Source organism: Methylobacterium sp. Leaf469 (assembly GCF_001424745.1).
In the GTDB taxonomy this organism is placed as follows: domain Bacteria; phylum Pseudomonadota; class Alphaproteobacteria; order Rhizobiales; family Beijerinckiaceae; genus Methylobacterium.
The window spans coordinates 1-56,500 of record NZ_LMRE01000046.1; the positions used below are offsets into that span (position 1 = coordinate 1).

Genomic DNA, 56,500 nt, shown 5'->3' on the forward strand with positions numbered 1-56,500 from the left:
GCCACGAGGTGCTGATCACCCTGGAGGAGGGCTCGGTGGGCGGCTTCGGCGCCATGGTGCTGCATCTGCTGGCCGAGAAGGGCGCGCTGGATGCCGGCCGCGTCCGGGTGCGGACCCTGACCCTGCCCGACACCTACCAGGACCACAACTCCCCCGACGCCATGTACCGCGAGGCCGGCCTCGACGCCGAATCCATCGCCCGCACCGCCCGCGATACCCTCCCCGAGCGAAAGGCCGGATCGAGCCGCTTGCGCCTCGCCTGACTGGTCCCGATCAGGCGCATCCGCGCGGGCCAGCCCCGTGCGGATGCGCCTGGGTGTGACCCGACTGCGCTTGTCGGGGGTCTATTTCGATGACAAAAGCGCCGGGTTCTGCGGTCCCAAACCCGCTGCGCCCCTTTTGCTTTTGAACCCGCGAGAGAAATGCCACAGGCGACCCCCACCGGCCCCTTCGATGCCGGCCCGGTTCTCATCACCGGTGCGAGCGGTTTCCTGGGCGCCGCCCTCGTGGACGTGTTTCGCAAGGCCGGATTTCGGGTGCGGATCATGGTGCGGGCCACATCGCCGCGCACCAACCTGACCTGGACCGACGTCGAGGTGGTCGAGGGCGACATGCGCGATCGGACGGCCGTCGCCGCCGCCCTGAAAGGCCAGCGCTACCTCGTGCACGCGGCGGCGGACTACCGCCTATGGGCGCCGAACCCCGAGGAGATCGTCGCGACCAACCGCGACGGCGCCGTGATCCTCATGGAAGAGGCCCTGCGGGCCGGCATCGAGCGCATCGTCTACACGTCGAGCGTCGCCACCATCAAACCGCACGACGACGGCACGCCCGCCGACGAGACCCGGCCCCTGACGCCCGGCACCGCCATCGGCGCCTACAAGCGCAGCAAGGTTGTGTCCGAACGGGTCGTCGAGGAGATGGCGGCGCGCAACGGCCTGCCCGTGGTCATCGTCAACCCGTCGACGCCCATCGGCCCCCGCGACGTGAAGCCGACGCCCACGGGCCGCATCATCTTGGAAGCGGCGCTCGGACGCATGCCCGCCTTCGTCGACACCGGCCTCAACCTCGCCCACGTGGACGATGTCGCCTACGGCCATCTGCTCGCGCTCCAGCGCGGACGGGTCGGCGAGCGCTACATCCTCGGCGGCGAGAACGTCCTGCTCTCGCAGATGCTCGCCGACATCGCCGGCATGGTCGGCCGCAAGGCGCCGACGGTGAACCTGCCGCGCGCCGTGGTCTACCCGATCGCGTTCGTCTCCGAGCAGATCGCCCGCTTCACCGGCAAGGCGCCGTTCGCCACCATCGACGGCATCAGGATGTCGCGCTACCGCATGTTCTTCACCGATGCGAAGGCGCGAGCCGAACTCGGCTACACCGCCCGCCCCTACCGCGAAGGCTTGTCCGACGCCATCGCGTGGTTCCGCCAGGAGGGACGCCTCAAGTGAGCGCCATCCTGCAGAACGCCACGGAGGCCCGCTCCGGCAAGGGCCACAAGGACGAGAACTTTCCCGTCGCGTCGCACCTGATCCACCCGAGGAACCGGGGCGCGATCCTGGCCTTCTACGATTTCGTGCGGGCCGGCGACGATGTCGCGGACCACACCACGCTGACGCCCGAGCGTAAGATCGAGCTGCTCGACGCGCTCGCCGACGCCCTTACGGGCAAGGGTCCGTCCGACCCCGAGGCCGAGCCCCTCAAGCGCGAACTTTTCGCGAGAGGCTTGCCGGCGACCCACGCGCTCGAACTCCTCGACGCCTTCCGCCTCGATGCGCGCAAGACCCGCTACGCCGATTGGGACGAGCTCATTGCCTATTGCCGACTTTCGGCCATGCCGGTGGGACGTTACGTCCTCGACGTGCACGGCGAGGATCCGTCCGTGGTCTGGGGGCCATCCGACGCCATCTGCGCCGCGCTGCAGATCATCAACCACCTCCAGGATTGCGGGAAGGACTACACCCGCAACGACCGGGTCTACCTCCCGCGCGAAACCCTGGAGAAGCATGGCGTGACCGTCGAGGCACTGGGCGCCGCCAAGGCCTCGCCGGCGCTGCGCGACGTCATCCGTGAATTGGCGACACGCACCATGGGGCTCCTGGACGAGGGCGCCGTGCTGCCCGACCTCATCGCGGACCTGCGCCTCAGCCTCGAGATCGCGGCGATCCACCGCCTCGCGGTCGTGCTGTGCCGGGGCCTGATGGAGCGTGATCCCCTGTCCGAGAAGGTCCATCACGGCAAGGCGGCGTTCGCCCTGACGGCGCTCGGCGGCATCGCCGCGACCCTGGCGCGGCGCCCCCTGCGCGGTCGGACCCTGCGTCGCCATGCGCTGGGGGCACGCGCATGAGCGCCACCGCCACCCCCCTGCCCGAGGCGGCGCCCGTCGAGGCCCTGCCGGCGAAATCCTCGTCGTTCTACACCGCCATGCGGCTCCTGCCGAAGGAACGGCGCGAGGCGATGTATGCCGTCTACGCGTTCTGCCGCGCCGTGGACGATGTCGCCGATGACGGCGGTCCCGCCGAGATTCGCCGGGCTGAGCTCGACCGTTGGGCCGCCGACATCGACGCCCTCTATGCCGGACGGCCCGTGCCCCGGGTGCAGGACCTCGTGGTTCCGATCCGGCGCTACGGCCTGTTGCGGGCGGATTTCCACGCCGTCATCGACGGCATGGCCATGGACGCGTTCGAGGACATCGTCGCCCCCGACGAAGCCACCCTCGACCTATACTGCGACCGGGTCGCCAGTGCCGTCGGCCGCCTCTCCGTACGCATCTTCGGTGTGGCCGAGGCCGAAGGCATTGCGCTCGCCCATCACGAGGGCCGCGCGCTCCAGCTCACCAACATCCTGCGCGACATTGACGAAGATGCCGAGCGCGGCCGCCTCTACCTCCCCCGCGAGAAGCTTTTCGCCATCGGCCTGACCGATCCGACGCCGCAGGCGGCCATCGACCATCCCCGCATCGGCGAAGTCTGTGCCGCCGTCGCGGAGGAGGCGAAGGAGCATTACCGCGAGACCTGGGCGATCATCGCCCGCTGCCCGCGCAAGGTCACCAAGGCGCCCCGTCTCATGGCGGCGGCCTACCGGCTCTACCTCGACGCCGTGCTGGCGCGCGGTTGGACCAAGCCCCGCGCCCGGGTGAAGCCGGCCAAGGCCGCCCTCGTCGCCGTCGCCCTGCGTCACGGGATCGTCTGATGGCCGGTACCGTCCACGTCGTCGGCGCCGGGCTCGCCGGGCTCTCGGCCGCCGTCTCCCTGGTGGAGGCCGGACGCTGCGTGATCGTGCACGAGGCGGCCAAGCAGGCCGGCGGCCGTTGCCGCTCGTACTACGACCCGACCCTCGGTCTCACCATCGACAACGGCAACCACCTGCTCCTGTCGGGCAACACCTCGGCGCTGGGCTTCATGAAGACCATCGGCGCCCCGGCCGATGCCCTCTCGGGGCCAGCTGAAGCGGAGTTCCCCTTCGCCGACCTGAAGACCGGCGAGCGCTGGACCCTGCGCCCCAACGCCGGCCGGATCCCCTGGTGGGTGCTTGCAGCTTCGCGCCGGGTGCCGGGCACCAAGGCATCGGACTATCTCGCCCCCTTGCGCATCCTGAAGGCCGCCGCCGGCAAGGCGCCGGGCCAGGGCGGAACCATCGGCGAGGCCATGGCCTGCGAGGGCCTGCTCTACGACCGCTTGTGGCACCCGGTGCTCATCGCGGCCCTCAACACCGAGCCGAAGGAGAGCGACGTCGGCCTCGCCGCCACGATCCTGCGCGAGACCCTCGGGGCCGGAGGTGCTGCGAGCCGACCCCTCGTGGCGGTGGCCGGGCTCTCGGCGGCGTTCGTCGATCCGGCTGTGGCCTATCTGGCACGGTACGGCGCCGAAATGCGGTTCGGGCATCGCCTGCGCTCGCTGACGTTCGGCGAGGCCGGGGTCACCGAACTCGTGTTCGGCGACGAGACCCTCGTTCTCGGCGCCGCTGATTCGGTCGTGGTCGCCCTGCCACCCTGGGTCGCGGCGGACCTGATTCCGGGGTTGGCCGCGCCGCAGGCCTACCGCTCCATCGTCAACGCGCATTTCGCTGTGGTTCCGCCCGCGAACGCACCGTTACTGCTCGGCGTGGTGAATGGACTGACGGAGTGGCTGTTCGCCTATCCGGATCGTCTGTCCGTGACCATCAGCGGCGCCGATCGCCTCCTCGACGTGCCGCGGGAAGACTTGGGTCGACAAATCTGGGCCGAAGTCTCGACTTTGTGCGGACTTGCGCCAGAACTGCCAAGCTGGCAGATCGTCAAGGAGAAGCGGGCGACCTTCGCGGCGACGCCTGCCGAGGCCGCGCGCCGATCCGGCGCCCAGACGGCCCACCGCAATTGCGTCCTGGCAGGCGATTGGACCGCGACCGGTCTGCCATCGACGATCGAAGGCGCGATCCGGTCGGGAACGACCGCCGCGCACGCACTCGCACGCCCGGCGGGCGAGTGTGCACGGGCACGCGCGTGCGGCGCGGCCTGAGGTATGGCGGCAGCTTTGAAGGCCGGTGAGGCGAGGACGATGCGAGAGGCATTCAAGAAGGTCGAGGCGCTGCAGCGCCCCAAGACGCAGGAGATCTCCATCGAGGATGTGGAGCGCGGCATCACGCGCGCGACGCACGCCCTCGCGGCTCTCTCCCATGCCGACGGGCACCTGTGCTTCGAGCTCGAGGCCGACGCGACGATCCCGTCCGAATACATCATGTTCCACCAGTTCCGCGCGACCGAGATCGTGCCGGGCCTGGAGGCCAAGATCGGCAACTACCTGCGCCGCACGCAAGGCAAGCACGGGGGCTGGTCCCTGGTCCACGACGGGCCGTTCGACATGAGCGCGAGCGTCAAGGCCTACTACGCCCTCAAGTTCACGGGCGATTCCATCGAGGCGCCGCACATGCGCCGTGCGCGCGAGGCGATCCTGTCGCGCGGCGGGGCCGCCAATTCCAACGTCTTCACCCGCTTCCTGCTGGCCCTGTTCGGGCAGGTGCCGTGGCGCGCCGTGCCGGTGATGCCCGTGGAGATCATGCACCTCCCGAAGTGGTTCCCGTTCCACCTCGACAAGGTGTCCTACTGGGCGCGCTGCGTGATCGTGCCCCTGCTGGTGCTTCAGGCCAAGAAGCCCTTGGCCAAGAACCCGCGCGGCCTCGGCGTGCCGGAACTGTTCGTGACGCCGCCCGAGCACGTCCGTCACTGGCCCGGCAGCCCGCACGCGACCTGGCCCTGGACGCCCATCTTCGGGGCCATCGACCGGGTGCTGCAAGTCACCCAGGCGCATTTCCCGAAGAAGCGCCGCCAGCGCGCCATCGACAAGGCCGAGGCCTGGGTCAGCGAGCGCCTCAACGGCGAAGACGGCCTCGGCGCCATCTTCCCCGCCATGGTCAACACCGTGCTGATGTACGACGTGCTCGGCTATCCCGCCGACCACCCGCAGGTGATGATCGCCTGCGAGGCCATCGAGAAGCTCGTGGTGGTCAAGGAGCACGAGGCCTACGTGCAGCCGTGCCTGTCCCCGGTGTGGGATACGGCGCTGGCCGGCCATGCCCTGCTGGAAGCCGGCGGCCCCGAGGCCGAGCGGCAGGCCCGCCGCGGCCTCGACTGGCTCAAGCCCCTTCAGGTCCTCGACATCAAGGGCGATTGGGCGGCGGGCCGCCCGAACGTGCGTCCCGGCGGCTGGGCGTTCCAGTACGCCAATCCCCACTTCCCCGACCTCGACGACACCGCCGTCGTGGTGATGGCCATGGACCGGGCCACCCGTCAGCACGGGCTGGTCGCCGACGTGCCCGACTACGCCAATGCCATTGCGCGGGCCCGCGAATGGGTCGAGGGCCTGCAGTCGAGCGACGGTGGCTGGGCGGCGTTCGACGCCGACAACAACCATCATTACCTCAACCACATCCCGTTCTCGGATCACGGCGCCCTGCTCGACCCGCCCACCGCCGACGTCACCGCCCGCGTCGTCTCGATGCTGGCCCAGCTCGGCGAGACCCGCGACAGCTCGAAGGCCCTCGACCGCGGCGTCTCCTACCTCCTCGCCGACCAGGAAGAGGACGGTTCGTGGTACGGTCGCTGGGGCATGAACTTCATCTACGGCACCTGGTCGGTGCTGTGCGCCCTCAATGCCGCCGCCGTCGATCCGGCGAGCCCCGAGATCCGCAAGGCCGTGGCCTGGCTCATCCGCATCCAGAACCCGGATGGCGGCTGGGGCGAAGACGCATCGTCCTACAAGATCGATCCGGCCTTCGAGCCGGGCTACTCCACGGCCTCGCAGACGGCCTGGGCGTTGCTCGCCCTCATGGCGGCGGGCGAGGCCGACGATCCGGCGGTGGTGCGTGGCATCAACTACCTGACCCGGACGCAAGGGGCCGACGGCTTCTGGTCCGAGGAGCGCTACACCGCCACCGGCTTCCCGCGGGTGTTCTACCTGCGCTACCACGGCTACCCGAAGTTCTTCCCGCTCTGGGCCATGGCGCGCTTCCGCAATCTGAAGCAGTCCAACACCCGGACGGTCGCGTTCGGAATGTAGGGGTTCGCCCGCCCCTACCCGCTCCGGGGAGGGCCGGCTTGGTGTCTGGAAATCCGATGCTCCCCGTCCTCGCCGTCACCGGCCTCGCCAAGGAAGCGCGTCTCGCCGCCGGACCGGGGGTGATCGCCATCGGGGCGGGCGGCGACCCGCGGCGCCTGCGCGCCCTCCTCGAAATCCGAGTGCCGCCGGAATGCCGCGCGGTGGTCAGCATCGGCATCGCCGGAGGACTCGCGCCCGACCTCGCGGCGGGGGATGTGGTTGTCGCCACCGAGATTGTGGCGGGTGACCGAAGCTATCCAGCCGACAGAGCCGTGGCCGATGCGCTGATGGCGCGGCTCGCGGCGTTGGGCTCCGTCCTGGCGGCCGTCGCCGGCGTGGAAACGGCGATCCTCGCTCCTGCCGACAAGGCCAGCCTCCATGCCCGTACCGGGGCTGTCGCCGTCGATATGGAATCGCACGTCGCCGCCGCCTTCGCGGCCCGGCATGGCCTGCCCTTCGCGGCGATCCGCGTGATCTGCGATCCGGCCAAACGGGCGATCCCGGCCTTCGCGGCGCAGGCGCTGAAACCGAACGGCGAGCCCGACATCGTCGCGGTGCTCATGGCGATCCTGCGCGATCCACGCCAGATCGGCCCCCTCATGCACCTCGCCCGCGATTCCGGGCGAGCCTTCGCGGTCCTGAAGCGGTGCCGGCCCCTGCTCGGTGCGAGCCTCGGCGTACCGTAGGACGAACGGATTTCGGACAACGAAAAGCCCCGCGACACGAAGGTGTCGCGGGGCTTTTCGTTCGGGATCGTTCGGCGCCGGACTCTGCCGGCGCCGAGGCGGCTCAGGCCGCCGTACGGTTGCGGGCTTCGCGCTTGGTGTCGACGCCGGAGGCTTTGATCTCGGACAGCTTCTGGGCGACGTTGCGCGAGAACACGAACTCGGCCGGGCGCTGCTTGTCGAGATTGATCTCGGGGGCCATCTCGCCCTCGGTCTTGATCCCGCGGATCGCTTGGATGAGCGGCTTCCAGGGCTTGCGCACCGAATCCACCACCGAGGACGCCTCGTAGCCCGAATGGACCATGCAGTCGGCGCACTTTTCGTAGTTGCCGGTGCCGTAGGAATCCCAGTCGGTCTCCTCCATCAGTTCCTTGAAGGTCGCCGTGTAACCCTCGCCGAGCAGGTAGCAGGGCTTCTGCCAGCCGAAAACGGTGCGGGTCGGGTTGCCCCAGGGCGTGCAATGGTAGGTCTGGTTGCCGGCCAGGAAGTCGAGGAACAGGCCCGACTGCTGGAAGGCCCACTTCTGGCGGCCCTTCTCCTTGCCGGCGCGGAACACGCCGCGGAACAGATCCTTCGTCGCCTTGCGGTTCAGGAAGTGCTGCTGGTCGGGCGCACGCTCGTAGGCGTAGCCGGGCGAGACCGTGATGCCGTCGATGCCCATCTTCGTCACGCTGTCGAAGAAGTCGGCGATCTTGTCCGAGGACGAGTTGTTGAAGAAGGTGCAGTTGATGGTGACGCGGAAGCCCATCTCCTTCGCCTTGGCGATGGCGGCCACGGCCTTGTCGTAGACGCCGCGCTGGCACACCGAGCCGTCGTGCATCTCCTTGTCGCCGTCGAGATGGATCGACCAAGTGAAGTACGGGCTGGGCTTGTACTCCTTGATCTTCTTCTCGAGGAGCAACGCGTTCGTGCACACGATCGCGAACTTCTTCTGGGCGATGATGCCCTCGACGATCTGCGGCAGGTCCTTGTGCAGGAGCGGCTCGCCGCCGGCGATGACCACCATGGGGGCGCCGCACTCGCGCACGGACTCGAGGGCATCCGCCACCGGCAGGCGCTTGTTCAGGATCTCGTCCGGGTAATCGATCTTGCCGCAACCGGCGCAGGCGAGATTGCAGCGGAACAGCGGCTCCATCATCATCACGAGCGGGTAGCGCTTGCGGCCGGTGAGGTGCTGTTTCAGGATGTAGCCGCCAATCTTCGCGACGTACCGGAGGGGAATACCCAAGACGTGGCTCCTTGTTGCTGGCCCCGATGTATCGGGCTGCTTAGCGTGAAAAAAATCGGAATTCCAGCGACCTAGATTGGAACCAATCCGAAACGACGCACAACCGACCTCGACCGTGCGGGTTTCCGCGACCCTGGGATAATCCGGCCACAGGGCCGGGGATCGGCGTGCAGTGGGCGTTGGTGACGGGACGGCCAGCCGGAACCCCCGGCCGCCGTGATGGTGGAAGACAAGCCCCCGGATCGTGAGTTTTCTGAGGCGAGGCGTCTTACCGACCGGCGCTTCTTCCTGACGGCGCTGGACTACCGACCTGCATGCCACGCATGCCGTGAAGCCGATTCCGCCTCCGAAAGCCCGGACCTTCGCAAAACATGGGATGCGTTGCATTCTGGACGCAGGACCCTTACTGAGCCAGGCGTCAGGATCGGCGCGTCGCGCGCGGTTTCGTCGTATCGAAGCCGTCGGCCGACCGCCGCCGGGAGGGTGTTCGCATTCGTGGATCGTGCCGATTGGTGATACCCGACGGTCGGACATGGCGCGATCCGCGTGTTCCGGCTCCACGGCCGGTGGCCACAGACCCCGCCGGCCCCGCCCGGACCACATCGCATAAGCAGGCAGGATACCCGTGATCGAACGGCTCGTCGCGTTTTCCGTCCAGCGCCGCTGGCTGGTCATAGCCCTGGTCGCCCTCGCCACCGCCGCGAGCGCCGGCATGGCCGCCCACCTATTCCGCATCAACACCGATGTGGAGCGGCTGATCGACAAGGACGTCCCCTGGCGCCAGGACGAGATCGCCTACGAGAAGGCGTTCCCGCAGCGGACCGGAACCCTCGTGGCGGTCATCGACGGGAAATCGCCCGAGGAGGCCGAAGAGGCGGCGGCCAATCTCGCCAAGGCCCTGGCCGAGCGCAAGGACACCATCGAGTCCGTCTACCGCCCGGACGGCGGGCCGTTCTACGAGAAGAACGGCTTCCTGCTCATGTCGCAGGAGGAACTGACCAAGACCACGGAGCAGCTCGTCCAGCAGCAGGGCCTGCTCGGGCCGCTCGCCGCCGACCCGTCCCTGCGCGGCATCATGCGGGTGCTCAGCCTCGGGGCGAAGGGCGTCAAGAGCGGCGACGCCAAGGTCGAGGACCTCGACCGGCCGATGGCCCAGATCGACGCGACTTTGCGCAAGGTCCTAGCCGGCGAGCCGGCACGCCTGTCGTGGCAGACGCTCCTGTCCAACGGCAAGCTGCACAGCACCGACCTGCGCAAGTTCGTGATGATCCAGCCGGTGCTGGACTATAACGCCCTTCAGCCCGGCGCCACGGCGACGGCGGTCGTCCGCAAGATCGCGGCGGATCTCAAGATCAACAATGGCGAGTACGAGGTCGGCGGTGGCGCCCGCATGCGCCTGACCGGCCCCGTGGCCGTGGCCGACGACGAGTTCGCGACGCTCGCCGAGGACGCGTTCCTCAACTACAGCGTCACCACCGGCGCCATCGTGCTGTTCGTCTGGCTCGCCCTGCGCTCCGCCTCCCTGGTGGGCGCGGTGCTCATCACCACCTTTGCCGGCCTCATCGTCACGGCGGCCCTCGGGCTGCTGATGGTGGGCGAGTTGAACCCGATCTCGGTCGCCTTCGCCGCCCTCTTCGTGGGGCTCGGAATCGATTTCGGCATCCAGTTTGCCGTCCGTTATCGAGCGGACCGGTTCGAGCAGCCCGACCTGCCCTCGGCGCTCAGCGCCGCCGCGCGCGGCGTCGGCTGGTCCCTGACGCTGGCCGCCATCTCGCTCATCGCCGGCTTCTTCGCCTTCCTGCCCACCGCCTTCCGGGGCGTGTCCGAACTCGGCCTCATCGCCGGCGTCGGCATGATCGTCGCCTACCTGTTCTCGCTCACCCTGCTGCCGGCGCTCATCGCCGTGTTCAAGCCGAAGACCGAGGCGAAGGCCGTCGAGACCGCCTGGATGGCGGGGGTCGACCACTGGATCATCGAGCACCGCAAGGCCGTCCTCATCGGCGTCGGCCTCGTGACCGTGGCGGGCATTCCCCTGCTGTTCAAGCTGCCGTTCGATTCCAATCCGATGCACCTGCGCAGCCCGAAGGTGGAATCGATCGCCACCTATCTCGATCTGATCAAGGACCCGGAGACGAGCCCGAACCTCATCGACGTCCTCGCCCCCTCCCCCGAGGCGGTGCCGGAGATCGCCGCGAAGCTGCGCAAGCTGCCGTCCGTCGCCAAGGTCATCGACATCGACACCTTCGTGCCCCGCGACCAGGACGCGAAGCTCGCCGTCATCGCCGATACGGCCCAGCTCCTCGGGCCGGCACTGAACCCGGGCCGCAAGCCGCCGCCGCCCACGGACGCCGACAACGTCAAGGCGATCAGGGACACGGCCGTTGCCCTGCGGACGCTCACGGCCGCCAAGACCGCCGGTGCCCTCGCAACCACCCTCGATGCCCTGGCGGCGGCGCCCGTCGCCAAGCGCGAGGCCGCTAGCGTCGCCCTGACCACGGACCTCAAGACCTTGCTGACGCGTCTGGGCGGTCTGCTGAACCCCCAGAAGATCACCCTGGCCAACCTTCCGCCCAAGCTGAAGGCGGAGTGGGTCACGGCGGACGGGCGTTCCCGGATCGAGGTCCACCCGAGCGGAGACGCCAACGACAACGTCGTTCTGCGCCGCTTCGCCAAGGAGGTGCAGACCGTGGCGCCGCACGCCACGGGCGCGCCGGTCGCCACCACCTCGTCGAGCTACACCATCCTGGGTGCCTTCGTGCAGGCGGCGCTGACCGCCCTGGTGCTCATCTTCATCATCCTGTCGGTGGCCCTGCGCAAACCCTGGGATGTGGCGATGACCCTCGGGCCCCTGGTGCTCGCGACCCTGTGGACCCTGATGGCGCTGCATATCGTCGGCATGCCGCTGAACTTCGCCAACATCATCGCCATGCCGCTGATGCTCGCCGTGGGTGTGGCTTTCCACATCTACTACGTCATCGCCTGGCGGGCGGGCGTCGCCGACATGCTGGCGTCCAGCCTGACCCGGGCGATCTTCTTCTCTGCGCTGACCACCGGCACGGCGTTCGGCTCCCTTGTGCTGTCGAGCCATCCCGGCACGGCCAGCATGGGCAAGCTGCTGGCCCTGTCGCTGTTCTTCACCTTGGTGGCGGCGTTCTTCGTGGTTCCGGCCTTCCTCGGCCCGCCGCCGAAGCAACCCGACCCCAAGCGCCCCGAAGGCGACGCCGCCGTGCCGCCGGACCTGAAGGCCCGGCGCCCGGCCGAGGCTGTGGCGGCGAAGTAAGGCCCGCCTTTCTTCCCGGAACGACGAACGGGCACGGATCGGATCCGCGCCCGTTTTGCGTATGTGGACGCGACCCACGAAGACCGACAGTGGACGCTATTTCAGGACTGGCGTACGCATTCTCAGGTTGTGAGCAGTCATGGGAGCGCTTGTCCCACATGATCGTCTCAATCGACGACGTGAAGGACCGGGCTTCGGAGTTAGCCGAGCGCGTCGATTGCGGCGACGTGATCGTCGTCACACGGAACGGCACGCCGGTCTTCGATCTCGTACCGCATAAGAAGCGAACCGGGGGAATCGACCTCGCTGCGGGCGAGGCATTCCTGCGCGAGCACGGAATTCGTCGCACTGTCGGTTTCATCCCGGGCGATTTCGACGACCCTTTGCCGGAAGACTTCCTGCTTCGACCGCTTCCGCTGCCGTGAGACTGATCCTCGACAGTCACATCCTACTCGCCCTCTCCCTCGGACGGTTGCATCAGGTCAGCTACCCCTTTGCGGAATGCCTGCGACAACCCGAGTCTTTCGCGTTCGCAAGTGTCGCGAGTTTATGGGGGATTGCGATCAAGACGGGGCTGGGGAAGCTCGATCCCGGCATTCCGTTTGAGAGTCTGCCGCTCTTCTACGAAGCCCTCGGCATCGCACGTCTTCCCGTCAGTGCGGCGCATGCTCTGGCCTGCATCGACCCCGTTCCGCCGACGCGCGACCCCTTCGATCGGATGCTGCTTGCACAGTGTCATGTCGAGTCGTGCCGCTTGGCGACCGTCTATCACGCCCTGCGCGACCACCCCCTCGCTGCCCGCTTTCCGTGAGGCGGCGACCTATGAGGTGAAATCCGAGAAGCCACCGCGGATCGCCCCGGAGGCCGCCAAGGTCGCTAGTACAGCCGGCGCGATCAAGGCATTGCGCTCGGCCGCGTAGGCGTAGCCGGGCGCCTCGCCGGGAAACCCGCCACCGGTGGCGGGATGGGTGTAGAGTTCCGTGAGACCATCGGGCAGATGGGCCAGGAGACCGGCGACGCGCTCCGGCGTCATGGAGCCGGACCAGGCGAGCCCCAGGGTCCGGTCGGGAATCAGCAGCCCGGCCTGACGCGCGCGCACGGCCAGCAGCGCCGCCCACGGCGCACTGTCGAGGGCGGGCTTCGGGTCGGCGCCCGGCTCGGCAGCGCGCAGCACCGCGCGTGGCTCGCGCGGCACGCGGATCGCCCGCATGTCGAAGCGGCGGCCGATGGACAGCACCGCGCCGGCGATGAGCGGGTGGACGTGGAAGTGCTTGTGGGCGTTGACGTGGTCCAGGAGCAGGCCCGTCGCCCGGTAGGCCTCGAACTGGGCCGTGATCTCGGCCGCGAGTTGACGCCGCGCCGAGGGCTTCAGGGCGAGGTCGAGGCCGAGCCGGCCCATATCGCTGCGGATGAGGCCGTCCGGGCCGACGAGATCGGGCAGGCTGGCCGCCGGCAGGGTCGGCCACGCCTCGACCATCACCAGGTGCAACCCGACCCGGAGCGTGGGCAGGCGCCGGGCGCGAGCCACGGCATCGGCAGCGGCGGGCGCGCCGACCATCAGGCTCGCGGCCGTGAGGATGCCCTCGCGATGGGCCTGCTCGACGGCCTCGTTGACCGCGAGGCTCAAGCCGAAATCGTCGGCCGTCACGACGAGACGCTTCACGAAAACTCCCAACGACGGGGTTTCGAGAGGGCAAGCCCTCTCGCGGGTCCAGGGCGGAGCCCTGGAAGGAGGATGAGCGGGGCTCCGCCCTCGACCCGCCGGGGCCTTGGCCCCGAACCCGGGAACGCGAACGGCCGGGCTTTGGGCCCGGCCGCGATCGGTCGATGACCTGAGCTGCTTACGCGGCCTTGGCGGTGCCCTGACGCTCCTTGAGGAAGCGGTAGAACTCGACGCCCTCGCGCAGGCGGCGCTTCATCATGTCGGGCGAGCGGACCATCTCGGAGACGATGGAGGCGATCTTCGGAGCGCGGAAGTAGAACTTCCGGTAGAACTCCTCCACCGCCGCGAAGATCTCGGAATGCGACAGGTGGGGGTAGTGCAGCGGCGCGATCTGCACGCCGTTCTCGTCGACGAGCTCAGCATTGGCGATGTCGAGCCAGCCGTTCTCCACCGCCTGCTTGTACAGGAAGGTACCCGGGTAGGGGGCCGCCAGGGACGCCTGGATGGTGTGCGGGTTGATGCGCTTGGCGAACGCGATGGTCTCCTGGATCGTCTCGCGGGTCTCGCCGGGCAGACCGACGATGAAGGTGCCGTGGATGGCGATGCCGAGGTCGTGGCAATCCTTGGTGAACTTCTCGGCCACCTCGACGCGCATGCCCTTCTTGATGTTGTTCAGGATCTGCTGGTTGCCGGACTCGTAGCCGACGAGGAGCAGACGCAGGCCGTTCTCCTTGAGGACCTTCAGGGTCTCGCGCGGCACATTCGCCTTGGCGTTGCACGACCAGGTCACGCCCAACTTGCCCAATTCGCGCGCGATTTCTTCAGCACGAGGAAGATTGTCGGTGAAGGTGTCGTCGTCGAAGAAGAACTCCTTCGTCTGCGGGAACTCCTTCAGGCAGTACTTGATCTCCTCGATCACGTGCGCGACCGAGCGGGTGCGGTAGGTGTGGCCGCCGACGGTCTGCGGCCAGAGGCAGAAGGTGCAGCGGCTCTTGCAGCCACGGCCGGAATAGAACGAGATGTAGGGGTGCTTCAGGTACCCGATGAAGTACTTCTCCATCTGCAGGTCGCGCTTGTACACGCTCGTGACGAAGGGCAGCTGATCCATGTCCGTCATGATCTCGCGATCGACGTTGTGGATCACGACACCGTTGGCGTCCCTGTAGGACAGGCCCTTGATCTCCGACATCGGGGTGCCGTCGGCGACTTCCTTGACGGTGAAGTCGAACTCGTTGCGGGCGCAGAAATCGATGCACGGGGCCTGGGCCATGGCGCCGGCGGCGTCGACCGCGACCTTGGCGCCGATGAGGCCGGCGATGAGCTTCGGGTTGGCGGCTTTCAGCGCCTCGACGGTCTTCACGTCGGACTTGAACGACGGCACCGAGGTGTGGAGCACCACGAGGTCGAAGTCGTTGGCCTGAGCCACGATCTCGGCGAGCTTGATGTTGTGCGGCGGCGCGTCGATGAGCTTCGAGTTCGGCACCAGGGCCGCCGGCTGGGCGAGCCAGGTCGGGTACCAGAACGACTTGATCTCGCGCTTGGCCTGGTAGCGGGAGCCGGCGCCGCCGTCGAAGCCGTCGAAGGTGGGAGCCTGCAGGAAGAGGGTGCGCATGGGGTTCGAGGCCTCAGCGAGAAAGGAACGGGGGCGGGCGGGAAGCTAGAAGCGAAGATCAGAGCGAGGATGCACCAGCATCGTGGCCGAGGCTTCGCTCGGGGATCAGTGTGCCATCCGCAACCACCCGATAATCGTGGCCCTTCCATGTCACCGCACCCGAGACGAAGCTCCAGGCGAAGTTCATGAACGAGAGGATGTCGCGGATCGGCAACAGCCAGTACGGGTGCGACGCGAGCCCGAAGGCTCGCTCGAGGCGCACGCACAGGACGATGCGGCATGCGAGCGCCAGGGCGGCGACCACCAGGGCGTTGGTGCCCGCCCCCGGGATCAGCGCGCCCATGAGGGCGAGTGGGAAGGCGTGGGTGACGATGGAGCCGGCGTAGCCCGCCGGATCGACGTTGCGGATGGTTCGGTTCCAGCGGAGCTCGTGGCTCCACAGGCCGGAGAGCTCGGTGTCGACGCAGGTGTGGCCGATGGTGAAGGTCGGGATCGCCACGAGGCCGCCGCCGGCGCGCAGGGCTTCGCCGATGGCGTAATCGTCGGCGAGATCGTCCCGGAACGCCTCGAACCCGCCGATCTCGGCGAGCGCCTTCGCCGTGAAGGCGATGGTGGAGCCGAAGCAGGGCTTCGCGAGCCCGAGGGAGGTGCCCATCACCACGTTGGGCAGGAACTGCACGTCGATGGCCAGCGCCGACAAGTGGGCCCAGATGCCCCGGTGCGCCGGCACGCCGTGATAGAGGCAGGTGACGCCGTTGACGCCGGGCTGGCCCAGCTCGGCGACGATGCGGGTGAGGTAATCCGGCTTCACCACCATGTCGCTGTCGGCCAGCACCACCACGCTATGGGCGATCTCGCCCGACATGTTGATGAGGTTCGAGACCTTGCGGTTGGAGCCGTGCTGGCGCGCGTCGACGACGAGGTCGAGGCGCAGGGCAGGATAGGCTTGCGCCAGGCGGCGCACCACGGGGATGGCTGGGTCGGCGGCATTCTGGACGCCGAACACCACCTGCACGGGGCCGGCATAGGCCTGCTGGCAGAAAGTCTCGAGGTTCTCGTAGAGGTTCGGCTCCATGCCGCAGAGCGGCTTGAGGATCGTCACCGACGGCGCCGCGCCCACGAGGACGGGCGCCGGGCGCCGGGCGAACCGGCCGGCGAGAGCCGCGGCGGTCAGACCGTAGAGGCAGCCCGCGAGCGCGAGTAGCAGCAACAGGTGCGAGAGCCAGATCAATTCCATGGGGGCATCGCTCGGTCACGGGGCTCGTGAGAGTGCCGCGAGGGGGCGGCGCGAAGATCAAGACGTCGGTGGTGAGACCGGCTGTGGCCGGACTCTAAGGCGCCGGTTTGACGGTGAGCATGCCGGCCGTGCGTTCGCGTAGGAAATGCAGCAGCCCGTCGGCACCGCCCGCCTTCAGGGGATCCGCGAAGCTGCCGCGCAGGGATGCGACCTCGCTGACGTTGCCGTTGAGATAGACGTCCTGGATGCGGTTGCCCGGTCCGACGAGGTAATCGACCTGGGACGAATCACCATCGGCGTTGGCGGCCTCGCTCTGGACCAGCCGGTTCGCGCCGCGCGCCTCGCTCTCGGGCTTCACCGTGAAAGTCCCGCCGGCGGCCTGCCGAAGTCGGGTGGCGTAGGTGGCGATGAAATACTGGGCGAAGGCGTCGGTCAGGGCACCCTGCTGCTCGGGGGTGAATCCGTTCCACTTCGGGCCGACGGCGACACGCACCATGGCGGGAAAATCCATGCGTTCGGTGAGCGTCGGGCCGATGGCGGCGGCCCGGGTGCGGACGTCGCCGGGCCCGTCCTTGAGGGCGCTCTCGAAGCTGCCGTAGAGGGTGCGGACGGCACCCACCGCCAAGTCGTCGGCCGCCTGTGCGGGCGCGCCGAGCGACAGCAGGGCGGCGACGAGGCTGGCGCGGAGAACGGGGATCAGGCGCACTTCTTCAGCTCCCCCAGTTCGCCGTCCACGGGGCGCAGAAGCGTGGTGCCGCGATCGTTGCCGTAGGGAACGCCCATGGGAGCGGTCTGGGGCGGAGCGTGACGGGCCGGCAACGCTTCGCCGCTCTCCGGAGCCGGTCCGGCCTTGCCCTCGAGGGCGTGCCACGCGAGGAGGCCAGGAACTCCGACGAGGAGGTCGGCGAGGCGCTTGACGAGGGAGAGGGCCAGTGCCGCCTCGGCCGGGATGCCGAAGATGGCGCAGAGCGCGATGAGGCCGCCCTCCTGAGCACCCAGCGCCCCGGGTACGGCGAAGGCCGCGCCGCGCACCGCCTGCGCCAGGCTCTCGATCACCACCGCTTCGAAGAAGCTCACGGGATAGCCCATGAAATGCAGGCAGACGTAGACCTCGATGGTGCCGATGAGCCAGCCGACGAGGTGGATGCCGATGCCGCCCGCGACCCGGCCGTGATTTCCGTAGAGACGCTTCAGGGCATCGTAGAGCACGTCGATGGCGCCGAGCGCGCGCCACTCGCGCGAGCCGGCGAAGCGGCTGACCAGCCCCTGGATCACCTTGTGACCGCTGCGGCGCTGGATGAGATAGAACGCGGCGAGCGCCGGTGCGGCGACGGCGAGGCCGCCGGCCACGGTGCGGACGATGGGCCCGTCTCCGGCGAGCCAGGCGAGCAGGGCGACGCCGGCCACGGTGAACAGGAACTGCGTGACCGCCTGGGTCATCAGATCGACGAACATGCTGGCCCCGGCGACGCCCCCCGTGACGCCACGCTTGGTCAGGAGCCGGGCGGCGACGAAGTCGCCCCCGACCTGCGCCACGGGCAGCAGGGTGTTGATGCCCTCGCGCACGAAGCGAAGGACAACGCTGTCGCGCAGGGACGGGCGTTCGAAGCGTGGGAAGATCACGAACCAGCCGAAGCCCGCCCAGGCGACGGCCACGGCGCGCGCGAGCACGACGACGAGGGCGCCCCATCCGGCGCTGACCACGGCGGCCGCAACGTCTTCGAGGCCCGAGGACAGGAACAGACCGACGACGGTGCAGAGACCAACGATCAGGGCCAAGGTCGTCAAACGCTTCATGGTCCCCTTTCGGACGTCGGTTCGGCCGATCTCTGCTGAAATCCCGCCGTGTTTCCGGGTCAGAAGACCGCCGGAAGCGATGAACGTCATCGGAAGTTGCAGCTTTGGGAACCGTTGTCTATCACCCGATAGACACAGTGCGGACCAAAGCGGCAGGGGGGCGAAGCCCCGAAAATCACCCGCAGGACGCGCGACAGGGGTACGGATCATGGACCGCGAATCACACATCACGACGGGCGAGGCCGTCGATCAGGACGGTCGTGGCGACCGCTATGCCACCGCCGGTCTCGCCATGCCGGGAACGCCGAAGCCGTCCTCGCCGGTGATGGCCTGGAACGAGTGGGACCCCCTGGAGGAGGTCATCGTCGGAAGCCTCGACGGTGCGACCATTCCGACACACCACCTGACGGTGATCTTCAACCTGCCGCGGGCCGCCCAGCCGTTCTACCGCTTCGCGTCCGGCTTCCGCTATCCGAAGTTCATGAAGAAGCTCGCTCAGCAGGAGCTCGACAACTTCATCTCGATCCTCGCCGGCGAGGGCGTGAAGATCCGCCGCCCCGACAGCATCGACTTCTCGAAGAAGTTCCGCGCGCCGCGCTGGTCCTCGCGCGGCTTCTGCGTCGCGTGTCCGCGCGACCCGTACCTCGTGATCGGCGACGAGATCATCGAGAGCCCGATGTGCTGGCGCTCGCGCTACTTCGAGGGCGATGCCTACCGCGCGCTCTTCAAGGAATATTTTCGCAATGGGGCGCGCTGGACCTCGGCTCCCCGCCCGCAATTGACCGACGAACTGTACAACTACGATTATCGGGTGCCGAACCTGAAGGCCGGCGAGCCGATGCAGTTCACCGTGAACGAGTTCGAGCCGGTATTCGACGCCGCCGACTTCGTCCGCTGCGGCCGCGACCTGTTCGTGACCCGCTCCAACGTCACCAACCTCATGGGCATCGAGTGGCTGCGCCGCCACCTCGGTCCGGGTTTCCGCATCCACGAGATCGAGAGCCGCTGCCCGCAGCCGATGCACATCGACTCCTCGTTCATGCCGCTCGCACCCGGCAAGGTGCTGGTGAACCCGGACTACATCGACGTCGAGAAGCTGCCGGCCGTGCTCAAGACGTGGGACATCCTGATCGCGCCGCGCCCCGATCCCGTCGAGGGCTTCATGAGCAAGATCTCCATGTGCTCGCCCTGGACCTCGATCAACGTGCTCGCCATCGACGAGAAGAAGATCGTCGTCGACCAGAGCCAGCCGACGCTGATCAAGGCGCTCAAGGATTGGGGATTCGATCCGATCCCGGCGCCGTTCCTGTCCTACGGCCCGTTCGGCGGCTCGTTCCACTGCGCCACCCTCGACGTGCGCCGCCGCGGGACCTTGAAGTCCTACTTCTAGGATCGACGACTCGAGTTGGACGCGCGACCGCGTCGCGCGTCCAACTCGCGCCCGAGCGACCGGCGATCGGGCGACCGGCTCGGGTGCGCCCGATCGGACGGGTCAGGCGATCCGGGGTCGGACGGTCCGCGACCAGACCGTCACGGCGGCGGCCGCGGCGAGACCGTACTGCAGCATGCCGTTCTCGGCGAGGTCCGTCGGCGCCACCTGCCACTGCAGGGCCAGCCGCGTCAGGGCGTTGAGCGCGATCAGGCCGAGGCAGAACACCAGGGCTGCCAGGAGGGTGGCGAGGAAATCGGGCATGGCGATTCGTCCGGTGGACCCGGATGCTGCGTCGCAAGGCTTGCGCCAGTGTCTCCCCGTGCCGTGACGCCGGGGGTCAGGCCACCGGCGGTCGTGTCGCCTGCATGGACGCGCGCGCGTCGAAGCCTTCGAACCAGGCGGCGAGGGCCGGGCTGCGCCGGCGCCAAGCCAGATCCGGGAAGCGCAGATCGAGGTAGCCCAGCGCGCAGGCGACTGCGATGGTGCCGATATCGATGCGGTCGGCCAGGGCCGCGACGCCGGCCTCGAACGTATCCAGCGCGCTCTCGATCTTGGCCGTCTGTCCGGCGATCCACGCGCTCGAACGTTCGCCCTCCTCTCGTACGGTCAGTTCGTAGCGGATGAGCAGCGCGGCATCGAGGAGGCCGTCCGCCGTGGACTGGTCGTTGAGGGCAAGCCACCGTGCCGGGCCGGGCGCGGGGAACATGCCGCCGCCCAGCGCATCGAGGTACTCGCAGATCACGCGGCTGTCGGCGATGGCGTGTCCATCGTCGGCGATCAGGGTCGGGACCTGGGCCAGGGGGTGCAGCGCCAGGATATTGGTGTCCCGCTTCGTCGGGTGGGCGGCACTGGGTAGGAGTTCGATGCGCTCGGCGAGGCCGAGTTCATGGGCGACGACCATGACCTTCCGCACGAACGGCGAGAAATGCGAATGGAAGAGCTTCATCGAGGCCACCGGTGCGAGATCGTGCGGGAATCAGGGCCGGCGGGGGGTCGGCTTGGCGCGCGCCGCTGCCGCCGGAGCGGCGACGGGGGCCGGATGTGGTGTCAGCCGCGGCGTTTCCATGACGAGACGCTTGACCGGCCAGCCGTCGGCCCAACGCTCCATGTCGCTGAACCGCGGGTTGCTCTTCAAGGTTTGTGCATCGGCACCGTTGAAGGCCGCCGCGGCCGCAAGATCGAAGGTTTTCCAGTACGCAAGATAGTCCAGGCTGTCCGTCCGGGCGTTGTTGATCTGCGCGACCAGGGTGGTCTGCTCGCCCGTGAGGGCCATGTCCGGCGTCCACTTGAACGGAGGGCCCGGCTGCTTCGGGTCGCGCGGCGGATCGGGGGGCAGCTTCAGGGCACCGCCGTCATAGGCGGCGTCCGCACCCGCCGGGGAGGCTAGGGTCGCGGTGAGGGCGGGGAATCCGTGATCGTCCGACAGGGCGCGCAGGAACAGCTTGCGCTCGGGTGTCACGGCGCTCGCCTCCCGCAAGAGGCGACGCGCCGCGAGATCCGCCGCGCGGGCATCGCGATCGCCGATCACGGTGACCACGAGGGTTTCGGGCGCGATCTTCGAGAGATCATGCAGGACGATGCCGCGTGCCTTGGCGTCGCTGGCGATGCCACCCGGCATGATCGCGAAGACGAGACGCGGGGTGGGGAGGCCCTGACCGGCCGCGTCGGCGGCGATGTTGGCGGCGATGGGTGCCCCGGCGAGATGGCCGATGAGGGCGATGCGCTTCTCGTCCGGCTTGGCGTCGGCATCGCCGGCGAGGTCCGACAGCGCAGACTTGATCAGGCGGGCCGCATTGGCGGAAGCGTCGGCCGGTCGCGTCCGATTGATCTCCTGGAAGCGTGGGAACACCACGAGGTAGCCGGCGCGAGCGAGGTGATCGATCCAAGAGCCGTAGGCCTGCGGGTTCGGTGCGCCCCAGGCGTGGAGGAAGATGGCCACGGGCCGCCCTTCGGCAGGCGCGGCCCCGGCCTTGTGGAAGACGAACGTCGCGGCGCTGGCCCGGCCGAGGGCCCGCTTGACGATGGTGGCCGTGCGATCACCGACGCTGCCCGGCCCCTCCATCGGCTGCACCGGTGGAGCAGCGGCCGACGCGGGATTGGATAGGGCAGCAAGGCTGCACAGGCAGGCGGCGATGAGGCCGGGGCGGACATTCAGGCGCATGGCGTGCTCGACGGGCGAATTCGGAACGGCAGCGGACCGCTGGTCGAGACATAGCAGATCGCGGGATGCGTGCGACGCTGGGGCAAAACCTCCCAACGAGTGCGGCATTCCCGCCGCACTCGTTGGGGTATCCGAACTCGTCGGGCCGGATCAGGCAAATCTAGACAGACAATTTTAGACCCGAAGATCGTCACGTCCGGCGGTGAACCGCGATGCCTCGCCTCGAATCCGATGCACGAGTGAGGATCTGTCCTCACGCCACCGACCCGGACGATCCGTATGTCCTCAAGTTTCCACTTTACCGACGATGATCTTGGTCTCGGGCCAGCCGAGTCCGATGACGTCGGGCCCGGTCTGCGTCTCGGCGGACCGACCGGCCGCCTCCTGCACCCAGGCGAGAATGTCTTCGGCGCGCCATGGTTTCGGAATGAAGGTCGCAGACATCCGCAGATCGCTCGGCTGGTCGCCGGCGTCGCCCGACGTGAGAAGCACGCGCACCCGAGGCCAGGTGACCCCGATGATACGAGCCAACTCGAACCCCCCGATGGGACCCGGAGTCCGCACATCCGAGAACACCACGCTGACTTCGTTGCCGCGATCCTGGAGAATCGCCAGGGCGCGCTCGGCGGTCTCGGCTTCGATCACCCGGAAACCGGTCTCTTCCAGCATCTCGGCCGCGAGGTAGCGCTCGTCGGGTTCGTCCTCGACGACGAGAATGACGGGGCGTGCGTCCGACGGAGGTGCAGCACTCATGGGTCCGGAACGCTCTTCAAGCCAGGATGGCGGGCCGATCCTCGTATTGCCAGAACTGTGAACTACCCGGTGAATGTGTCGTTCCTGCGGGCGTCGAACGGGGCGCTTTTTTGGTCGATGCAGCAACTGTGCCGCACTTCCCGTCAATCACGTCGCACAGCCTCTGCAGTCGTCACACGCCTTTCGCCTTGAAAAACGCCAGAGCGCGCGTCCATCCATCCTCCGCAGGCTCTCGGCGATAGCTTGGCCGGTAATCGGCGTGAAAGCCGTGCGGGGCGTCCGGGTAGACCACGAGATCGACGGATTTGCCCGCCGCCCGGGCCTTGTCGCGCGCTGCCTCGGCGGAGGCGACGGGAATCCCCGTATCCGCGCCGCCGTAGAGGGCGAGGATCGGCGCGTTGATCTCTCCCGCGACATCGTCCGCCGTGCGGGGTTGCAGGGCCGTACGCTCACCGCCGAGCGCGCCGTACCAGGCCACACCGGCCTTCAGGTCGCGTCGATGGGCGGCGTAGAGCCAGACACCGCGCCCACCCCGACACCAGCCCATCGTCGCGAGTCGTGACGCGTCACCGTTCGACGCCGCGACGGCCCAGGCGGCGGAGGCATCGAGATCGGCGATCCATTGTGCGTCGGGCGTCTTCGAGATCACGTCCCGAACGATCACCTTGACGTCCGTCATGGTCGAGAGATCGCCCTGACGCGCGTACAATTCGGGCGCCACCGCACAGTAGCCGGCCTTTGCGAGGCGCCGGCAGATATCCTTGATGTAATCGTGGACGCCGAAGATCTCCTCAATGATGAGGATGACCGGAAACGGTCCCTGTCCTTCCGGCATGGCGCGGTAGCCTGGCATCGGGCCGTCGCCTGCGGGGATCTGGACCTCGCCCGCCACGAGACCGCTTGCGTCCGTATGGATCATCTGCGCCTCGACGGCGGTGGTCGCGAGGGTGAGCCCGGAGATCAGGCTCGTCATGACGAAGCCACGCCGGGAGAAGGGCGGCGTCAGCATGCCTTCGAGGCCGCCCGTAATGCCGGTTCCGCCTTCGCGATCCTGTTTCATGTCGTTCTCCAGTCCTCGACCCGCATCTAGGGCCAAGCGACCGGAGAACAACGTGCTTCAGTAAGCGGCGCGTTGGGGGGAGGCTTCGACCGCACGATACGGCACCGGCGTACCGTTGCGTCGGTGCCCGCCGCGGATCTGGGGCGAAACGCTCCGCTTGCGCGCATCCACCTGCTTGTTGCGCGTATCCGCCTGCTTGCGGCCCTTGGGGCGGAGCACATCGCCGAGGGCCACGAAATCGTCGGCTGCTTTCGCGGGACCCTGGCCGGCCTTCAGACCGAAGCCGGTCGCAAAGGAGGCACTGAGACCCGCGTCCCGGGGGATCTCGAAGGCTCTGAGCGCCGCGAGGAACGCTTCACGGAACGGAAGGGCTCGGCACCAGCTCTTTTCCGAAAGGTGAAGCGGCCATTCCCATAGGTCGCCCCGACGCATGGCGAGCAGATCGCGGGCGATGAAATAACCGCTGGCGCGATGCTCCAGTCCCTCCGGCGAAACGCTCCATTCGGCGTTCTCGAACGGGACTTCGGCGGTGACTCGGGTCTCGTCCGGATGCAGGCTGATCATGATGTCCCCCATCGGCGCCACGCGAATCACCCGGTCGGTGAAGGGCGCGTCGTTTAGAACAATGAGGGAACATTGGCTCGAATCGAATCGAGCGTCAAGCGATGTTCTTGTTGTGTTCGATTGAGGCGTCAGGGTTTACGGAACAGGGGATGCTCGACACGGTCACCGGCGTGGATGCCGAGCCGCGCGGTGGTGCCGGCATTGAGCTCGAGCACGGACAGGACCGGCTCGCCGGAGGGAATGACCTTGGTCGAGAGCGGTTCGGTGTTCTGCGCGACGCGGGCAACGGATCCATCCTGGCGGATGAAAACCATATCGAGGGGCAGGTAGGTGTTCTTCATCCACATGGCCACGGGGGCGACGGCCTGGAAGTCGAACAGCATGCCGTGGTCTGGCGCCATGGTGCGGCGATACATCAGTCCGCGCGAACGGTCGGCATCCGTGCGCATCACCTCCACGGCGAAGGCGTGGCGCCCGTTCCGGGATGCGATGGTGAGGGGTTCGGTCGGACCGGAGGCCGCGTCCTGCGCGGGTACGGCCTGAAGGCCCGAGCCGAGGAACAGAACGGCGCAGAGCGCACGCAGGAAGGCGGGCATATTCGACAACGCGGTACTCATTCGTCGGTGGCAAAATCTTCGGTGGCAAAATCTTCGGTGGCAAAATCTTCGGTGGGACGATCGTCGATCGAAGGTTCGTCGGTGGCGGGCGGTGTCAGTGGGAGGCGGGCAGCACACCGTCGGGAAAGCGGACTTCCGCCGCCATCTTGCCCTTGGAGCCGTCGCCGTAGCGGACGAGAACGGTCTCGCCGGGCTTGAGTTCGGCGATGCCGTAGCGACGAAGCGTCTCCATGTGCACGAAGATGTCGGGCGTGCCGTCCCCTCGGCTGAGGAAGCCGAAGCCGCGCAGGCGGTTGAACCACTTCACCACGGCCGTCTCGAGTCCGCTCGTCGGCGTGACGCTCACATGGGTACGCGGCATCGGCAGTTCGGACGGGTGCAGGGCGGTGGATTGATCGAGGGAGATCACCCGGAACGCCTGCCAGCCGCGCGGCCGCTCCGTGGCCTCGACGACGACGCGCGCGCCCTCGCTGGCGGATTGATGGCCGTCGCGGCGCAGGCAGGTGATGTGCAGCAGCACGTCGGCCGTCCCGTCGTCGGGAACAATGAAGCCGAAGCCCTTGGCGACGTCGAACCACTTGATGCGGCCGGCGACCTCGATGAGGTCGAGGGGGCGCTGGACCTCGCCACCCAGGCCTTCGCCGGAGCGGGCATCCGCGTGCGTGTCAGCCGAATGCCCCCCGTAGGAGCCCGCCCCGAAATCGTCCGACATTCAGCAACCCACACCCGAATCACGCCACGCGATCCGGAAGGGAGATTAACGAAGTCGTCACCTTCCGGAAGCCTAATTGATCACCCGCCGGGTTGATCCATGTTGCATTGTTCGGGACGCGGGTGCCGGTGCCACAGGGGATCGCGGGGGCGCCGGTTCGATGGTACGGCGAGCGGCATGGCTCCCTCCCCTTCCGGTTCCGACGCGGCTCTCGTTCCGCCCCCGCGGATGCGGATCGACGCCCTCGACGTCGCCCGGGGCTTGGCGCTCGCGGCGATGGCGGCCTACCACGCCACTTGGGATCTCGGGTACCTCCGGCTGACCCCGGAGAATTACGCGCTCACGCCGCCCGGCCGGATCGCCGCCCACCTCATCGCCGGCAGCTTCCTGATCCTCGTCGGGGCGGGCCTCGTGCTCGCCCATGGCACCGGCATCCGGCGACGGGCGGTGCTGACACGATTCGCCCGCATCGGCGGGGCGGCGCTGGCCGTCACGGTCGCCACCTATCTGCTGTTTCCCGGGAGCTACGTGTTCTTCGGCATCCTGCACTGCATCGCGGTCGCCAGCGTGCTCGCCCTGCCGTTCCTGTTCGCCCCGGCCGTGGTCACGGCTGTCTGCGCCGCCCTGGTGATCGCGGCTCCCGGTGTTGCGGGGTGGGGCTTGGCGGACGGGAGCGCCCTCGACAGCCCGGTCCTGTTCTTCCTCGGCCTCGGCAAGACGTTGCCGCAGACCAACGACTACGTGCCGCTGTTCCCGTGGTTCGGATTGGTCCTCGTGGGGATCGTCGCCGGGCGCCTCGGCGGACCGCGCCTGGCGAAGACCCGCCTCGGCCGCTGGCGGGCCGTGCGGGGGCCCGGGCGGGCGACCGCCTGGGCGGGGCGACACAGCCTCGCCGTCTACCTCGTCCACCAGCCCGTGCTGCTGGCCCTGTTCTCCGGCATAGCCGCCCTCACCGGGCCGCATCCGCGCGCCGGTGAGGCGGAGTTTCGGACGGTCTATGCCCGCAACTGCGTCGCGACCGGGGGCGAGGCCGCGGCCTGTCGGGTCGCGGCGCGCTGCGTCGTCGGCGCGTTCCGCCGCGACGGTTTATGGGCGCAGGCGCAGCGGACCTTCACGGTCGCCGAGCGGGCGAGGGCGCAGGCCCTGTCGCAGGGCTGCTACGAAGCCGCCGAGGGCACGGCCCCGGCGCCATGACGCCTCAATCCTTGGCGCGCTCCACGTAGGACCCGTCTTCCGTCATGATGACGACGCGGGTGCCGACGGCGATGTGCGGCGGCACGGCGGTGCGCACGCCGTTCGACAGGATGGCCGGCTTGTAGGACGACGACGCCGTCTGGCCCTTCATGGCGGGCTCGGTCTCGGTAATCTCGAGGGTGACGCGCTGGGGCAGCTCGACGGTGAGCGCCACGTCGTTGTGGATCGAGACCATCACCTTCATGCCCTCCTGAAGGTAGGGCGCGGCATCGCCGATCACGTCCTTCTGGATCGCCACCTGATCGTAGGTCTCGGGGTTCATGAAGTGGAAGCCCTCGCCGTCCTCGTACAGGAAGGTGTGCTCCCGGTCCTCGACGAAGGCGCGCTCCACCGACTCGGTGGTGCGGTAGCGCTCGGACACCTTCACCCCATCGGTGATGCGGCGCATGTCGAGCTGCGTCACCGGGGTGCCCTTGCCCGGGTGGATGTTCTCGATCGTCAGGATGACGTAGAGCTTGCCATCCTTGTCGACGACGTTGCCCTTGCGGAGCGTGGAAGCGATCACCTTCACGGGGTCAGGTCCTGTTCGTGTCTCGAGAAACGGGTCGGTCGCCCCGGCGCGGTTCGGGTCCGCGGGAGCGACATCGTCGTTCCGCCACTACCCTATCCGTGCCCCCGTTGCCAGCCGCAGGACCGGGTGGAGGATGGAAGGAAGGCCTTGAGACGTGGAGACGCCCGGCCGCCCGTGATATGGCACCGGCGATGACCGCTCCCTCCCCCTGGTGGCATCCGGACCGCCACGCCGACCGGCGTCCGGCCCTGATGGCGCGCAACCGCATCACCGCCGCCCTGCGGGGCCATTTCGCGGCGGCCGATTTCATCGAGGTCGAGGCCGCCAGCCTTCAGGTGTCGCCCGGTAACGAGGCACACCTCTCCGCTTTCGCGACGGAGATCCTCGGTCCCGATGGCGTGCGCCATCCGCTCTATCTGCACACCTCCCCGGAATTCGCCTGCAAGACCCTGCTGGCGGCGGGCGAACGTCGGATCGTGAGTTTCGCGCGGGTGTTCCGCAACCGCGAGCGCGGCCCCCTGCACCACCCCGAGTTCACGATGCTCGAATGGTATCGGGCGGGCGAGGACTACACCGAACTCATGCGCGATTGCGCCGAGGTGCTGGCTCTGGCGGCCGAGGCGGCGGGCACCCGGCGCCTCGCCTACCGGGGCCGCGAGGCCGACCCGTTCGCACCCTTCCGGCGCGTGACCCTGGCCGAGGCCTTTTCGGAGGTCGGCATCGATCTCCTGGCCACCGTCGCGCCGGACGGAACGACGGATCGGGATGCCTTCGCGGCGGCCGTTCTGGCAACGGGCCTGCGGGTGGCGGAGGACGACACCTGGGCGGACCTCTTCAGCCGCGTTCTCGTCGCCCGCATCGAGCCCGGTCTCGGCATCGGGCGCCCGACGATCCTGTGCGAGTACCCGGTGTCCGAGGCGGCGCTGGCCCGGCCGAGCTCCCGCGACCCGCGCGTGGCCGAGCGATTCGAACTCTACGCCTGCGGCGTCGAACTCGCCAACGCGTTCGGCGAACTCACCGATCCGGCCGAGCAGCGCCGCCGCTTCACCCTGGAGATGGACGAGAAGGAGAGAGTCTACGGCGAGCGCTACCCCATCGACGAGGCGTTCCTCGCCGCCCTCGCCCTCATGCCCGAGGCCAGCGGCATCGCGCTCGGCCTCGACCGGCTGGTGATGCTCGCCGTCGGCGCGCCTCATATCGAGGATGTGCTGTGGACGCCCGTCACCGGGGGGCGCCGGTGAACCGCCCCCTGAAGAGCCCCGCCGACCTCGCGCGGGCCGGGCTGGTGGACGCCGCGGCCCTCCCCGCCCTGGAGGCCGTGGCCGCCCGCTACGCCGTGTCGGTGACGCCGGATCTCGCCGACCTCATCGATCCGGCCGACCCCCACGATCCCATCGCCCGCCAGTTCGTGCCGCGGGCGGAGGAACTCGCGACGCGCCCGGAGGAGGATGCCGACCCCATCGGCGACGACGCCCACAGCCCGCTCGCCGGCCTCGTCCACCGCTATCCCGACCGGGTGCTGCTGAAGCCGCTCCATGTCTGCCCGGTCTATTGCCGATTCTGCTTCCGCCGCGAGCGGGTCGGCCCCGACGGGCTCGGCACCCTGAGCGACGCCGAACTCGATGCAGTCTTCGCCTATATCGCCGGTCGGGCGGAGATCTGGGAAGTGGTGGTCACGGGCGGCGACCCCTTCGCCCTTTCGCCGCGGCGGCTGGCCCGGATCGCCTCGGCGCTGCGGGAAATCCCGCACGTACGGGTGCTGCGCTTCCACACCCGCGTCCCCGTGGTCGAGCCCGCGACCGTGACCGACGGCCTCGTCGCGGCCCTGAAGCAGTTCGGCGGCGCGGTGTTCGTGGCGCTCCACGCCAACCACCCGCGCGAATTCACCCCCGCGGCGGCGGCGGCCATCGCCCGCCTCGTCGATGCCGGCATTCCCATGGTGAGCCAGACCGTGCTGCTCGCCGGCGTCAACGACGACCCCGACACCCTGGGCCGGCTGATGCGGACTTTCGTGGAGCATCGGATCAAGCCGTATTACCTCCACCACGGCGATCTCGCGCCCGGCACCGGCCACCTGCGCACCGATCTCGATGCGGGGCGCGCCCTCATGGGGCATCTGCGCGGCCGGCTGTCGGGCCTCGCCCAGCCGCTTTATGTCCTCGACATCCCCGGCGGCCACGGCAAGGTGCCGGTGGGGCCGGACTACCTCCGCGCCACGGCGGCCGGCTGGCGGGTCGAGGATCCGCAGGGTCGTGTCCATGCCTACCCGCCGATCCCTGAGGCATGAGGCCGGTCCGGGTCTCGCGTTCCCTCCCCTGAAGGCCGCTCCCGCGCCATGTTCTTTCCGCTCTCGAAGCTGATCTTCTTCGTCATCACGCCGTCCAACGCGCTGATTCTCGCCGTGGTCGCCGGGATGCTCCTCATGACCGTCGGGCGCTGGCGTCGCTTCGGACGTGTGCTCGCCGGGGCGGCGGGCCTCGGGCTTCTCGTCGCCGGTTTCTCGCCCCTCGCCCTCTGGGTCGCCTTGCCTTTGGAGGATCGGTTCCCGGCTTTCGTCGACGACGGAACCCCGGTCACCGGCATCGTGGTCCTCGGCGGCGGCGTCGAGACGCGCCTGTCGACGGCGCGCGACCAGTTCGTCGTCAACGACGCCGGGGAACGCCAGCTCGCCCTCATCGATCTGTCCCGGCGGTATCCCGACGCGCGTCTCGCCTTCACGGGCGGAAGCGCCGCGCTGCGGCCGGGCGAGGTGTCGGAAGCCGAAATCGTCGGCCGCACCGCCGACGGCCTCGGCCTGCCGCGCACCCGTCTCATCCTGGAGAACCGCTCGCGCAACACCCGCGAGAACGCCGCCTTCACCGCCGATCTCGTCAAGCCGAAGCCCGGCGAGCGCTGGCTCCTCGTTACCTCGGCCTGGCACATGCCGCGCGCCGTCGGGTGTTTCCGCGCGGCGGGCTTCACCGTGGCCGCCTATCCCGTCGACTACCGCACCGCCGGGCCGCGCGACGCGGTGCGTTTCAACAGCTTCGCCTCCGACGGGCTCGCCCTCCTCGATGTCGTGGTCAAGGAGTGGATCGGCCTCGTGGTCTATCGGCTCGCCGGCTACACCGACGCCTGGATGCCGGCGCCTCAGGCTTCGTCGGTTCCGGCCGAATCGACGTCGGCCGCTGGCAGCGCCAGCCGGTAGATGCCGCGGAAATCGTCGACATCCTCCACGGGCTTGCCCTTGCGCATGATCGCGATCTGACCGGCCTTGGTCATCCGCACGGCGATGCGGCGCACCGGCTGCATCATCGGGCTCCACACTTCGGGCTGGGCGCCGCCGATGTCGCGGGCAACCTCCGAGGGGCAGACGGTCTTGCCGGGACCGCGCTCGGCCAGGAGGCGCAGGATGGTCTCGGCGATGAGTTCCTCGCTGGGGCCCTTGCGGACCGATGGCGCGGGGGGGGGTGGGGCTGCCGCCTTCGGGGCCGGCGGCGCCTTGGTGCCAGGTGCCTCGCTCGCCTTCTTGGCAGCGGCCTTCTTGCCCTTGAGGGCTTTTGCGGCGGCGATCCGGGCGATGGCGGTCTTGCGGGGTGGTTTCTTCGGATTGGTCATGGGTCCAACCCCTGCCCTGTCCCGTCGTCCTGCGCCAGGAGGGCGGCGCGAATTTTCGAACTGAACTGACGTCGCCACATCACGCAGACCACCGCCGTCGTGGTGAGAAACAGCAGAACCGGGCTCACGAACCATCCGAGATAGGCGAGCGCGAAGAAGAACGCCCGCTGCCCGCGCGCGAAATGGGACCCGGCCGCGATGTTCATCGCGGAGGCACGCCGCGCGGCGAGTTCCATCTCGGCCATGCTGGCGCTGGAGCCCTTGGGCGGCACCGCGCCGAGCAGGATCGCCCCGTAATTGAACAGCCGGTAGGCCCAGGAGAATTTGAAGAAGGCGTAGATGAACACCACCGCCAGCCCCGCGACCTTGATTTCCCAGGTCGTCCGGGTGGCGACGGCGCCGAAGGGCAGCGCCCCGAACAGGGTCAGTACGTCGTCGCCCGAGCGCGACAGGGTCAGGACTCCGCCGAGCGCGATGAGGGAGGTCGAAGCGAAGAACGCGGTACCGTTCTGGAGGGAGGCGTTGATGGTGGTGTCCACCACCCGGTTGTCGCGGTGGATGAGCTGCTCCGCCCAGACCTCGCGCTGGCGGTTCATGATCTGGCTCAGGCTCGTGCGCCGGCCCCGCATCCGCGAGACCGCCATGCCGTAGCCGGCCCAGGCCGCCACGAAGAAGCACAGGGCCGCGAAATCGAGGTAGGAGAAGTCCGCCGTGATCATCGGGTGCGCCTGATGCCGGGCCGATCGCGACCGCTCCGGCGCTAGCCCGGATGGCCGCTCCCTGTCCAGGGTCGGGCCCGTGCGGCCGTTTCAGTCGTGCAGGATCTGAAAGCCCGCCACCGGGACCGGTCCCTCCGCCTCGGTGATCTCAGTCACGCGTGCCCCTGGAGGCCCCTGCCGGCAAGCGGCGAGCATGGCCGCGACGGCGTGGGCCTCCCCCGAAAAGGTCGCCGCCACTGTGCCGTCGGGCCGGTTGCGGACGTGGCCCGAGAGGCCGAGGCGCTCGGCTCCGCCCTTGGTCCAGAACCGGTAGCCGACGCCCTGCACGCGGCCGTGGATGATCGCCTCGACGGTTCTGATCCGGCTCATGGCAATGCCCCTGTCAGGCGGCTCGGCCCCGCAGCCAGCCGCGCAGTTCGGCGATGTAAGGGGTCGGCAGCTGCGCCGCATCCGCCGCCGCCAGGACCGATTCGAGGTAACCCGGACGCGGTGCTCCCTGAGCGGCGCTGCCGCCGAGATAGATCAGGGCACGCTTGGCTCCGCCCTTCAGGGTGACGGGCTGGTAGGCCTTGATGTAGAGGCCGCCGGCCACCCCCTCGTAGCGATCGAGCGCCGGCACGTCGGCCAGCGCGAGTTCCCAGACCACGCCCCACACGGTGGCGCGTGGATCACGCACCACCGAGGCGTAGCCCTCGCGCATGACGATGAAGCGGTGGCGGTTGAGCCGGCCCTGCCCGATCAGGCGCGAGCCGGGGCAGCGCGCCGCCATGGCGGCCGCGTCCATGTTGGCCCCGTAGGCGAAGTAGAGCGGCAAGGGCCGCGCCGCGTCAGGCGAATTCGAGGATCACCGCATCGACGGCGAGGCTGTCGCCCTCCTTCGCCGCGATCTTCGAGACGGTGGCGTCGCGCTCTGCCCGGAGCACGTTTTCCATCTTCATCGCCTCGACGATGGCGAGCGGCTCGCCGTTCTTCACCTCCTGGCCTTCACGCACCAGGATCGCCTTGACGAGACCGGGCATCGGGCAGAGCACCTGCTTGCCCGAGCCGGCGTCGACCTTCACCGGCATCAGGGCGGCGAGTTCGGCCTCACGCCGGGTGTAGACCCGGGCCTGCGCCGCCGCACCCGCATGCTGGAGCGCGACGCCGTTGAGGAGGCCGCGCACCTGCATCGCCACGCGCTTGCCGGCGATCTCGCCCTGCCACACGGGCTCGCCCGGGCGCCACTCGCTCTGCACGGTCCAGGTGGTGCCGTCCTCGCCCGTGACGATGAGCGTGCCGCCCACCGCATCGACGGTCACCGGATAGGACGCATCCGCCAGGATCACGACACGGTCGCGCTCGAAGTGGAGCAGGGCCGGATCGCGCATCTGGCCCGAGATGCCGCGCTTGCGCTCGTTGAGCTTGTGATCGATGGCAGCGGCCGCGGCCGCCATGACCTGGGCGATCTCGCCCCTGGGCTCGGGGGCGGAGAAGCCCTCGGGAAACTCCTCGGCGATGAAGCCCGTGGAGATGTTGCCCGAGCGCCAGCGCGGATGAGCCATCAGGGCCGACAGGAACGGGATGTTGTGGCGGATGCCGTCGATGGCGAAGGCGTCCAGCGCCTCGCCCTGTGATTCGATGGCCTGCGCCCGGGTCGGCGCCCAGGTCACGAGCTTGGCGATCATCGGATCGTAGTGGATCGCGATCTCGCCGCCCTCCTCCACGCCGGTGTCGTTGCGCACGATCGCGTCGCCGAACCGACCCTCGGCCGGCGGCCGGTAGGTGGTGAGGCGGCCGATGGAGGGCAGGAAGTTGCGGGTGGGATCCTCGGCGTAGACGCGGCTCTCGACGGCCCAGCCGTTGAGCTTCACGTCCGTCTGCGCCAGGGGCAACGTCTCGCCGTAGGCCGAGCGGATCATCATCTCGACGAGGTCGAGGCCGGTGATCATCTCGGTGACGGGGTGCTCGACCTGCAGGCGGGTGTTCATCTCGAGGAAGTAGAACGACTTGTCCTGGCCGGCGACGAACTCGACGGTACCGGCGGAGTCGTAGTTCACGGCTTTGGCCAGAGCCACGGCCTGCTCGCCCATCTTCCGCCGTGTCTCCTCGTCGAGGAGCGGCGACGGCGCCTCCTCGATGACCTTCTGGTTGCGGCGCTGGATCGAGCATTCGCGCTCGCCGAGGTAGATCACGTTGCCGTGCTTGTCGCCGATCACCTGGATCTCGATGTGGCGCGGATCGGTGATGAACTTCTCGACGAAGACCCGGTCGTCGCCGAAGGACGAGGCGGCCTCGGACTTGGCGCGGGCGAAGCCCTCGGCGACCTCGTCGGAGGAATAGGCGATGCGCATGCCCTTGCCACCGCCGCCGGCCGACGCCTTGATCATGACCGGATAGCCGATCTCGTCCGCGATGGTGACGGCGTGCTCCGGGCTCTCGATGACGCCGAGGAAGCCCGGCACCGTGGAGACGTTGGCGGCGGAGGCGGCCTTCTTCGATTCGATCTTGTCGCCCATGGCTGCGATGGCGTGCGGGTTCGGGCCGATGAAGACGATGCCGGCGGCCTCGAGGGCACGCGGGAACGCTTCGCGCTCGGACAGGAAGCCGTAGCCCGGATGCACGGCCTGGGCGCCGGTCTGCTTGCAGGCGTCGATGATCTTGTCGATGAGCAGGTAGGAATGCGCCGCCGGGGCCGGGCCGATATGCACGGCCTCGTCCGCCATGGCGACGTGCACCGCGTCACGATCGGCGTCCGAGTAGACCGCCACGGTCTTGATGCCCATGCGGCGGGCGGTCTTGATGATGCGACAGGCGATCTCGCCACGGTTCGCGATCAGGATCTTCTCGAACATCGGTCCGGCACTCTGGTCGGTCAGGAAAGGTCGGGGCGCGCGGGACGCCCAAGCTCGTTCCCGTTAAAGCAGTTCTCCGACTTCGGAAAGCTGACCGGCCCGGCACGACGGGGTTTCTTCGGTTCGGTGCTCGCCCGGCGCGCCCGGAGCTTGCCCCGGTCGTTCGCGCTGCAGGAGGTTCGCGCCGCAGGACCTCTCAGGCCGCGGCGAGAAACTCCATCCGGGCCGGCTCCGCGGCGCGGCGCCGGTTGGCTTCCAGGGCGAAGGCGATGAGGGCTTCGTCGCACGACTGGGCCTCGCGGACCACGGCCTGGGCGATCTGACCGGCGAGGAGCGTCGGGCCGGTGCCGTTGCGCAGGGAGGCGGCGAGCCAGCGGGCGGTGCCGGCATCGATGGTGCCCGTGGGCCGCTCGCCCCAGACTGCGAAATCGACGATGGACGCGATGAGGAAGGGGCCGAAGGCGGCATCGATCTGCGGCACGGCCCGGTCGAGGGCGATGAGCATGTCGGCCTCGTCGCGGGTAAGGAAGCCGTCCGGCAGCACGTCGCGGGCGAGAGCCTGGACGTCGGCGGCCGTGATCCGGCCGGCGGCGACGGTACGGTTGCAGAAGAGCTGCAGCGAATGGTTGATCATGACTTGATTCCTCTCCGGTCTCGACTTTGCCGGTCTGTGCCCGTGTCTATGGTTGGACTATGCGGGCCGGGAGGCTTCAAGTAGTTAACGGCCAAATCTGAATCGACGTTCAGGTTAAAGCCTGATCACGAATGAGACTTATCGAAAGATGTCTAAACCCGAGGGACGCGGACGCCCGTCGGGCGGATGGCGGTGCGCTCTCCGTGCGATCAGCGCACGATGACCTTCGAGCCGATGGGCACGCGGTCGTAGAGGTCGACCACGTCGTCGTTGAGCATGCGGATGCAGCCGGACGAGACCGCCTGGCCGATCTTCTCGGGCTCGTTGGTGCCGTGGATGCGGAACAGCGTGTCCTTCTTGCCCTCGGCGAGGTAGAGGGCACGCGCCCCGATCGGGCTCGTCGGTCCGCCTTCGAGGCGCTTGGGCAGATCGGGCCGGCGCGCCAGCATCTCGGGGGGCGGGTTCCAGTCCGGCCACTCGCCCTTGCGGTCGACTTCCGCCGTACCGGCCCAGGCCATGCCCGCATGGCCGACCGCCACGGGGTAGCGCACAGCCTTGCCGTCGGGCAGCACGAAGTACAGCCGGCGCTCCTTCGTGACCACGATCACGGTGCCGGGCGCTTCCCGGCTAGGGTAATCGACGGTGGCGCGGGCGATCTTCGGGTCGATGACGGCAGTGGGCGCGAGTTTCATCCACGCCTTGTCGCGCGCCTCGCCCGTGAGGGCGGCCGGCGTCGCCGCGGCCGTCTGGGTCACCCCCGGCGCGGCGACGTTGGCGGTCTGCGTGTTGCAGGCGGTCAGGGAGAGCGCGCACGCGAGGGCGGCCAGGAGGGGAAGTGGGCGCATGGAACGGGCCTGTTGGCATGCCCGCGTCGTGCCGAAAATCCGGCGCGACACAAACTTGGTTGATGAGGAACTTGGTTGATGAGGTCTTGCGCAACCTAACCCGAGCGCGCATCCCAACGTAGGGTCACGCGACGAAGACGTGGCGCAATTGCATCGCCTGTTGCTTCAACGCAACGACAACGGCGGGCATCCGCTCGGGAGGGATGATGTGACGACGCTTTACGTGAGCCATCCCGCTGCCCTCGACCACGCCATGCCGGCCGGGCACCCCGAGAGTGCCGAGCGGATCCGCGCCGTGGACCGGGTGCTGGAGGACGAGCGATTCGCCGGCCTCGTGCGTGGGCTCGCCCCCCTCGCCGACGCGGCGGTGCCGACCCTGGTCCATCCCGTACCCTACGTGCAGGCTCTCATCGAAGCCGCCCCGCGCGAAGGCTTCGTCCAGATCGACGGCGACACCCTGCTGTCGCCCGGCACCATCGAGGCGGCCCTGCGCGGCGTCGGCGGGGCGGTCCATGCCGTCGACGCGGTGATGAAGGGCGAGTGCCGCAACGCCTTCGTGGCCATGCGTCCGCCCGGCCACCACGCCGAGCGCATGCAGGCCATGGGCTTCTGCGTGTTCAACCACGCGGCCATCGCGGCGCGCCATGCGCGGCAGGCGCACGGCGCCTCCCGCGTCGCCCTGATCGACTGGGACGTCCACCACGGCAACGGCTCCCAGGACATCTTCTGGGACGACGCGAGCGTCCTCTACGCCTCGACGCACGAGATGCCGCTCTATCCCGGCACGGGCGCCGCCTCGGAGCGCGGCAACCACGACACCATCGTCAACGTGCCCCTGCGCGCCGGCGACGGCAGCGAGCGCTTCCGGGAGGTGTTCGAGGCCGGCATCCTGCGCCGGTTGGAGGCGTTCGCCCCCGACCTCATCGTGATCTCGGCGGGGTTCGACGCCCACCGCCTCGATCCCCTGGCCCATATCCAGCTCGACGAGGCGGATTTCGGCTGGGCCACGCGCCGGGTCATGGAGATCGCCGAGAAGCACGCGGGTGGGCGCGTCGTCTCGGTGCTGGAGGGCGGCTACAGCCTCAAGGGCCTGGGCTTGTCTGTGGCTGCGCACGTGGACGCGCTGATGGGGCGGTGAGCGTCCGCCGGATCACGGCGGACGAGGCTGCGATCCGGCCTTTCTCCGTGTTGCGCTTCCCTGTGGTGATTCAGGATGACCTCACGGCATCTTACCCCTCCAGGCGCTCGTCCCCCAAAAACTCGATCCCGAAGCCCGACAGACCGACATAGGCCCGCGACGAGGTCGCGAGGTTCCGGATCGAGACGACACCGAGGTCGCGCAGGATCTGTGCGCCCAGGCCGACTTCGCGCCAGGCCCGCACGCGCTGGGCCTCCGCGCCCTCCTCGGCATAGGACTGGAGCGGAACACCCGCCGAGCCATCGCGAAGGTAGACGAGGATGCCCCGGCCTTCCTGGACGAAGCGGCGTTTCACCGCCTCGATCTGCCGGCCGCCCTCGATCACGTCGGCCACCACGTTGGAGCGGTGCAGGCGCACCAGCACGTCGCGCCCGTCGCCGATGTCGCCGTACACGAAAGCGAATTGCTGCACGGTCTCGAATGGCGTGGTGTAGGCGTAGCCCGTCATCACGCCCGCCTCCGTGGTCACCGGGAAGGTCCCGACGCGCTCGACCAGCTTTTCACGAGCCTGCCGGTAGGCGATGAGGTCGGCCACCGAGACGCGTTTCAGATCGTGCGTGTCCGCGAAGGCCGTGATCTGCGGGCCCTTCATCACGGTGCCGTCGTCGTTGGCGAGCTCGCAGATCACGCCGACGGGCGGGAGACCGGCGAGCTTGCACAGGTCGACGGCCGCCTCGGTGTGGCCGGAGCGCATGAGCACGCCGCCATCCTTGGCGATGAGGGGGAAGACGTGGCCGGGCCGTACGAAGTCCGACTCGCCCATGTTGCCGTTGGCGAGCGCCCGTACGGTGTTGCAGCGCTGTTCGGCGGAGATGCCGGTGGTGAGCCCGTGCTTCACGTCCACCGTCACGGTGAAGGCGGTGCCCAGCGGCGCATCGTTGGCCGCCACCATGGGATCGAGGCGCAGGCGCCTGGCCTCGGCCCGGGTCAGGGGCGCGCAGACGATGCCGCAGGTGTTGCGGACGATGAAGGCCATCTTCTCCGGCGTGCAGAGGGAGGCGGCGACGACGAGATCGCCCTCGTTCTCGCGATCGTCGTCGTCGGTGACCACGACGATCTCGCCGCGGGCATAGGCCTCGATGGCCTGCGTGACATGGGTGTGGGGCACGGGCAAATCTCTCGGAATCACGATGGCGGGTACGGCGGGGTGGGGCGGGCTCAGGCCCGCTCGCCCACCTGCCCCCGGTGGCGCAGATAGTGATCGGCAAGGACGCAGGCCATCATGGCCTCGGCCACCGGTACGGCGCGGATGCCGACGCAGGGGTCGTGGCGGCCCTTGGTGACGAGGTCGACGTCCCGGTTGTCGTTGGTCACGCTCATGCGCGGCGTCAGGATCGACGAGGTCGGCTTCACGGCGAATCGGCAGACGATCGGCTGGCCGGTGGAGATGCCGCCCAGCACGCCGCCGGCATGGTTGGCGAGGAAGGTGGGGGCGCCGGCATTGCCCGAGCGCATCTCGTCGGCGTTGTCCTCGCCGCGCAGGGCAGCGGACGCGAAGCCGTCACCGATCTCGACACCCTTCACGGCGTTGATGGACATCATCGCGGCGGCGAGATCCGCGTCGAGCTTGCCGTAGATCGGCGCGCCGAGGCCGGGCGGCACGCCCTCGGCCACCACCTCGATCACCGCGCCGATGGACGAGCCGTCCTTTCGGATCTCATCGAGGTAGGTCTCGTAGAACGCCGCCGTCCCGGCATCGGGGCAGAAGAACGGGTTACGGGCGACTTCGTCCCAGTCCCAGCGCGACCGGTCGACGGCGTGCGGGCCCATCTGCACCAGGGCGGCACGGATGACGACGCCGTCCGGCAGGACCCGGCGCGCGATGGCCCCGGCGGCGACGCGGGCGGCGGTCTCGCGGGCCGAGGAGCGTCCGCCGCCGCGGTAATCGCGGATGCCGTACTTGGCGTCGTAGGCGTAGTCGGCATGGCCCGGCCGGTAGCTGTCGCGGATCTCCGAGTAATCCTTCGAGCGCTGGTCGGTGTTCTCGATCTCCAGGGCGATGGGCGTGCCGGTGGTGAGCTGCCGGCCGCCGGTGCGGTCGTCCGAGAACACGCCCGAGAGGATGCGGACCTGATCGGGCTCGCGCCGCTGAGTGGTGAAGCGCGACTGGCCGGGCTTGCGACGGTCCAGCTCCGCCTGGATATCGGCGGCCTCGATGGGCACCCCGGGCGGGCAGCCGTCGACGATGCAGCCGAGGGCGACGCCGTGGCTCTCGCCGAAGGTGGTGACGCGGAAGAGGTGGCCGAAGGTGTTGTGGGACATGGTGCCCCCGCTCTAGCGCGGGTCTTCGCGAGTCACAAATGCCGGGCCGGCGCCCGTCCCATGCGGCGCCGGCCCGGCGGTCTTCAGGCCGGGACGTCAGCGATTCCCCGGGGTTCCACCTCGGACACGGCGTTGCGCTCGTGCCGGAAGCGCGAGAGGGCCGCGTAGGTCTTGAGGCGTGCCCGCATGAGGGAGCCGAGCGGCCGGTGCGCGGCGAGGCTATGGGCGGGGCGGAATCCCAGCACATCGTCGGCGTAGGCGAGGCGCGCCGGGCTGTCGGCCACCTGCACAGGCAAGACGAGGCGGGCCACCGTGCGATAGGGGCTTTTCGTGTCGGACCATTCCTTCGAGGCGTCCTCGATGGGCATGGCGTCGAGATCGGTGCAGAGCTGGACCCGGATCTCGAACACCGCCTCGGCCTCGCGGAACTGCGCCGTCACGGCATGGCGGAACACGTCCGGGTCCGCCCCGGGGTCGAGGGTCGCGTCGGCCAGGGCGCCCTGGGCCGCCGTCGCCGGGAAGGCGCCGAGCTTGGCGACGTGGTCGCCGTACCGCAGGGCCGCCTGACTGTAATACGGCTCGGCCAGGGGATGTTTCGGGGCGTGGCCGAAGAAGTCGAAGATCGGCGTGTCCTTGCCGGTGAAGGTCTTCACTAGGGTGTTGGCGGCCTGGGCCATCTTCGAGACGATGACCTTCACATCTTCCGGCGCTTTGGTGCCGAGCTCGAGCTGCTTCATGCTGCCGAGGAAGCCCGCCGCGTCCGGGTTGGGGAAGACCGGGCCGGTGGCGAGGACGAAGTCCTGCGTCGGGGCGTCGTGACCCGGGAGTTTCTCGCCCTCGACGCCGAACACCTTGATGGCCATGCCGCGGTGGGTGGACACGGAATCCTTGAGGAGCTCGCCGGGGCCTTGGGCGAATCGCACCACTACCGGATGGGTGCCGGGCCTGGCGAACAGGCCCTGCGCCAGTTCCGGCGGCAGGTTGTCTGGAATGTGCAGCTCGCCCACGACCACGCCGCTGACCTTGGCGTGGGAGGCACGCACGGCGTGGCCGTAGCGCTTCGCCGTGGTCCCGCTCTCGCGGATCATCGAGGCGATGATCTTGTCGATCACCGCATCCTCGTCGGGTTTCGGCGTCTCGATGCCGTCGTGATAGCGCAGGTAGGTCTCGCCCATGGTTCTCTCGTCTGGAGGAATTCCAGGAGAGAACGCGCGCCGCCGCCACCGTGTCCGGTCACGAATCGGTGTGAATGCCTTCAGTCCTCCGGCCGCGCCAGCACGCCGCCCGTCATCGCCTCGCGCACCCCCGTGGTCGACGGGAAGGTGATCGGCAGGCCTTTCAGCGAGCGCACGGCGAGATGCGCGAAGGCCTGGGCCTCGAGATAGGCCGAGGACCAGCCGATGGCGTCGGCCGTCGTGATCTCGGCGCGCAGGTGGTAGTTCAGGAGGCGCACCAGTTCGCCGTTGCGCGCCCCTCCGCCGGCGACGATCCAGCGGGCCGGAATCTCGGGCGCGTGGTCCAACGCCCGCGCCACGGCGCGCGCCGTGAAGGCCGTGAGCGTCGCCGCGCCGTCCTCCGTCGAGAGCTGCCCGGCGAGCTTGTGCGAGAACCAGTTGCGATCGAGCGACTTCGGCGGCCGGCGCGCGAAGAACGGGTGGATGAGGAGCCAGGCCAACAGCGGCTCATCGGGGCGTCCCCGCGCGGCGGTGCGGCCGCCGTCGTCCAGGGGGCGGCCCGTGCGCTCGCGCATCCAGTCGTCGATGAGCGCGTTGCCCGGCCCGGTGTCGAAGGCGATGACTTCGCCGTTCGAGGCGATGAGGGTGGCGTTGGCGACGCCGCCGATGTTGAGGATGCCGAGCGCGCCCTCGAAGCCCGAGGCGCGGGCGAGCGCCTGATGGAACACCGGCACCAGGGGGGCGCCTTGTCCGCCCGCCGCGATGTCGGCATGGCGCAGGTCCGACACCACGGGGATGCCGAGGCGACGGCTGAGCGCCGCCCCGTCGCCGATCTGCACGCTCATGCGCTGGTCGGGCCGGTGCACCACGGTCTGGCCGTGGAAGCCGATGACGTCGATGTCGGCGGGCGTCAGGCCGTTGTCGGCGAGGAAACTCTCCACCGCTTCGGCATGGGCAGCGGTGACGAAGGCTTCCGCCTCGGGAAGGCACCCCGGCCGATCCTCCCGCGCCGTGACGGCCTCCGAATCGGCGAGCGCGCGGCGTAGCAGATCGCGATCCTCGTCCGAGTAGCCGCGATAGCCCGTGGGGCCGAGGGGTTCGAGGTAGCCGTTGTGGCTCTGCACCACCCGCACGTCGTGCCCGTCGGTCTCGATGAGGGCGACGTCGACGCCGTCGAGGGACGTTCCGCTCATCAGGCCGATGGCGCGCATCATGGTCATGGTCGTGCCTTCCTCGGTCAGCCCTGCTAAGAGCCGGCGCAATGACGCGCGGTGCTATCACGCCGGTCCGCGCCGTGTCCCACCCCCGTGATCCTCCGACACCGGAACCGTCCATGTCCCCCGCGCCCGACGCCTTCGCTCCGAAATCCGATTTCCTCCGAGTGCTGTCCGAGCGCGGCTTCATCCATCAGGGCTCGGACCTTGCCGGCATCGACGCGGCGGCGCTGGAAGGCCGGCTCACCACCTATGTGGGCTACGATTGCACGGCGGCCTCGCTCCATGTCGGCCACCTCCTGTCGATCATGATGCTGCACTGGCTCCAGGCCACGGGCGGCACGCCCATCACCCTCATGGGCGGCGGCACCACCCGGGTCGGCGACCCTTCCGGCCGCGACGAATCGCGAAAGATCCTCACCCTCGCGCAGATCGAGGAGAACAAGCTCGGCATCCAGAAGACGTTCGCCCGGTTTCTCAAGTTCGAGGGCGGCGGCAATGCCGCCACCATGGTCGACAATGCCGAGTGGCTGACGAAGCTCAACTACATCGAGATGCTGCGCGACATCGGCCGGCATTTCTCGGTCAACCGGATGATGTCCATGGACAGCGTCCGCATGCGGCTGGAGCGCGACCAGGAACTGTCGTTCCTCGAATTCAACTACATGATCCTCCAGTCCTACGACTTCGTCGAGCTGAACCGCCGCTACGGCTGCACGATGCAGATGGGCGGCTCGGACCAATGGGGCAACATCGTCAACGGCATCGATCTCGGGCGCCGGATGGGCACGCCGCAGCTCTACGGCCTCACCTGCCCGCTCCTCACCACGGCCTCGGGCGCCAAGATGGGCAAGACCGCCGCCGGGGCCGTGTGGCTCGATGCCGGCATGCTCTCGCCGTACGATTACTGGCAGTTCTGGCGCAACACCGAAGATGCCGATATCGGCCGCTTCCTCAAGCTGTTCACCCTGCTGTCCATGGAGGAGATCGCCCGGTTGTCGGCGCTGCAGGGCGCCGAGATCAACGAGGCCAAGAAGGTCCTGGCGAGCGAGGCCACGGCCTTGATGCACGGACGCGAGGCGGCGGACAGTGCCGCCGAGACGGCGCGGAAAACCTTCGTCGAAGGCAGCGTGTCGCAGGATCTACCGACCGTGATCGTCTCGGCCGACCTCCTCGATGCCGGGCTCGGCGTGCTCTCGGCCTTCGGTCCGGAATACGCCAAGCTGGTGCCGTCCACGAGCGAGGCCCGCCGCCAGATCAAGGGTGGCGGCCTGCGGGTGAACGACGTGGCGCTGACCGACGAGCGGGCGGTGCTGCGCACGGGCGACGTGACGGCGGACGGAGTGATCAAGCTGTCTTTCGGCCGCAAGAAGCACGTGCTGCTGAAGGTCGGGTAGGCGCCCCGGCCCGGCCTATGCGGCCTATCGTTCGGTCTCGCCCATGGGCGCGGCCCCCATGATCCCGTCGTTGCCCCCGCCGGCGCTGAAGAGCTTGCGCAGGATGCCGGGCGCCAGGGCGGAAAGGGGATTGACGCTGACATCGGGCTTCGACAGCCGGCCGGCGACGCGGAAGTTGAGGGCGAACAGACCCTCGTTGTGCCCGCCGCCGAGGAGCTGTCCGAGGATCGGCAGTTGCGACACCACGTTGTTCAGGCCGTAGAGCGGCACGAAGGTGCCGTTGATGTCCGTGCGTTCTTTCGCCGTGTCGAGGTAGCCGTTCAGGGTGAAGCCCATGGCGGCGTTGGAGATCGCCGCGTCGGTGAAGTCGACCCGCGCGCCGGTGCGGACGAAATTGGCGCGGAGGCGGTCGAAGGTCACGTCGTTGCCGGCGTTCTGCACGATCTGCTTGCGGCCGCGCGCATCGACGATCTCGCTGCTCGCCGGTCCCTGCGCCATGATGCTCGACAGGGCCGGCTCGTTGCGCAGGACGAAATTGCGGATCTGCACGACGCCCGCCTGCGGTCCGTCGTTGAGAGCGGTGCTCATGATCAGCCGGCCGCCATACATCCGCTTGTAGATGTCGGCGAACCGTAGGGTCGCGCCGGCATCCTGGGTGTCCAGCGTCAGGGTCGGGCCCTGGTCCGAGCGGCCGATCTGAGCGGTGAACGGAGCCGCTCCGAAGCGGCCCTGGACCCGGCCGGAGCGTACGTCTTTCCCCTTCATGACGAGCTTGACGGAGGCGTTGGTCAGAGCCTCTCCGTTGAAGCCCGTGAGGATGGCGAGGGAGAGGTCGGCGTCGATGTCCTTCGGGGCGGCGTCGGCCTTGCCTTTGCCATCCGGGCCGGTGAGCCCGCGCAGGATCGGGCGGGCATCGGCCACGGCGCCCTTCACGCCGATCCGATAGGAGTTTCCGGAGCGTTCGAGCTGCAGGCGCATGTCGTCGCCCGGTGAGAGCTTCAGGCTCGACAGATCGGCCCGCTCGAACTGGCCGTCCGCCCCGAGGCTCGCCGTACCGCGCGCCGCAGCCGGAGCTGCGTCGAGGACGATGTCGCGCAGCTCGAACCCGCCACCCGACGCGTTCTCGATCAACGTGAAGGCGAGGCGGCCGGGTTTTCCGGCGGCCTTGGTGAAGCCCGGCACGATGCCGTCAATGCCCGCACGGGCCAGATCGGCCTCGATCCGGATCGGCGGCTTGCCCGAACCCGGGCGTCCGATGGGCACGGCGATCCTCACCGGAATGGCGCCGGTGAGCTGGGGCGCGACGGGCAGGCCCTTCTTGGCGCGCAGGGCCTCGTCGAGGCTCAGACCGACGAGAACTTCGCCGGGCGCCCCGGGCTTGGGCTGACGCAGATCCACCGTGAGGGGCGAGCCCATGACGCGGGCATCGCCCTTGAGGGCGAAGGCGCCGCGATCGTAGGACACCGTGAACCGCCCGGCGTCGAGGCGCTCTTTGCCGAAGGCCTTGTCGACGCCGACATCCGTGAGCGTGCCCCCGATGGTCACCGGCAGGTCCGGGAGGTCGGGGATCTGCTTGAGGTTCAGCGGGAAGTCGATGCGTAGGTCGGCCGTGCCCTTCACGCTGGCCGGATCGATGTCGACGCCGGTCAGGGTCTTGAACATCTTCGTCTGCATCAGGGAGACGAGGGCATCGGCACCGCCTCCGAGGCGCATGCCGATCTGCGCCACCACCGCCTCCGGGGTGATCTTCGGGATGACGAAGGATCCGTCGGTGATGGACAGGACGCGGTTGTCGGCCATGCGCAGGTCGGCGGTCACGTTGCGGATGGTGGTGGTGAGGCCGGTGATGACACCGGTGACGCGGCCACGGCTCAGGGGCGGCGCGTCGTCCGAGACCGCGAGCGTCGCGTCGGAGACGGCGAAGGCGATGTGCACGGCATTGTCGGGCATCGGTTCGCCGCGCGTCGCGGCGGCGAGTTCGCTGCCGCTCATGTCGACGGTGATGTCGACGCTGTCGACTTTTCCCCCGCGCAGGTAATCGACGAGGTAGTTGCGCGCCGCCGGCGCCACGTGTTCGGGCCACAGGCGCATGGCCATGCGCCCATCGGTGTTGGCCGCGGCGATGCGCAGGGTCAGCCCGTCGTCGTCGGCGGTGGTGCCGAGGGTGCCGGTGATCCGCCCGCTCGCCGGGCCGGCCTTGACGGAGAAATCGTCGATGGCGATGCCGCCGGCCCGCCCCGTGAGATGCGCCGACAGGGATTCGATCGCGACGGGGCGGTCCTGCGCGTTGGCGCCCCGCAGGGTGGCGTCGCGCCCGGCGAGGCTCATGGTCCAGGCGATGTCGGAATCCGGAGCCCCTGCGGTCCAGGCCCCGGTGAGACGAGCCGAGTTGCCGGCGCCGCGATAGTCGAGGGCATCGAGCTTCATCGCCCGGCCCGCCTCGTCCCAGCTCACCTTCGCCGCGAGGCTGTCGATGGTGACGGGGTTGAAGTCCTTCTCCTCGATGAGGAAGTTGCCGTCGCTGGTTCGGATCGTGGCCGCCATCGACTCGATCCGTCCGGCGTCGAGGGCGACGTCGGCCTTGGCCGAGAGCTTGAGGTCGGTCTCCACCGGCAGCTTCGACTGACCGGAGAGCAGCAGCAGGTCGGTGATCGGCAGATCGTCGAGGGTGATGATGCCCGTGCGGCGGGTGCCGCCGGCCTCCTGCACGTCGCCGCCGAAACGCCATTCCCCGTGCGGACCGTCGATGCGCAGTTCGAACACGCGGGCGTTGCGGGTGGCGTCGCGCCGGAACAGGCCGTTGACGTGCTCGAACACCGCGCGCTGGCGGGCGTCGTCGTCGATGAGGGTGAGGCGGCCGTTGGTGATGCGCGCCCGGTCGAGCGCCCCGACGATCCCGGCGGAATCCAGCACCACTCCGAAGATCGACGCCACGGTGGCCGAGATCGGCGAAACGGCCCCTTGCGTGGCGTCGACGCTCGGCAGGGTATGGGGCTGGACGGCCCCGGCCTGATCGGGGTCGTTCGCCGCGAACGCGATGGCGCCGTTGCGGTGAACCAGGGCGGTCATCTGGAGGTCGCGGAATTCGATGGCGCGCGGCTGGACCGAGAGGCGGGCGAGGCCCCAGGTGTCGAGGCTCACCACGGCCTGCGGCGCCCGCACCACGAGGGCGCCCTCGGAGTTGTAGATGTCGAGCCCGGCCACCCGCAGGGCCAAGGAATTTTCCGAATCGAGCTCCAGGGCGCTGTCGCGCAAGGTCACGCGCCAGCCCGTGCCGATGCTGCCGGCGATGGCCGATGCGACACGCTCCGACATGCCGTCGATGCGCAGGGGACCGTTGGACAGGCGCCAGACCAGGCCGGCGAGCCCGAGGCCGGCGCCGAGCACGAGGATCAGTACGGGCCAGAGGACCCAGCGCCGCCGCCGTCCGGCCACGCGGCCCGGCCGCAAACCCGTGACCGTGTCCTGAACCATCAATCCGTGAGCCGCTGGATCGGAACGCACCCTCGGGCTATCGAGCGGCGGTCCGTGGAGGAAAGGCTTCTCGGGCATTCGACCCGGGCCATGGCGTTGGCCCCAGGCACACCATCAATCGGCCGAAAGGAAGGCATCATGCCCCTCGTTACCGGAGATCAGGCTCCCGACTTCGATCTGCCCGGGGCTGGCGGCGACGCCATCCGCCTGGGCGATCTCACCGGCCGCAAGGTGGTTCTGTACTTCTACCCGAAAGACGACACGAGCGGGTGTACCCTGGAAGCGCAGGGATTCAACGCCCTCGGGCCGGCATTCGCGGCTGCCGACACGATCGTGATCGGAGTCTCGCCCGATTCGGTGAAGAGCCACGACAAGTTCAGGGCGAAGTACGACCTTACCTTTCCGCTGGCCTCGGACGAGTCGAAGGCCATGCTGGAGGCCTACGGGGTGTGGGTCGAGAAGAGCATGTACGGCCGGAAGTACATGGGGGTCGAGCGTACGACGATGCTGCTCGACCGCTCGGGCCGCATCGTCCGGATCTGGCCGAAGGTGAAGGTTCCGGGCCATGCCGAGGAGGTCCTGGCGGCGGCGCAGGGCGAGGCCTGAGCCGGCATCGGCGTGACGCCCCTGACCCGCATGGTGAATCCCAAGGCGTGATGGTGAGCCTTCGTTAACCCTGATCCGGCCAGATGGTGCGTGTTGGATCAGGTTCACGTCGATGCCCTTCCTCACCCGTCAGCCCCACGACACGGCGAAGCCCAAGGCCGTGGCCGGACCGGGAGCCGGTCCCTTCGGGCGGGGACCCGGTCTGCGGGTCCTCGGAGCAGCGTTGGCACTCTCGACGGCCTGGGCCGGTGGAGCCACCTACTACCTCGTGTTCCACGACGAAGTGCTGGCTCGCTTCGTGTCGCAGCAGAGTACGATGCAGTACGGCTACGAGTCGCGCATCGCCGCCCTCCGCTTCGAACTCGAACGGGCAACCGTGGAGCAGGTGACGACGCGCGACGGCCTCGCGACGCGTCTGGCCGATCTGTCCCGGCGCCAGGCTGCCCTCGAATCGCGTCAGGGCGTACTTTCGGCTTTGGCCGGCGACCCCGTGGCGTCCCGCCTGCCCGAATTGCCGGCCCAGGTACCGGCCGAGGACGAGATCGTGCGTGAGGCCGCCCAGCGGCGTCCCGGCGCCACGGCCAAGCCGTTCCCGACACCGGAACCGGTGCCGGCTGTAGATTCCCCGGTCGAGCCCCTGGATCTGCGCGGCGCCCGGGAATCCTTCCGCCGCACCGGCCTCGTCGTGGCCCATCTGACGCGCCGCCTCGACGGCTTGGCCGAGGCTCAGTCCCGAGCGGTCGCCGGCATCGGCGCGAGTGCCGGACGCACGGCTCAGCGCCTACGCGGACTCGTTGCCCGAACAGGCCTGGATCCGTCGCGGTTCGAGTCGCGCGAGCCCGGCCTCGGCGGACCCCTGGTGCCCCTCGGCGACGATCCGTTCGGGATCGCCGCTGCTCAGGCGCAACGGGCCGTCACCGAGGCGGCCGCCCTTCGCCGCATCACCGAGACCTTGCCCCTGCGACGGCCCATCGCCGGCGACATGCCGGTGTCGAGCACCTTCGGCGCCCGCCTCGACCCGTTCACGCGGGGCTACGCCATGCATACGGGCCTGGATCTGCGCGCCGAGACCGGTGAGCCGGCCTACGCCACGGCGGCCGGACGCGTCACGGTCGCCGACTACAACGGCGGGTACGGCAACATGGTGGAGATCGATCACGGCCACGGGCTGGCGACACGCTACGCGCATCTCTCAGCCTACGCGGTGACACCGGGGCAGTGGGTCGCAGCCGGGGCCCTCGTCGGCCGCGTCGGCTCGACGGGCCGCTCGACGGGGAGCCATCTGCATTACGAGACCCGGATCGACGGGGAGCCCGTCGATCCGCAGCGCTTCCTTCGATTGGCCGACGCCCTCGCTCAGGTTCCTTGAGAGAAGGGTCGCCCGAAAAGTCTCAGTCGAGATCCTCGACCGCGTCGGCGCCGCCGTAGACACGCTGGGCCAGGGATGCCTCCATGAACGGATCCAGCGCCCCGTCGAGCACCGCGTCCGGATCGGTGGATTGCGTCCCCGTGCGCAGGTCCTTCACCAGCTGATACGGTTGCAGCACGTAGGATCGGATCTGGTGGCCCCAGCCGATATCCGTCTTGGCGGCGGCCTCGGCGTTGGCCTTCTCCTCCCGCTTCTTCAACTCGGCCTCGTACATGCGGGCGCGCAGCATGTTCCAGGCGGTGGCCCGGTTCTTGTGCTGCGACCGCTCCTGCTGGCACGCCACCACGATCCCGGTGGGATTGTGGGTGATGCGCACGGCGGAATCCGTGGTGTTCACGTGCTGGCCGCCGGCGCCCGACGAGCGGTAGGTGTCGATGCGGCAGTCGGATTCCTTGATCTCGATGACGATGCGGTCGTCGATCACCGGATAGACCCACACGGAGGCGAAGCTCGTGTGCCGGCGCGCGCTCGAATCGTAGGGCGAGATCCGTACCAGCCGGTGCACGCCCGACTCGGTCTTGAGCCAACCGTAGGCGTTGTGGCCCTTGATCAGGAGCGTGGCGCCCTTGATCCCGGCCTCGTCGCCGTCCGACCACTCGACGATCTCGACCTTGTACTTCCTGCGCTCGGCCCAGCGCCCGTACATGCGTTGGAGCATGTTGGCCCAGTCCTGGCTCTCCGTGCCGCCGGCCCCCGAATGGACTTCGAGATAGGTGTCGAAGCCGTCGGCCTCGCCGGACAGGAGGGTCTCGATCTGGCGGCGCGCGGCCTCCTTCTCGACGGCGCGGACGCCGTTCTCGCCTTCCAGAACCGTGTCCTGGTCGCCCTCCATCTCACCGAGTTCGATGAGGGTGGCGGCGTCGTCGAGGTCCTGGGACAGGCGCTTGATGGAGGTGAAGGCCTCGTCGAGCTGCGTGCGCTCGCGCATGACGTTCTGCGCGGCCTCGGCATCGTTCCACAGGGCCGGGTCCTCGGACGCCGCGTTCAGCTCCGCGAGGCGTTTTTCGACGGTATCCCAGTCAAAGATGCCTCCTCAGCAGTCCGATCGACTGCTTGGCGGCATCCGAGAGTTGTTCGATCTCGGCGCGCATCTGGTGTTTCGGGCTCGTGTGCGAGGTGTGAGCGCGGGTGATACCGACCCGCCCGCATGGTGTAAACGCCGGAGCGCTCCCCGATGACGCCCCGGACCATGAACCGCGACCGCCCCGCCCCGCTGCAGGAACGCCCGACGCTCCTCGCCGCCACCGTCGCGGTTGTGGCGATGGGCACGGTCCTGCGCCTCGTGCCCTTGGGCTTGCCGCCGGCCCTGGTGAAGTATGGCGGGTCGATCCTTTGGGGCGCGATGGTCTACGGCCTCGTGGCGACCGTCCTGCCGCGCCCGCGCCGCCGCATCGTCGTCCTGGCCGCCCTCGTGGCGCTTGCCGTCGAGCTGGTGCGCCTCGTCCACGCGCCGGGGCTCGACGCATTCCGGGCGACCCTGGCCGGACAGCTCCTGCTCGGACGGATCTTCTCCCTGTGGAACCTCACGGCATACGCGGCCGGCATCGCCGGCGCCGTCCTCGTGGATTCACGCCTGCGGCGCACGCCCACCCGGGGCGCGCCGTCCGATCCTCAGCGGCGATAATCCTGCGGGCCGATGCGGGCCGGGTTGAGGACGTATTCGCGCGGACGGGTCGAGCCGTCGAGGCGGCCTTCGCTGTGGCTGTCGCTGAAATACTCGGTGCCGGTGAAACCGAACCCCCCGCCGTTCATCACGCTCGGAACCGGGATGGCGCGCGGATCATCGGGGAACGGACGTCCCGTGGCGAAGTCGGTGGGTAGGACCACCGGTCCGTCGGCGGCGTGGTAGCGGGTCTCGGCCACGGCCGATGCGGTGAGTCCGAGCCCGACGAGTCCGGCGGCGAGGATCGTTCGCGAGGTCAGCGACACGGGCAGGCTCCAGGGAGAGAGGATCGGAGGGATACGTCTGCCACCCACCATGGCGCAAACCCGGCGCCCTGTCCGTGGCCCTTCGGCGTCACCACGCGACTGCGCGGCCTCGCCCTGTGGGAAACGGAAAGGCGCGTTGCCGTCAGCCCTTGGAGTGGATCACCACCTCGGACTCGCGCTGGATCGGGGTGCAGTTCGAGTAGAACGCGTTCAGCACCACCGGGCGCGAGTCGCAGGCATAGCCGAGGCCCGGCGCCGGCGCCGGGACGGGGTCACGGGCGACGATGGGCTTCGGGGCGCAGGCGCCGGCCGACGCGGCCAGCGCCAGCGCGGCAATCAGGGTCAATCGGCGCATGCGATCCTCTGCGAATGAAACTCGCGACATCGCCCGACCCTGCGGATGCCGGCCACGGGTGACAAGCCGCGGCGGCCGGCCGTGCACCGCTTTGCCGGTGCCTGTCGCCGCCGCGCAACAAGTGCGGCGGCGTACGCCTCAGTCGGCCTTGCGCTTCAGCCGGCCTTGCGCCTCAGCCGGCCTTGGCGAGGGGGGGCGATCCGGCCGGGGCGGCGACCGGGGGCACCACATTGTGGAGCGTCCGATCGGAGCTGTCGAAGAACCGCCGGATGTTGCGGGCGGCCTGCCGGATGCGCTGCTCGTTCTCGACCAGGGCGATGCGCACGAAGTTGTCGCCGTGCTCGCCGAAGCCGATGCCGGGGGCCACCGCCACGTCGGACTTCTCCAGGAGGAGCTTGGAGAATTCGAGGCTGCCCAGCGCCTGGTACTTCTCCGGGATCGGCACCCAGGCGAACATCGAGGCGGAGGGGCTGGGGATCTTCCAGCCGGTCTTGTCGAACGACTCGATGAGGGCGTCGCGGCGCTTCTTGTAGATGGAGCGCATCTCGGCGATGCAGTCCTCCGGTCCGTTCAGCGCGGCGGTCGCCGCCACCTGGATCGGCGTGAACGCGCCGTAATCGAGGTAGGATTTCACCCGGGTCAGCGCCGCCAGCAGCCGCTCGTTGCCCACGGCGAAGCCCATGCGCCAGCCGGCCATGGAGAACGTCTTCGACAGGGACGTGAACTCGACCGTGCAGTCGATGGCGCCCGGCACCTCCAGCACGGAGGGCGGCGGCTCGCCGTCGAAATAGACCTCGGCATAGGCGAGATCCGACAGGATGATGATCTCGTGGCGCTTGGCGAAGGCGACGAGGTCCCGGTAGAAATCGAGGCTCGCCACGTAGGCCGTCGGGTTCGAGGGATAACAGACCACGATCGCCACGGGCTTGGGGATCGAGTGCTGCATCGCCTTCTCGACGGCGGGGAAGAAGGCTGGCGTCGGCTCGGCCGGCACCGAGCGGATCACGCCGCCCGCCATGAGGAAGCCGAAGGCGTGGATCGGGTAGCTGGGGTTGGGCACCAGCACCACGTCGCCGGGCGCCGTGATGGCCTGGGCCATGTTGGCGAAGCCCTCCTTGGAGCCCAGCGTCGCCACCACCTGGGTGTCGGGGTTCAGGCTCACGCCGAAGCGGCGCTTGTAGTAGTTCGCCTGGGCCCGGCGCAGGCCGGCGATGCCCTTGGATGACGAATACCGGTCCGTGCGCGGACGCCCGGCGGTCTCGACCAGCTTGGCGATGACGTGACGCGGCGCGTCGAGGTCCGGGTTGCCCATGCCGAGATCGATGATGTCGGCGCCGTTGGCGCGGGCCTGGGCTTTGATCCGGTTCACCTGCTCGAAGACGTAGGGCGGCAGGCGCTTGATGCGATGGAAGTCGGTCATGGCCTTCACGGTGTCCATGGGCGCGGATCGGGACCGAGGCGCGCGAAAGGTAAAGGGCTGTCATCACCCGGAGATGCCGGCGTGGTCTAACACTTCGCGCGTTTCGCGCCGACCGTTATCTTTTGGGCCCGCTCCCAAGGAAAGTTCGTCTCGGGGTGGTCCGCAGGGTGGTCCCGGCGGATGCTTCAGGGCGTCGCGGAGGCCGGGCGGGTCGCACGTCCGGCACTCTCGGCCGAGCGTCCCTGCGCCTCGTTGCGGCCGCGCGCGCCTTCGAGTTCGGCCTCGAGGGCCTTGGTCCCCTCCGCGGATTTCGCCCGGATCGGGCGGGCCGGCGCCGAGACGCCCACGGGCAGGAAGTCCCCGCCGGGCTTGCGCGCCTCGGCCACGAAGGCGGGGGCGGCCGGGCCGGGCTGATAGGCCGCCTTCAGGGGATTGAGGTCGCTCGAGCACGCCCCGGCGAACCCCGCCACGGCGACGAGGCAGGCGGCGGTCGCGACGATGCGCGCAGGGGCGATCATGGAGAGCCGGAGCATGACGGATGTTGGCCGATGAAATGCGATGCGGTCTGGCGTAAGCTCCCGATGCCGCGTTAATTTGTCGGAAACGAGGCCCCGCGCCGCCGTCGCCCACCCCGGTGCCGGTCCCCCGCGAATGCGCCTTCGGCCAGGGAGAGATGACCGCGTGACGACCGAACGGACGACACCGCTGCCCGACATCGACGCCCTGTCGCGCAATGCCAGCCGGTTCATGGAGGAGTTCGGTCGGGCCGCTGCCGTCTACATGAAGCCCGCCACCGAGATCGATGTGCTGAAGGCGCCCCCCGAGCCGCCGGAGGAAGTCAACGACGTGGTGCGGACCCTCGGGACCGTGGCCGAACGCTGGCTCGTCGATCCGAAGAAGACCGTCGAGGCGCAGGCGAAGCTCAGCGAGGCCTTCATCAACCTGTGGGGCCAGACCTGGAACCGCTTCCAGGGCGAGGCGGCCCAGCCCGTCGCCGTGCCGGAGGCCAAGGACACGCGCTTCGCCCACGCCGAATGGTCGACCAACCCGATCTTCGATTTCATCAAGCAGAGCTACCTCATCACCTCGCGCTGGGCCGAAGGCCTGGTGGAGGAGGCCGACGGGATCGACGAGCACACCCGGCACAAGGCGCAGTTCTACCTGCGCCAGATCGTCGGCGCCCTGTCGCCGTCGAACTTCGTGATGACCAACCCCGAGCTCATCCGCCACACCCTGGACGAGAACGGCGCCAACCTCGTGCGCGGCATGAAGATGCTGGCCGAGGACATCGAGGCCGGCAAGGGTCAGCTTCGCGTGCGCCAGACCGACCCGGCGGCGGGCTTCGAGGTCGGCGTCAACGTGGCGGTGACGCCCGGCGAGGTGGTGTTCCGCAACGACCTGATGGAGCTGATCCAGTACGCGCCCACCACCGAGACGGTGATCAAGCGCCCGTTCCTCATCGTGCCGCCGTGGATCAACAAGTTCTACATCCTCGACCTCAACCCGGCCAAAAGCCTCATCGCCTGGATGGTGTCCCAGGGCCTGACGGTGTTCTGCATCTCGTGGGTGAACCCCGACGAGCGCCACGCCGACAAGGACTTCGAGGCCTACATGCGCGAGGGCATCGAGGCGGCCATCGACGCCATCGGCATCGCCACGGGCGAGAACGAGGTGGCGGCGGCGGGCTACTGCGTCGGCGGCACCCTGCTCGCCGTCACCCTGGCGATGCAGGCGGCCACGGGCAACAAGCGCATCAAGAGCGCCACCTTCCTGACCACCCAGGTCGATTTCACCCATGCGGGCGACCTGAAGGTGTTCGCCGACGAGACCCAGATCCGCCTCATCGAGGCCCGCATGAAGAAGCGCGGCTACCTCGAGGGCACCGGCATGGCCACCGCGTTCAACATGCTGCGGCCCAACGACCTGATCTGGTCCTACGTCGTGAACAACTACGTGAAGGGCAAAACGCCGATGCCCTTCGACCTCCTGTACTGGAACGCCGACGCCACCCGGATGCCGGCGGCCAACCACTCGTTCTACCTGCGCAACTGCTACCTCGAGAACACCCTGGCGCAGGGGAAGATGATGCTCGGCAACGTCCGCCTCGACCTGAAGAAGGTCGAGGTGCCGGTCTTCAACCTCGCCACCCGCGAGGACCACATCGCCCCGGCCCTGTCGGTGTTCGAGGGCTCGACCAAGTTCGGCGGTCCCGTCGACTACGTGCTGGCCGGATCCGGCCACATCGCCGGGGTGGTCAACCCGCCGGCCAAGCCGAAATACGGCTTCTGGACCGGAGGCCCCGTGAGCGGGACCCTGGACCAGTGGATCGCGGCGGCGACGGAGACCAAGGGCTCGTGGTGGCCGTACTGGTTCACGTGGCTGGAGCATCAGGCCCCGGCCCGCGTGCCGGCGCGTGTACCCGGCGAGGCCGGTCTTCCCTCCCTCGGGCCCGCGCCCGGAACGTATGTGCGGATGAAGGCCTGACCGCGCACGCGCCAGCGCCCCGCCGCCGGTTCGGCGCGGGGGACGGCTGGCAACGGGAGACGCGGGACGCCGCGAAACCACGTTTGTAAAGGTTTGAGCCGGTTTCCCGGCGTCCCTCGGTCCGGCCCCGTCTGGCGGAGCCGGCCCTCTTCGACGTCACGGCGTCCAACACGGCACGACACGACTCGGCTAGTAGCGGCCCACCTCCGCGCGACGCGACGCCCCTTTTCGGGAACGCCGGTGCGGCAGCCGACTGATCAGGGTCAAGCCCCGAGCCCGCCTCGTAGTGGGCGGACCGTCCGTTGTCTCGGTGCGCCCCAGGGTCCCGGAGTCAGCCTCAACACAGCCTCCCCGTCCAGGGCACCTTGCGTCGCGTGTGCCGCCCGGGGCGATGGCGAACCGGGCCATCGACGCAGGCGCCGTCTCCTCCCCCGAGCCCCCCGACCCGGTCCGCCGGGGGACCTCCCGTGTGGGAGGCGAGTGACCGGACTGAACCACGAAATAGGAATATTGTCAAGAAATTTCGGTGTCGGGCGCCGGCGACGCACCGAAGAATCCTTCTCCCCCTGTGCGGAAGAAGGTGGCCCGCGCAGCGGGTTGGGCCGGGACGAAGTTCCTTATGAGGGGAGCGCCCCATCCGGAGAGGTCGCCCCTCTCCTGCCTGCTCCGCAGGCACCCTCTCCCGCACAGGGGAGAGGGTTGGCCCAGGTGCTCCGCGCGACGGTCGGGGATGGGACGCGGCGCTCAATATTTCCGGATGATCGGTGCGGCGGCCGGCACCGCCACGTCCCCGAACACGTAGCGGAAGCCGACGGAGACGAGGTCGGCGCTGCCCTCGGCCACGCCCGCGAAGGCGATGTTCTGGACGTTGTAGTCGCGGCCAGCGCCCGACAGGATGCGGCCCTTGTCCAGGAAGAGGTGCGAGTAGGCGACGTTCAGGGTCAGCTTCTCACTCCAGCGGTAGCTCGCGCCCACCGAGACGTTGACGCGGTCGTTGTCGGGCAGGCGCACGGAGCGGTTCGAGACGTCGATGGGCGATTCCTCGTAAGCCACGCCGGCCCGCACGGTGAGAGCGGGCGACCAGTCGTACTCGCCGCCGATGGAGTAGGTGAACCCGTCCTTGTAGTTCAGGGGCAGGAAGCTCACGGGCACGCCGCGGGTCTTCGAGACGATCCCGACGGTGCCCAGCCGGCTCCAGTTGTCCCACTCGAAGCCGAGGCTGACGCGCGCCACGGGCGACACCGCCTGGGTGAGGCCGACGCTGAGCTTCTCCGGCGTGTTGAGGTTGGCCCGGACCTGACCGCCCAGGGGCGCGAGGGCCAGCAGCGGCACGCCGATGGAGCCCTCGATGTCGTGATGGACCGAGGAGCGGTAGCCGACGCCGAAGATCGTGCCGTCCCGCGGCGTGATGAGCGCGCCCGCCGTGAAGCCGACGCCCCACGAATCGCCCTTGAGGAACGAACTCGGCAGGACGGCCGGGTTGATCGGCAGCGGCACCGCCTGACGCAGGGTGAGGCGGAAATACTCGATGTTCGGACCGGCCGCGACGGACAGCCACTCGTTCACCTTGAAGCCGATCACCGGATTGAAGGCGAGGGTGAAGATCCGGTTGGAGCGGCCGTAGAGTTCGCCGGCCCAGACGTTGCGCGGCTTGGTCACGAGGCCGAACGGGGCCCCCGTCTGGATGCCGATCCAGAGCCGGTCGTTGAGCTGGTACGAGGTCGCGCCCGAGGGCACGATCGCGCCCTGGCCGATG

General features: G+C 68.9%; 54 protein-coding genes (1 of these 54 cut by a window edge). 21 read left to right on the forward strand and 33 right to left on the reverse strand.

Annotated elements, in window-relative coordinates; all coding sequences use genetic code 11:
- The 7 genes from ASG60_RS21045 to ASG60_RS21075 all read left to right on the forward strand — a co-directional run.
- Positions 1-263: transketolase C-terminal domain-containing protein (locus ASG60_RS21045; protein WP_056387713.1), on the forward strand; the 263-nt coding region annotated here is incomplete at its 5' end.
- A gap of 159 nt (positions 264-422) precedes the next feature.
- On the forward strand, positions 423-1,448 hold the full coding sequence (gene hpnA, locus ASG60_RS21050) for a hopanoid-associated sugar epimerase (RefSeq protein ID WP_056261863.1): 1,026 nt from the start codon (positions 423-425) through the stop codon (positions 1,446-1,448).
- On the forward strand, positions 1,445-2,344 hold the full coding sequence (gene hpnC, locus ASG60_RS21055; protein WP_056387716.1) for a squalene synthase HpnC: 900 nt from the start codon (positions 1,445-1,447) through the stop codon (positions 2,342-2,344). The genes hpnA and hpnC overlap by 4 nt, the downstream gene beginning before the upstream one ends.
- A complete protein-coding gene (gene hpnD, locus ASG60_RS21060) occupies positions 2,341-3,189 on the forward strand; it encodes a presqualene diphosphate synthase HpnD (protein WP_056387719.1) in 849 nt (282 codons plus the stop codon). Before hpnC ends, hpnD begins: the two co-directional genes overlap by 4 nt.
- A complete protein-coding gene (hpnE, locus tag ASG60_RS21065) occupies positions 3,189-4,493 on the forward strand; it encodes a hydroxysqualene dehydroxylase HpnE (RefSeq protein WP_056387721.1) in 1,305 nt (434 codons plus the stop codon). Before hpnD ends, hpnE begins: the two co-directional genes overlap by 1 nt.
- Before the next feature lie 39 nt (positions 4,494-4,532).
- Positions 4,533-6,530, forward strand: coding sequence for a squalene--hopene cyclase (gene shc / locus ASG60_RS21070; RefSeq protein ID WP_056261852.1), 1,998 nt, complete (start codon positions 4,533-4,535; stop codon positions 6,528-6,530).
- A gap of 56 nt (positions 6,531-6,586) precedes the next feature.
- The gene (locus tag ASG60_RS21075) at positions 6,587-7,255 is read left to right on the forward strand and encodes a phosphorylase (protein WP_056387724.1); all 669 of its coding nucleotides are present in this window, start codon (positions 6,587-6,589) and stop codon (positions 7,253-7,255) included.
- A gap of 103 nt (positions 7,256-7,358) precedes the next feature.
- Here the strand turns inward: ASG60_RS21075 and hpnH are convergent, their stop codons facing one another.
- Positions 7,359-8,522: an adenosyl-hopene transferase HpnH gene (gene hpnH / locus ASG60_RS21080; RefSeq protein WP_056174854.1), complete on the reverse strand. Its 1,164-nt coding sequence runs from the start codon at positions 8,520-8,522 to the stop codon at positions 7,359-7,361.
- Positions 8,523-9,147: 625 nt separating this feature from the next.
- Here hpnH and ASG60_RS21085 point away from each other — a divergent pair.
- The 3 genes from ASG60_RS21085 (at position 9,148) to ASG60_RS21095 (ending at position 12,613) form a co-directional block, all read left to right on the forward strand.
- A complete protein-coding gene (locus ASG60_RS21085) occupies positions 9,148-11,802 on the forward strand; it encodes an MMPL family transporter (RefSeq protein WP_056387727.1) in 2,655 nt (884 codons plus the stop codon).
- A gap of 158 nt (positions 11,803-11,960) precedes the next feature.
- The gene (locus tag ASG60_RS21090) at positions 11,961-12,227 is read left to right on the forward strand and encodes a type II toxin-antitoxin system prevent-host-death family antitoxin (RefSeq protein WP_056387730.1); all 267 of its coding nucleotides are present in this window, start codon (positions 11,961-11,963) and stop codon (positions 12,225-12,227) included.
- A complete protein-coding gene (locus tag ASG60_RS21095; RefSeq protein ID WP_056387733.1) occupies positions 12,224-12,613 on the forward strand; it encodes a type II toxin-antitoxin system VapC family toxin in 390 nt (129 codons plus the stop codon). The genes ASG60_RS21090 and ASG60_RS21095 overlap by 4 nt, the downstream gene beginning before the upstream one ends.
- A 9-nt stretch (positions 12,614-12,622) precedes the next feature.
- On the opposite strand, the gene hpnK is transcribed toward ASG60_RS21095, so the two are convergent.
- From hpnK to ASG60_RS21120, 5 genes are all read right to left on the reverse strand, one after another.
- Positions 12,623-13,465, reverse strand: coding sequence for a hopanoid biosynthesis-associated protein HpnK (hpnK, locus tag ASG60_RS21100; protein WP_056387736.1), 843 nt, complete (start codon positions 13,463-13,465; stop codon positions 12,623-12,625).
- A gap of 178 nt (positions 13,466-13,643) precedes the next feature.
- Positions 13,644-15,077 carry a hopanoid biosynthesis associated radical SAM protein HpnJ gene (gene hpnJ, locus ASG60_RS21105; protein ID WP_056094321.1) on the reverse strand — a complete coding sequence of 478 codons (1,434 nt, stop codon included), beginning with the start codon at positions 15,075-15,077 and terminating at the stop codon, positions 13,644-13,646.
- A gap of 58 nt (positions 15,078-15,135) precedes the next feature.
- Positions 15,136-16,314, reverse strand: a complete 1,179-nt coding sequence (hpnI, locus tag ASG60_RS21110; RefSeq protein WP_056387738.1) for a bacteriohopanetetrol glucosamine biosynthesis glycosyltransferase HpnI — start codon at positions 16,312-16,314, stop codon at positions 15,136-15,138.
- 94 nt (positions 16,315-16,408) lie between these two features.
- Positions 16,409-17,020 (reverse strand): ABC transporter substrate-binding protein, encoded by a 612-nt coding sequence (locus ASG60_RS21115; RefSeq protein WP_056387741.1) that lies wholly within the window; start codon positions 17,018-17,020, stop codon positions 16,409-16,411.
- Positions 17,011-18,111 carry a flippase-like domain-containing protein gene (locus ASG60_RS21120; RefSeq protein ID WP_056387744.1) on the reverse strand — a complete coding sequence of 367 codons (1,101 nt, stop codon included), beginning with the start codon at positions 18,109-18,111 and terminating at the stop codon, positions 17,011-17,013. The genes ASG60_RS21115 and ASG60_RS21120 overlap by 10 nt, the downstream gene beginning before the upstream one ends.
- A gap of 208 nt (positions 18,112-18,319) precedes the next feature.
- Between ASG60_RS21120 and ASG60_RS21125 the strand changes: the two genes are divergently transcribed.
- Positions 18,320-19,501, forward strand: a complete 1,182-nt coding sequence (locus tag ASG60_RS21125; RefSeq protein WP_056387746.1) for a hypothetical protein — start codon at positions 18,320-18,322, stop codon at positions 19,499-19,501.
- A gap of 102 nt (positions 19,502-19,603) precedes the next feature.
- Here the strand turns inward: ASG60_RS21125 and ASG60_RS21130 are convergent, their stop codons facing one another.
- The 8 genes from ASG60_RS21130 to ASG60_RS21165 all read right to left on the reverse strand — a co-directional run bounded on the left by ASG60_RS21130 (position 19,604) and on the right by ASG60_RS21165 (position 25,410).
- The gene (locus ASG60_RS21130) at positions 19,604-19,804 is read right to left on the reverse strand and encodes a hypothetical protein (protein WP_056303532.1); all 201 of its coding nucleotides are present in this window, start codon (positions 19,802-19,804) and stop codon (positions 19,604-19,606) included.
- Positions 19,805-19,880: 76 nt separating this feature from the next.
- A complete protein-coding gene (locus ASG60_RS21135; RefSeq protein ID WP_056387749.1) occupies positions 19,881-20,489 on the reverse strand; it encodes a glutathione S-transferase in 609 nt (202 codons plus the stop codon).
- Between the two features lie 30 nt (positions 20,490-20,519).
- Positions 20,520-21,704, reverse strand: a complete 1,185-nt coding sequence (locus tag ASG60_RS21140) for a hypothetical protein (RefSeq protein WP_056387752.1) — start codon at positions 21,702-21,704, stop codon at positions 20,520-20,522.
- A gap of 285 nt (positions 21,705-21,989) precedes the next feature.
- Entirely contained in the window at positions 21,990-22,457 is a 468-nt protein-coding gene (locus tag ASG60_RS21145) for a response regulator (RefSeq protein ID WP_056358093.1), read from the reverse strand.
- Between the two features lie 172 nt (positions 22,458-22,629).
- Complete coding sequence (locus ASG60_RS21150) at positions 22,630-23,466, reverse strand: dienelactone hydrolase family protein (protein ID WP_056387869.1); 837 nt, start codon at positions 23,464-23,466, stop codon at positions 22,630-22,632.
- Between the two features lie 108 nt (positions 23,467-23,574).
- A complete protein-coding gene (locus ASG60_RS21155) occupies positions 23,575-24,081 on the reverse strand; it encodes a hypothetical protein (protein WP_156398977.1) in 507 nt (168 codons plus the stop codon).
- 128 nt (positions 24,082-24,209) lie between these two features.
- Positions 24,210-24,677, reverse strand: coding sequence for a DUF192 domain-containing protein (locus tag ASG60_RS21160; RefSeq protein ID WP_244472899.1), 468 nt, complete (start codon positions 24,675-24,677; stop codon positions 24,210-24,212).
- A gap of 115 nt (positions 24,678-24,792) precedes the next feature.
- Positions 24,793-25,410, reverse strand: a complete 618-nt coding sequence (locus ASG60_RS21165; protein WP_056174832.1) for a cold-shock protein — start codon at positions 25,408-25,410, stop codon at positions 24,793-24,795.
- Between the two features lie 177 nt (positions 25,411-25,587).
- Between ASG60_RS21165 and ASG60_RS21170 the strand changes: the two genes are divergently transcribed.
- Positions 25,588-26,604 (forward strand): heparan-alpha-glucosaminide N-acetyltransferase, encoded by a 1,017-nt coding sequence (locus ASG60_RS21170; RefSeq protein WP_056387754.1) that lies wholly within the window; start codon positions 25,588-25,590, stop codon positions 26,602-26,604.
- 4 nt (positions 26,605-26,608) lie between these two features.
- Here ASG60_RS21170 and efp read toward each other — a convergent pair whose 3' ends face one another.
- Positions 26,609-27,175 carry an elongation factor P gene (efp, locus tag ASG60_RS21175; protein WP_056174827.1) on the reverse strand — a complete coding sequence of 189 codons (567 nt, stop codon included), beginning with the start codon at positions 27,173-27,175 and terminating at the stop codon, positions 26,609-26,611.
- Positions 27,176-27,366: 191 nt separating this feature from the next.
- Between efp and epmA the strand changes: the two genes are divergently transcribed.
- From epmA to ASG60_RS21190, 3 genes are read left to right on the forward strand one after another with little or no spacing between them, the layout of a single operon-like run.
- The gene (gene epmA, locus ASG60_RS21180) at positions 27,367-28,416 is read left to right on the forward strand and encodes an EF-P lysine aminoacylase EpmA (RefSeq protein ID WP_056387871.1); all 1,050 of its coding nucleotides are present in this window, start codon (positions 27,367-27,369) and stop codon (positions 28,414-28,416) included.
- On the forward strand, positions 28,413-29,462 hold the full coding sequence (locus ASG60_RS21185) for a lysine-2,3-aminomutase-like protein (protein ID WP_056387875.1): 1,050 nt from the start codon (positions 28,413-28,415) through the stop codon (positions 29,460-29,462). Before epmA ends, ASG60_RS21185 begins: the two co-directional genes overlap by 4 nt.
- Positions 29,463-29,510: 48 nt before the next feature.
- Entirely contained in the window at positions 29,511-30,362 is an 852-nt protein-coding gene (locus ASG60_RS21190) for a YdcF family protein (RefSeq protein ID WP_056387757.1), read from the forward strand.
- Here ASG60_RS21190 and ASG60_RS23670 read toward each other — a convergent pair.
- The 7 genes from ASG60_RS23670 to ASG60_RS21225 all read right to left on the reverse strand — a co-directional run bounded on the left by ASG60_RS23670 (position 30,305) and on the right by ASG60_RS21225 (position 35,801).
- Positions 30,305-30,580, reverse strand: a complete 276-nt coding sequence (locus ASG60_RS23670) for a DUF3253 domain-containing protein (RefSeq protein ID WP_056175082.1) — start codon at positions 30,578-30,580, stop codon at positions 30,305-30,307. The genes ASG60_RS21190 and ASG60_RS23670 overlap by 58 nt on opposite strands.
- A 188-nt stretch (positions 30,581-30,768) precedes the next feature.
- Positions 30,769-31,491 (reverse strand): DUF599 domain-containing protein, encoded by a 723-nt coding sequence (locus ASG60_RS21200; RefSeq protein WP_056387759.1) that lies wholly within the window; start codon positions 31,489-31,491, stop codon positions 30,769-30,771.
- 90 nt (positions 31,492-31,581) lie between these two features.
- Entirely contained in the window at positions 31,582-31,860 is a 279-nt protein-coding gene (locus ASG60_RS21205; RefSeq protein ID WP_056387761.1) for an acylphosphatase, read from the reverse strand.
- Positions 31,861-31,873: 13 nt separating this feature from the next.
- A complete protein-coding gene (locus ASG60_RS21210; protein WP_056387763.1) occupies positions 31,874-32,305 on the reverse strand; it encodes a gamma-glutamylcyclotransferase in 432 nt (143 codons plus the stop codon).
- 13 nt (positions 32,306-32,318) lie between these two features.
- Positions 32,319-34,322: an acetyl/propionyl/methylcrotonyl-CoA carboxylase subunit alpha gene (locus ASG60_RS21215; protein ID WP_056387766.1), complete on the reverse strand. Its 2,004-nt coding sequence runs from the start codon at positions 34,320-34,322 to the stop codon at positions 32,319-32,321.
- Positions 34,323-34,518: 196 nt separating this feature from the next.
- On the reverse strand, positions 34,519-34,956 hold the full coding sequence (locus ASG60_RS21220; protein WP_056261806.1) for a hypothetical protein: 438 nt from the start codon (positions 34,954-34,956) through the stop codon (positions 34,519-34,521).
- Between the two features lie 209 nt (positions 34,957-35,165).
- Positions 35,166-35,801: a L,D-transpeptidase gene (locus ASG60_RS21225; protein ID WP_056261804.1), complete on the reverse strand. Its 636-nt coding sequence runs from the start codon at positions 35,799-35,801 to the stop codon at positions 35,166-35,168.
- Positions 35,802-36,009: 208 nt separating this feature from the next.
- On the opposite strand from ASG60_RS21225, the gene ASG60_RS21230 reads away from it, so the two are divergent.
- The gene (locus ASG60_RS21230; RefSeq protein WP_056175080.1) at positions 36,010-36,939 is read left to right on the forward strand and encodes a histone deacetylase family protein; all 930 of its coding nucleotides are present in this window, start codon (positions 36,010-36,012) and stop codon (positions 36,937-36,939) included.
- Between the two features lie 91 nt (positions 36,940-37,030).
- Here ASG60_RS21230 and ribB read toward each other — a convergent pair whose 3' ends face one another.
- From ribB to ASG60_RS21250, 4 genes are all read right to left on the reverse strand, one after another.
- Positions 37,031-38,107: a 3,4-dihydroxy-2-butanone-4-phosphate synthase gene (ribB, locus tag ASG60_RS21235; protein ID WP_056174811.1), complete on the reverse strand. Its 1,077-nt coding sequence runs from the start codon at positions 38,105-38,107 to the stop codon at positions 37,031-37,033.
- Between the two features lie 50 nt (positions 38,108-38,157).
- Positions 38,158-39,261, reverse strand: a complete 1,104-nt coding sequence (aroC, locus tag ASG60_RS21240; protein WP_056303513.1) for a chorismate synthase — start codon at positions 39,259-39,261, stop codon at positions 38,158-38,160.
- An 83-nt stretch (positions 39,262-39,344) separates the two neighbouring features.
- The gene (locus ASG60_RS21245) at positions 39,345-40,436 is read right to left on the reverse strand and encodes a catalase family protein (protein WP_056387770.1); all 1,092 of its coding nucleotides are present in this window, start codon (positions 40,434-40,436) and stop codon (positions 39,345-39,347) included.
- A gap of 80 nt (positions 40,437-40,516) precedes the next feature.
- A complete protein-coding gene (locus ASG60_RS21250; protein WP_200918687.1) occupies positions 40,517-41,656 on the reverse strand; it encodes an anhydro-N-acetylmuramic acid kinase in 1,140 nt (379 codons plus the stop codon).
- A 113-nt stretch (positions 41,657-41,769) separates the two neighbouring features.
- On the opposite strand from ASG60_RS21250, the gene tyrS reads away from it, so the two are divergent.
- Positions 41,770-43,047 (forward strand): tyrosine--tRNA ligase, encoded by a 1,278-nt coding sequence (tyrS, locus tag ASG60_RS21255; protein WP_056303508.1) that lies wholly within the window; start codon positions 41,770-41,772, stop codon positions 43,045-43,047.
- A 24-nt stretch (positions 43,048-43,071) separates the two neighbouring features.
- Here tyrS and ASG60_RS21260 read toward each other — a convergent pair whose 3' ends face one another.
- Positions 43,072-46,521 (reverse strand): DUF3971 domain-containing protein, encoded by a 3,450-nt coding sequence (locus ASG60_RS21260; protein ID WP_056387773.1) that lies wholly within the window; start codon positions 46,519-46,521, stop codon positions 43,072-43,074.
- 138 nt (positions 46,522-46,659) lie between these two features.
- On the opposite strand from ASG60_RS21260, the gene ASG60_RS21265 reads away from it, so the two are divergent.
- Both ASG60_RS21265 and ASG60_RS21270 read left to right on the forward strand, forming a co-directional pair.
- Positions 46,660-47,127, forward strand: a complete 468-nt coding sequence (locus ASG60_RS21265) for a peroxiredoxin (RefSeq protein ID WP_056174802.1) — start codon at positions 46,660-46,662, stop codon at positions 47,125-47,127.
- Positions 47,128-47,239: 112 nt separating this feature from the next.
- Positions 47,240-48,496, forward strand: a complete 1,257-nt coding sequence (locus ASG60_RS21270) for a M23 family metallopeptidase (protein ID WP_056387776.1) — start codon at positions 47,240-47,242, stop codon at positions 48,494-48,496.
- Between the two features lie 22 nt (positions 48,497-48,518).
- On the opposite strand, the gene prfB is transcribed toward ASG60_RS21270, so the two are convergent.
- Positions 48,519-49,647 (reverse strand): peptide chain release factor 2 gene (prfB, locus tag ASG60_RS21275; protein WP_156368860.1). Its coding sequence is split into 2 segments (ribosomal slippage): positions 48,519-49,577 and positions 49,579-49,647, totalling 1,128 coding nucleotides; the frame shifts between segments, so codons are not numbered across the junction.
- An 83-nt stretch (positions 49,648-49,730) separates the two neighbouring features.
- Here prfB and ASG60_RS21280 point away from each other — a divergent pair.
- Positions 49,731-50,180: a DUF2809 domain-containing protein gene (locus tag ASG60_RS21280; RefSeq protein ID WP_056387779.1), complete on the forward strand. Its 450-nt coding sequence runs from the start codon at positions 49,731-49,733 to the stop codon at positions 50,178-50,180.
- Here ASG60_RS21280 and ASG60_RS21285 read toward each other — a convergent pair.
- The 4 genes from ASG60_RS21285 to ASG60_RS21300 all read right to left on the reverse strand — a co-directional run bounded on the left by ASG60_RS21285 (position 50,168) and on the right by ASG60_RS21300 (position 52,793).
- Positions 50,168-50,485, reverse strand: coding sequence for a hypothetical protein (locus ASG60_RS21285; protein WP_244472897.1), 318 nt, complete (start codon positions 50,483-50,485; stop codon positions 50,168-50,170). The genes ASG60_RS21280 and ASG60_RS21285 overlap by 13 nt on opposite strands.
- A gap of 142 nt (positions 50,486-50,627) precedes the next feature.
- On the reverse strand, positions 50,628-50,840 hold the full coding sequence (locus ASG60_RS21290; RefSeq protein WP_056174792.1) for a hypothetical protein: 213 nt from the start codon (positions 50,838-50,840) through the stop codon (positions 50,628-50,630).
- A gap of 172 nt (positions 50,841-51,012) precedes the next feature.
- Positions 51,013-52,260, reverse strand: coding sequence for an LL-diaminopimelate aminotransferase (locus ASG60_RS21295; RefSeq protein WP_056261887.1), 1,248 nt, complete (start codon positions 52,258-52,260; stop codon positions 51,013-51,015).
- Positions 52,261-52,445: 185 nt separating this feature from the next.
- Positions 52,446-52,793: a hypothetical protein gene (locus tag ASG60_RS21300; protein ID WP_244476736.1), complete on the reverse strand. Its 348-nt coding sequence runs from the start codon at positions 52,791-52,793 to the stop codon at positions 52,446-52,448.
- Positions 52,794-52,941: 148 nt separating this feature from the next.
- Here ASG60_RS21300 and phaC point away from each other — a divergent pair, with 148 nt between their 5' ends.
- Positions 52,942-54,744 carry a class I poly(R)-hydroxyalkanoic acid synthase gene (phaC, locus tag ASG60_RS21305; RefSeq protein ID WP_056387783.1) on the forward strand — a complete coding sequence of 601 codons (1,803 nt, stop codon included), beginning with the start codon at positions 52,942-52,944 and terminating at the stop codon, positions 54,742-54,744.
- Positions 54,745-55,488: 744 nt separating this feature from the next.
- Here the strand turns inward: phaC and ASG60_RS21310 are convergent.
- Positions 55,489-56,500 carry the 3' portion of an outer membrane protein transport protein gene (locus tag ASG60_RS21310; protein ID WP_056387785.1) on the reverse strand. 308 nt of this gene lie beyond the right edge of the window, so only the last 1,012 of its 1,320 coding nucleotides appear in the window; its start codon lies beyond the right edge, outside the window — the gene reads right to left on this strand; it ends in the stop codon at positions 55,489-55,491.

Excerpts from the sequence above, each read along its gene's own strand:
- ASG60_RS21130 (WP_056303532.1), bottom strand. The coding sequence starts at position 19,804 with ATGCCCGATTTCCTCGCCACCCTCCTGGCAGCCCTGGTGTTCTGCCTC.
- ASG60_RS21170 (WP_056387754.1), top strand. The coding sequence starts at position 25,588 with ATGGCTCCCTCCCCTTCCGGTTCCGACGCGGCTCTCGTTCCGCCCCCG.
- epmA (WP_056387871.1), top strand. The coding sequence starts at position 27,367 with ATGACCGCTCCCTCCCCCTGGTGGCATCCGGACCGCCACGCCGACCGG.
- ASG60_RS21260 (WP_056387773.1), bottom strand. The coding sequence starts at position 46,521 with ATGGTTCAGGACACGGTCACGGGTTTGCGGCCGGGCCGCGTGGCCGGA.
- hpnA (WP_056261863.1), top strand. The coding sequence starts at position 423 with ATGCCACAGGCGACCCCCACCGGCCCCTTCGATGCCGGCCCGGTTCTC.
- ASG60_RS21145 (WP_056358093.1), bottom strand. The coding sequence starts at position 22,457 with ATGAGTGCTGCACCTCCGTCGGACGCACGCCCCGTCATTCTCGTCGTC.
- ASG60_RS21250 (WP_200918687.1), bottom strand. The coding sequence starts at position 41,656 with ATGACCATGATGCGCGCCATCGGCCTGATGAGCGGAACGTCCCTCGAC.
- ASG60_RS21120 (WP_056387744.1), bottom strand. The coding sequence starts at position 18,111 with ATGAAGCGTTTGACGACCTTGGCCCTGATCGTTGGTCTCTGCACCGTC.
- ASG60_RS21215 (WP_056387766.1), bottom strand. The coding sequence starts at position 34,322 with ATGTTCGAGAAGATCCTGATCGCGAACCGTGGCGAGATCGCCTGTCGC.
- ASG60_RS21270 (WP_056387776.1), top strand. The coding sequence starts at position 47,240 with ATGCCCTTCCTCACCCGTCAGCCCCACGACACGGCGAAGCCCAAGGCC.
- ASG60_RS21280 (WP_056387779.1), top strand. The coding sequence starts at position 49,731 with ATGACGCCCCGGACCATGAACCGCGACCGCCCCGCCCCGCTGCAGGAA.
- ASG60_RS21220 (WP_056261806.1), bottom strand. The coding sequence starts at position 34,956 with ATGATCAACCATTCGCTGCAGCTCTTCTGCAACCGTACCGTCGCCGCC.
- hpnI (WP_056387738.1), bottom strand. The coding sequence starts at position 16,314 with ATGGAATTGATCTGGCTCTCGCACCTGTTGCTGCTACTCGCGCTCGCG.
- ASG60_RS21150 (WP_056387869.1), bottom strand. The coding sequence starts at position 23,466 with ATGCTGACGCCGCCCTTCTCCCGGCGTGGCTTCGTCATGACGAGCCTG.
- tyrS (WP_056303508.1), top strand. The coding sequence starts at position 41,770 with ATGTCCCCCGCGCCCGACGCCTTCGCTCCGAAATCCGATTTCCTCCGA.
- ASG60_RS21245 (WP_056387770.1), bottom strand. The coding sequence starts at position 40,436 with ATGGGCGAGACCTACCTGCGCTATCACGACGGCATCGAGACGCCGAAA.
- ASG60_RS21265 (WP_056174802.1), top strand. The coding sequence starts at position 46,660 with ATGCCCCTCGTTACCGGAGATCAGGCTCCCGACTTCGATCTGCCCGGG.
- ASG60_RS21090 (WP_056387730.1), top strand. The coding sequence starts at position 11,961 with ATGATCGTCTCAATCGACGACGTGAAGGACCGGGCTTCGGAGTTAGCC.
- ASG60_RS21300 (WP_244476736.1), bottom strand. The coding sequence starts at position 52,793 with ATGCTCCGGCTCTCCATGATCGCCCCTGCGCGCATCGTCGCGACCGCC.
- ASG60_RS21160 (WP_244472899.1), bottom strand. The coding sequence starts at position 24,677 with ATGCCCGCCTTCCTGCGTGCGCTCTGCGCCGTTCTGTTCCTCGGCTCG.
- ASG60_RS21295 (WP_056261887.1), bottom strand. The coding sequence starts at position 52,260 with ATGACCGACTTCCATCGCATCAAGCGCCTGCCGCCCTACGTCTTCGAG.
- ASG60_RS21200 (WP_056387759.1), bottom strand. The coding sequence starts at position 31,491 with ATGATCACGGCGGACTTCTCCTACCTCGATTTCGCGGCCCTGTGCTTC.
- aroC (WP_056303513.1), bottom strand. The coding sequence starts at position 39,261 with ATGTCCCACAACACCTTCGGCCACCTCTTCCGCGTCACCACCTTCGGC.
- hpnE (WP_056387721.1), top strand. The coding sequence starts at position 3,189 with ATGGCCGGTACCGTCCACGTCGTCGGCGCCGGGCTCGCCGGGCTCTCG.
- ASG60_RS21140 (WP_056387752.1), bottom strand. The coding sequence starts at position 21,704 with ATGCGCCTGAATGTCCGCCCCGGCCTCATCGCCGCCTGCCTGTGCAGC.
- ASG60_RS21205 (WP_056387761.1), bottom strand. The coding sequence starts at position 31,860 with ATGAGCCGGATCAGAACCGTCGAGGCGATCATCCACGGCCGCGTGCAG.
- ASG60_RS21135 (WP_056387749.1), bottom strand. The coding sequence starts at position 20,489 with ATGAAGCTCTTCCATTCGCATTTCTCGCCGTTCGTGCGGAAGGTCATG.
- hpnJ (WP_056094321.1), bottom strand. The coding sequence starts at position 15,077 with ATGCGCACCCTCTTCCTGCAGGCTCCCACCTTCGACGGCTTCGACGGC.
- ASG60_RS21290 (WP_056174792.1), bottom strand. The coding sequence starts at position 50,840 with ATGCGCCGATTGACCCTGATTGCCGCGCTGGCGCTGGCCGCGTCGGCC.
- hpnD (WP_056387719.1), top strand. The coding sequence starts at position 2,341 with ATGAGCGCCACCGCCACCCCCCTGCCCGAGGCGGCGCCCGTCGAGGCC.
- shc (WP_056261852.1), top strand. The coding sequence starts at position 4,533 with ATGCGAGAGGCATTCAAGAAGGTCGAGGCGCTGCAGCGCCCCAAGACG.
- ASG60_RS21125 (WP_056387746.1), top strand. The coding sequence starts at position 18,320 with ATGGACCGCGAATCACACATCACGACGGGCGAGGCCGTCGATCAGGAC.
- ASG60_RS21165 (WP_056174832.1), bottom strand. The coding sequence starts at position 25,410 with ATGTCGGACGATTTCGGGGCGGGCTCCTACGGGGGGCATTCGGCTGAC.
- ASG60_RS21225 (WP_056261804.1), bottom strand. The coding sequence starts at position 35,801 with ATGCGCCCACTTCCCCTCCTGGCCGCCCTCGCGTGCGCGCTCTCCCTG.
- ASG60_RS21075 (WP_056387724.1), top strand. The coding sequence starts at position 6,587 with ATGCTCCCCGTCCTCGCCGTCACCGGCCTCGCCAAGGAAGCGCGTCTC.
- ASG60_RS21190 (WP_056387757.1), top strand. The coding sequence starts at position 29,511 with ATGTTCTTTCCGCTCTCGAAGCTGATCTTCTTCGTCATCACGCCGTCC.
- ASG60_RS21155 (WP_156398977.1), bottom strand. The coding sequence starts at position 24,081 with ATGATCAGCCTGCATCCGGACGAGACCCGAGTCACCGCCGAAGTCCCG.